This window comes from Streptomyces colwelliae, assembly GCF_048158785.1.
GTDB lineage: Bacteria > Actinomycetota > Actinomycetes > Streptomycetales > Streptomycetaceae > Streptomyces.
Genome location: NZ_JBLTJC010000021.1, coordinates 1 through 55,698 on the forward strand (window position 1 = coordinate 1; position 55,698 = coordinate 55,698).

The window sequence follows — 55,698 nt, forward strand, 5'->3', positions numbered from 1 at the left end:
CACTGGAGTAGCGCGAGTAGCCGCTGTCGGAGGAGTGCATGGCCACCAGCACGCCCGCCTCCTCGACCCGCTTCCAGAACGGGTCGAACTCCGGCAGCGCGAAGGACCGCGAGCCGCCGTAGCCGGGGACCGGGGCGGGCCGGATGAGAATCGCCCGCGCTCCCCGCTCAAGACACCACTCCAGCTCGGCGATCGCCTTGTCCAGGATCGGCAGGCTGATCACCGGCGTGGTGAAAATGCGGTTCTTGTAGTTGAACTGCCAGGTCTCGTGCAGCCATTGGTTGAGGGCGTGCACGACGACATGGATCAACTCCGGGTCGTCCCGCATCCGTTCCTCGACCAGGCTGGCGAGTGTCGGGAACATCAGGGTCTGCTGGATGCCCAGGTCGTCCATGAGCGCCATGCGCGGTCCGGGCTCGCGGAACGCGGGGATCGACCGCATCGGCTCGCCGAACAGCTCCCGGTGGGACTTGCCCTCCGGGTTCCCCTCACGGAAGTAGTCCTCCCACGCGCCAGGCCTGGCTACGACCTCGAACGTGGGGTTGGGGATGTAGTCGCTGATCTGACCGCGGATGGCGATCTTCGTACGGCCCTTCACCTGCACGTACTGGATGGCGCTCGCGTACTGCTTGGGCAGGTACCGAGTGAGCGCATCCTCCGTCTCGTACAGGTGGTTGTCCGCGTCGAACAGTGGATACGGCGGCACACGCGATGGCATGAGATCCTCCTTCGCAGATTGCGAGAATCCTATTCTCACTCTTGATGGGCGGCAATATCCTTGCGGAGAACGAACTTCTGGACCTTGCCGCTGGCGGTCCGCGGGAAGTCCTCGACGACATGCAGTTCCTCCGGCCACTTCTGCCGGGCCAGGCCCGCCGCGGCGAAGTGGGCGCGCAGGTCGTCGAGGGTCGGTTCGGGGTGGCCGGACCGCAGTCGTACGACGGCTGCCGCGTGCTCGCCGAGGCGGGCGTCCGGGGCGGCCACGACCGCGGCCTCGGCGACGGCCGGCAGGGCGAGGAGAACCTCCTCCACCTCCAGCGCGCCGATGTTCTCGCCGCCGCGGATGATGATGTCCGCCTTGCGGTCGGTGATGGTCAGGTAGCCGTCCTCGTCGAACTCACCGATGTCGCCGGTGCGGTACCAGCCGTCCGCGTCGAAGGCCCGCTCGGTGAGGGCCTCGTCGGTATAGCCGAGGCACAGGTCCGGGCCGCGGCTGAGGATCTCGCCGTCCTCGGCGAGCCGGATCTCCACTCCGGCCAGCGCGTCCCCGTCGGTGTAGAGCCGCTTGTCCTCGGGCGCGGTGTGGGCCGAGGCGGTGATCGAGGGGTGCTCGGTGCTGCCGTAGGCCCGGAAGACCGTGATGCCGAGGTCCGCGAGGCGTCTGGTCACCGCGTTCGGTACGGCCGCGCCGCCGAGGCCCGCGTATTTCATACACGTCAGGTGGCCGGGCGTGAAGTCGGGGTGGTCGAGAAGGCTCGTCATGTAGTACGCGGCGCCGCCCCCGACGGTGAGTCCGTCGCGGGCCATCAACTCCAGGGCGAGGCCCGGGTCCCAGGTGTCGGCGAGGTTCACCGGGGAGCCGTCGAGGACGGGGATCAGGAAGGCGTTCACCATGCCGATGAAGTGGCCGACGGGCGCGGAGGTGAGCTGGTCACCGCGGTCGGGCGGGTAACGGCCGGCGAGTTGGCGGGTCTCGAAGCCCAAGGTGCGGTGACTGTGCACAACTCCCTTGGGGTCGCGGGTCGTTCCGGAGGTGAAGGCGATCAGCGCGGGCCCGGACGGGTCCGTCGGTACGACGCCGGGCAGCGGTTCGTCGGCGAGCAGCTCGTCGAAGTCCCGGCCCACGACGCCGACCACGGGGATCTTCGCGCTCAGCTCGGGGTCGTGGCGGAGATGTCCGAACCGGTCGGCGGTGACGAAGACCTTGGGCTCGACGGTCTCCAGGATGTAGCCGACTTCCTTGCGGCCGTAGAAGTGGACGATCGGCACCACGACCGCGCCGAGGAACGCCGAGGCCCAGAAGACCGCAGCGGCTTCCATCCAGTTGGGCAGTTGGAAGGCCACGACGTCACCGGGGCCGACACCCCGTTCGCGCAGTCCGGCGGCCAGTCGGCGGGCCGTCGACTCGACCTCGGCGAAGGTCCCTTCCCAGGGCCGCACCGCCGAGTGCACGCGGAACACGGCCCCCGGGGCGGCCGTCAGTCCCCGCGTCAGCAGGTCACCGATCGTCTCACTGGTCCACCAGCCCTCCGCCTCGTAGCGGTCGACCAGTTCAGCGGGGATCGTTCGCACGACAGGAACTTCCTCTCGTCATTGAGAATTGCACTCTCTCAGAGCGAGAAGGTAAATTCCATACATGGGACGAGACCACGGGTTCCACCCGGTGCGGATCACACGGATCATCCAGGAGACGCCCGACACACGGACGTACGTACTCGACGCGCCCTTCCCGTACCGGGCGGGCCAGTTCGTGACGATCAAGGCCTGTGGCACGCTGCGCAGTTACTCCATGTCCAGTTCGCCGGAGACGGACGCCGAGCTGATGACGACGGTGAAGCGGGTCCCGGGGGGTCTGGTGTCCAACTGGATGCATGACCATCTCGCGCCCGGCGATGTCGTCGAAACCACGCTGCCCGCAGGGGTGTTCTGTCTGCGGGAGGGCGACGAGGCAGGCTCAGCCCCCGAGTCGGCCGCTCCGGTGGTGGCGTTCTGCGGGGGCAGCGGGATCACCCCGATCCTGTCGCTCGCCAAGTCGGCGCTGGCCGGCACCGGGCGTCCGGTGCGGGTCCTGGCCGCCGACCGGGACGCCGGTTCCGTCATCTTCGCCGCCGCGCTGGGCGAGTTGGCCGAGCGGTACCCGGACCGGTTCGAGGTCCGGCGCCATCTCGACGACTGGCAGGGGTTCGTCACCGCGGACCAGGTCCGGGAGTTCGCGGGCGGCGACACGGACGCCGATTTCTACCTCTGCGGGCCCGCGCCCTTCATGGAGTTGGTGGAGAACGCGCTTCTCGCCCACGGTGTCGCACCGGAACGGATCTTCGTCGAGCGGTTCGCGCAGGCCGCCGCCGACCGCCCGCTCCAGGAGAACCCCGAGCAGGAACCCGAGGAACCCGTCGAACAGGACGGCACCCTCACGCTCGTGCTCTCCGGCAAGCGGCACACGCTCGCGCAGCGCTCCGGCGAGACCTTCCTGGAGAGCGCACGTCGGGCAGGTCTGGCCCCGCCGTTCTCCTGCGAGGCGGGCAACTGCGCCACCTGCATCGCCCAAGTCACCGAGGGCGAGGCCAAGATGCGCGTCAACAACGCGCTCGACGACGACGAGATCGCCGAGGGCTGGGTCCTGACCTGCCAGGGCGAGCCGACCACCCCGCACGTCACTGTCGAATACGAGGACTGAGGCCATGGACGTAGATCTCGAACTCGACGAGGGCCTGGCGGTCGTCACCATCGACCGCCCGCAGGCCCGCAACGCGATCGCCCCGACCACCATGGACGAACTGGACAAGGCGCTCGACGCCGCCGCGGGCGCCAAGGCCCTGGTCATCACGGGGGCCGGCGACCGGGCGTTCGTCTCCGGCGGGGACCTGAAACAGCTGAGTGCGATCCGCACCGAGGAGGACGCGATGGCCATGGCCCTGCGGATGAGGGGGATCTGCGATCGCATCGCGGCCTTCCCCGGACCGGTGATCGCCGCGTTGAACGGCCACGCGTTCGGCGGCGGCGCCGAGGTCGCGGTGGCCGCCGACATCCGGGTCGCCGCCGACGACATCAGGATCGCCTTCAACCAGGTGGCCCTGGCCATCATGCCCGCGTGGGGCGGCGCCGAGCGCCTGGCCCAACTCGTAGGCAAGGGGCGGGCGTTGATGCTCGCCGGTGCCGGGACCGTGCTCGACGCGGCCGAGGCCCAACGCGTCGGACTGCTCGAACTGGTGCTGCCGCGCGCCGAGTTCGCCGAGGGCTGGCGCACGCTGGCCAGATCCCTGGCGACCAATCCGGCGCGGGAGATCAAACGCGTGATGAGCGGAGCCGTCCCGGAGGAGGAGGCGGCCCGCGCCTTCGCCCGCCTCTGGGTGTCCGACGAGCACTGGCAGGCAGCGGAGAGGGTGATGTCCCGTGGGTGACACACGAGTTGGGGCGACCGGAGCGGGCGCCGACCTGAGCAACACCGACCTGACCGACGTACGGACGCACACGGACCGTGCGGCGGCCGGCGACGGGCGGGTGCGGGTCGAGTCCAGCCCGGTGGGGCCGATCGTACGACCGCCGGACGCGAGCGATCTCGTCATCCTGTATCTGCACGGGGACCGGCAGTTGTCGGGTTCACCGGAGTCCGCGGTGGACCTGGCCGAGCGACTCGCCCTGCGGACAGGGGCAGTTGTGGTGTGCCCGCGGTACCGGTCGTCGTTCCCGGGGGCGCTGGACGACGTGCACGCCGTATACAGCTCGTGTCAGGCCCGTGGTCCGGTCGCGCTGGCCGGTGAGCGGCTGGGGGCCGGGCTCGCGGCCTCGCTGCTGGTGCGGCTGCGGGACATGGGGGCTCAGGAGCCGGAGTGTGCGGTGCTGATTTCGGCGTTGCTCGATCTGACGTTGGACGCGCCGAGTCTGCTGTTCAACGCGGCCGCCGATCCGGGCTTCGACATCGACGAACTCCGGTTGCACACGGCCCGGTTCGCGGGCGGCGCCGACCGGACCAACCCGCTGCTGAGCCCGCTGCACGCCAACCTGCACGGGCTGCCGCCGATCCAGCTCCTGGTCGCCGGCACCGATCCGCTGCTGGACGACTCCTTGTCGTTCGCCGCCCGCGCGGCGCACTCGGGTGTCACGGTGGATCTTCGGGTACGGCCGGACGCGGTGAGTCTGCATCCCGAGAGCGTGACGGCGATGGCCGATTTCATACAGGCGTGGGCCCGAGCAGCACGCCCATGACATCGCGGATGATCTCGGGGTAGTCGGTCTGCTCCTCGTCGAGCATCCACTGCTGCTGGACCCCTTCGAGCATCGCCACCACGGCCGTGGCGGCGGCTCGGGGGGTCAGGCCGCTGGGTACGCGATCGCCGTAGAGCGCGGTGAGGTGCGCGACGGTGTGGTCCTGGATCGACCGGTAGTAGTCGTGGCAGAACCGCTGTGCCTCGTCGCTGCCGGTGACGCCCTCGGCCACGAGAACGCTGTGGATCTGGGCGAGACCGGGGTTCTTGTGGTCGTAGGTGATGACCTCGGCGAGCAGCCCGGGCAGGTCCTTGCCGGCGTCCGCGTGGAGGGCGGCCAGGTGCTCGCGGGTGAGCTCCTCGCGGAGCTGGACGAGGGCGAGGAGAAGCCGCTTCTTGCTCGGGAAGTAGTGCAGTACGCCCTGCCTGGTCAGGCCGGCGCGCTCGGCCACGGCATCGATGGACGCCTTCTTGTAGCCCCGCTCGGCGAACACCCCCAGCGCGGCGACAAGGATCTCCTCGTGTCGGGCCGTCGTCATTGAGCACCCCTTCCACCACGGCAACACCCAGGTGACATTACGGTTGCCGTCGCGATCGGGCGACCCTTCCGGCCATTGCGGAACCCTTGGCCGTCCGGCGGCACCGGAGCCGGTGACCGTGCTCCGAGGGTGTCGGGAGGGTGGGCGTACGCGGACCGGGCCGCCGGCCGGCAGCCGGGGCCCGGTCGTGGCCCGCAGGACAGTTCCCTCTCACGCACCCCGGGACGGCGGCTCGAAGCCTGCGATGATCACGGCGTTGGTGTCGGCCGCGGCCTGCCGCAGGGGCTTCGCCCGCTCGTACGCCTCCGACTCGTACCAGGCTCTCGCGGCTTCGACGCTCTCAAATTCGAGAACGACGGTCCGGTCGCCGTGCCACTCGCCTTCGAGGATCTGCGGACTTCCGTCGACCGCGAGGACGGACGCGCCGCCCTCGGCCATCGACGCACCGGCCGCCCGGCTGTAGGCGTCCATCCCGGCCGGGTCCTTGATGGACTCGGTCAGGATGACGTACCCCTTGGGCATCCGGTTCTCCTCAGCTCACTGTGATCGCGCGCTCGGGGCAGCTTCCGATGGCCGTGCGGACCTGGTCCTCGTACTCGGCGGGGACTTCGGGGGTCAGTACCTCGGCGTACCCGTCGTCGGTCAGGTCGAACACCTCGGGGCAGATCGACCAGCAGATCCCGTGACCGCGGCAACGGTCCGTGTCGACGACGGCTTTCATCGCGCAGGCTCCTCGGACCTCTCGGATTTCCCGGACTCCTCGACGAGCGTGAACTCCAGGTTGAGATGGGTGAGTCCACGCAGGATGTACGTCGGCAGGTAGCGGAAGTTCCGCGCGTCGGCAGGGCCGTGCACGCTCTCCGAGATCCTGATGTCCGTCGTACGGTCGAGCATGCGCTCGATGCCCACCCGGGCCTCGGCGCGGGCCAGCGGGGCGCCGGGGCAGGTGTGGGGGCCGCGGCCGAACGCGAGGTGGTGCCGGGCGTTCGCGCGGGCCGGGTCGAAGGTCTCGGGGTCCTCGAAGTGGCGCGGGTCGCGGTTCGCGGCGCCGTTGAGGACCATGAGGGTGGTGCCGGCGGGGATGTCGACGCCGCCGACCGTGGACGGAACGCGGGACAGCCGGAAGTCGCCCTTGATGGGGCTCTCGGTGCGCAGCGTCTCCTCGATGAAGTTGGGGATGCGGTCGCGCTCGGTGCGCAACAGCCGCTGCAGATCGGGGTCTTCGGCGATCAGCTTGAGCGCGTTGCTCAGCAGCCGGACGGTGGTCTCCTGGCCGGCCGCGAAGAGGTTGGTGGCGACGCGGGCCACGTCGGCGACGTCGGGGGTCGAGCCGTCGGCGAACTTCGCGGTGGCGAGTCCCGTGATCACGTCCTCGCGGGGTTCGCGGCGGCGCTCCTCGACATAGGCCGAGAACTGCCCGTACAGGTACTCCAGTGGCGAGTACGCCACCTCGCCGTCCGTGCTCCCGATGCCGCCCCGCGGCTGGTGCTCGAGGCCCTCGACGAACGTGTTGCGGTCCTCGTCGGGCACACCGAGCAGATCGGCGATGACCCGCAGGGTGAACGGACCGGCGAACCCGCTGATGAAATCGCCCTCGCCGGCGGCGAGATACGCGTCCAGCTGGGCGTCGGCGAGGTGCCACATCGACGCCTCGTTCTCCTTGAGGCGGCGCGGGGTGATCAGCCGCATCAGCAGTCCGCGGTGATCCGTGTGCACGGGCGGGTCGAGCGTCGGCAACTGGTCGCTCATCGGGAGCTGGTCGCGGTACTGCTCGATCAGCGCGCTCACGTCGTCGCCCACGAGCGGGACCGGGAACCCGGGGAAGGGGCCGGTCACCGAGAGGCAGGACGAGAAGGTGTCCGCGTCGTTCAGGACCTGGATCGCCTCGTCGTAACCGGTCACCATCGTCACGTCGTGGTGGCTCTCGTGTTGTACCGGGCACTTCCCGCGCAGGGCCGCCAAGTAGGGGTAGGGGTCCGCGACGACTTCGTCGTCCTGGAAGAAGTCGATCGCCTCGAAGTCCTTCACGGTGTGCACGGTTCCCTTCCGTCACCAGTCTGACGACGAGCGACGATATCAATGTTCTCCGGTGACGAGAAGGTCGTTTTCGCTTTCATGGAGCGGGAGTTGCGGGTGTCGTCAGACGTCCCTGGCCCATGTGGTCGAGAGCCGCGTCGGCCGCCGTCAGCACAGTGCCCGTAGGGGCGCCCGCCGTGTCGGCGAGGTCGGCCAGCAGCCTCACGTCCTTACGGAGCAGCGGTCCGGCGCGTTCAGCGAGACGGTCGAGTGTGCCGCCGGCGGCCCGCACGCGGTCGAGCGCGAAGCTCGATCCGCTGCCGTGGAGGACGACTTCGGCGAGGGCGCCCCGGTCGATGCCGAACTCCGGTGCCAGGGCCAGTGTGTCGGCCGCGGTCGCCAAGTTGGCGGTGAACAACAGGTTGTTGAGGAGTTTGGCGATCTGTCCTGAGCCGAGCGGACCCATGTGGACGACCGGATCGCCGAACGTCTCGAACACCTTGCGGCAGTAGGCGACCGTGCCGGACTCGCCGCCCGCCATCACCAGCAGACGGCCCTCGGCCGCCGCCTGTCCGCCGCCGCTGACGGGTGCGTCGACCACGGAGACGCCGTGCGCCTCGGCGCGTTCGGCGAGCCGTCGGCAGGTGTCGGGGTGGACTGTGCTGTGTACGGCGATCACCCCGCCCCGGCGCAGGCCTCTCAGCACGCCCTGTTCGCCCGTGACGACCTGTTCGACATCGGCGTCGTCGACGACACAGACGCACACCAGGTCGCTGGCGGCGGCCAGTTCGACGGGGGACGTGGCCCGCTGAGCCGCCGTGTCCGCGAACGCGGAGAGCGTGGCCGGGCGGCGCGCCCACAGTGTCGTGACGAAGCCCGCCTCGACGATCCGGCGCGCCATGGGAGCGCCCTGACTGCCCAGCCCGATGAATCCGACGCGCATCAGCGGGCCTCCTGCTCGACCGAACCGGGGGTGTTCCCGGACTCCGGCTCCACGACGGGGCTCTGAGGCTCGGCGCCCACTATGGACTCGGCGTCGGCTGCGGGCTCCGCATCAGCCTTCGGCTCCGGTCGCCAGAACGTGCCCAGCAGTCCCCCGGTCGCCACGACGGCCGCGCCCAGCGCGGTGCCGCCGCCGGTCCAGCCGGTCAGGTCGATGCCGGCCGCGTGGTCGACGGACCAGCGGCCGGGGCCCAGTACCGCGAGGGCCAGGGCGACGACGGCGAGCGTGAGGACGTACTCGTAGCCGTCCTTGAAGACGAAGAAGCCGTTGGGCCGGTGGGCGAGCAGCCCCGCGACCAGCATCACCGAGATCACGGCGGCGCAGGCCAGCGGGGTGAGCAGGCCGAGGATCAGCAGGACGCCGGCGCCGACCTCGGTGAGCACGCTCATCCAGGCCTGCAACACGCCCTGTCTCAGGCCGAGTCCGGTGAACCAGCGGGCGGTGCCCTCGATGCGGCCGCCGCCGCGCCAGTGGTTGAGCCCGTGCATGATCATGATCAGTCCTACGACCACGCGTACGAGCAGCAGTACCGCGACATCGGCGTCACTCATCCGGCCCTCCTCGGCAGACGGTCGACCCCGTCGTTGTCGTATCCACCGTTCTCGTATCCGAGAACGCACTCCTCGACGAACGACAGGATCTTCAGGTGGTACCCGGTCGCGGTGTGCCCGATGCTCAAGTTGTGGCCGCTGTCGGCCTGTTCGTCGGTGACGACCCGCGGGGAGTCGGTGAACAGGCTCGCGATGTCGGCCATGGCCTCGGGCCCGGAGCTCCACACACGTTCGTGGTCACCCAGCGTGTAGTGCACGGGAATCCGTACGCGGGCGGCGGCTTCGGCGAACTCCAGCGGCCAGCGGCGGGCGACCGTCGACTCGTACGGCGGCCCGGGTGACTGGATACGGGAAGCGCCGACGACCTCGTCCGGGTACAGACGCGACGGCTCCCACAGCAGGTCGCGCAGGCCGGGTCCGGAGCGTCGCGGCACGGCCGGGTCACGCCGCCGGAAGTCGAGGATCTCGACGGCGCCGGGCGCGTGGTGGCGTCCGGTACCGGCGATCTCCAGGCCGAGAAGGTCGTTCCGGCGTTCGTCGCCGGCCATGTGCACGCCCAGGGCGCAGCCGATCGAGTGCGCCCAGAGGAACAGTCCCGCTCCGCGCGGACGCGAGGCGAGCAGCCGCTCCACCGCTCCGTAGGCGAGATCGACGCGCCGCGCGGGGGAGGCCATGGTCTCGCTGTGCGGAGCCGAACTGCCGTATCCGGGACGGTCGATGGCGACGACCGTGTAGTCCAGTGCCGCCGCGGTGCGCAGGAGGGACAGCCGGGGCTGGTCCGGGTAGTCGAAGTAGCTCGACGTCACCGCTCCCCCGTGCAGGGCCACGACGACCGCACGCGGGTTGCGGACCTCGCACAACAGCCCGGACATGGGAATGCCGTCGACGTCGACGACGCGCGAAACGACCTGCGTGGTACGGGAGTTCATCCGTCCGCCCGGAAGAGGATCACGCCGCTCGGGGTGAGTCCGCCACTGCTCGCCACCGCGACCCGCGCGCCGGGTATCTGGCGTGGCCCGGCCGCGCCACGCAGTTGGCTGATCGCCTCGTGGACCAGCCCCATGCCGTGGGTACGGCCGTGGGAGAGCTGTCCACCGTGGGTGTTCAGGGGCAGTACGCCGTCCCGTGCGATGTTCTTGCCTCCGTCCAGGAAGTCCTTGGCCTCGCCGATGCCACAGAACCCCAACCCCTCAAGCCAGGAGAGGCAGTTGAAGGTGAAGCCGTCGTACAGCTCGGCCACGTCGACGTCTTGGGGGCGCAGCGCGGTGCGTGACCACAAGTGGGCTGACTGGCCGAGGACTTGGGGTTCGTGGGTAAGTGTGCTCTGGTCCCATTCGAGCCGTTCCAGGATCTGGGTGCCGACCGCCTCGACGAAGACGGGTGGTTGGGCGAGATCACGGGCCGCGTCGACTGCCGACACGATCACGGCGACCGCTCCGTCGCAGGGGACGTCGCAGTCGTAGAGGCCGAACGGGGTGGTGATGGGGCGGGCGTCGAGGTAGTCGTCCATCGTCATCGGATCGCGGTAGACCGCCGTGGGGTTGAGTGCCGCGTTGGCGCGCTGGTTGAGGGCGATCCAGCCGAGGGTCTCGCGGGTGGTGCCGTAGCGGTGGAAGTGGCGTTGGGCGTTCTGGGCGAGGGTGTGGGCGGCCGAGATCGCTCCGAACGGCTTCATCCAGCCGTCCAGTTGGCGCGATGGAGGCTGGGCGATCCGGCCCCGGCGCACGAGGTCGCCGTACGACGCCTCCCAGACCGTACGGAAGCACAGCACATGGCGGGCCAGGCCGCCCGCGACGGCGAGCATCGCGGAGATGAGGGAGCCGCAGGGGCCGAAGGTCTCGCTGCCGCCGTTGTACCAGGTGGGTTCCAGTCCGAGGGCGGACTCCAGGGCGGTGACGCCTCCTTCGCCGAAGCCGCCGTATGCGGCACCGGCGCCCGGGTAGGTGGCCAGGCCGTCGATGTCGTCGACGGTCAACCCGGCGTCGGCGATGGCACGTTGGCAGGCCTGGACGGTCAGGGACACCGGTGGGACCAGGAGTCGGCGGCCGATCTCGGACATGCCGATGCCGGTGATCGCGACCTTGTCCTCGAACTTCTCGGTCGACGCCATCGGCCTTACGCGGCGGGCGAGTTGACGGGTGTCGACCTCGGCGAGCGGCAGGGGGTCCGTCGCCGGGTGGTCGCGTGCCGGGCGGAACAGCGGCAGCCAGGCGTCCTCGACCTGTTCGAAGACGACCTCCATCCGCATGCCCAACTCCAGCTCGTCCGGGGCGCATTGGACGGCGTTGGTGGTGAGCCGGACCCGGGGGTCCTCCTCGACGGCGACCTGGGCCACGACGTAGGGCGCGGGCAGGCCGGGCAGGGCGAAGCGGTGGTTGACGGTGAAGCCGATCAGCGTCGCGCGGCCGGAGACGGCCCGGACGCCGATGTCGTGCCCGTGGCAGTACCGGCAGACCGGCTGCGGCGGGTGGATGAGGGCCGCGCAGGACCCGCACTCCGCCAGCCGCAGCCGGCCGTCCGCGCCGGAGGCCCAGAAGAACGCGTTCTCCTCTGTGACCAACGGCCCCGGGCGGGTTGGGGAGTTCATGTGCCGATCCGTGCCTTCGCTGTGCGGACGGTGACTGGTTCGGCGAGGCGCTGTTCGTCGCAGGCCTTCTGGAGTTCGGCGAGGGTCTCGTCGAGTCCGGCGCCGAGCCGTTTGCCCGGGGTGAAGGTCGCGGGGAGGTGGCGCATGCCCTGGATGACGCCGATGGTCTCGTAGTGCACGGCGCCTTCGGGGTCGCACTCGTAGTCGGGCATGCGGTCGAGTACGGCCGTCATCATCCGCTTGAACACCGTGCGGGCCACGTTGGAGCCGATGCAGCGGTGGATGCCGAGGCCGAAGCTGCTGTGGCGGTTGCCCTTGCGTTCCATGTCGATCGTGTCGGGGTCGGGGAAGACCGACGGGTCGCGGTTGGCCATCGCCCAGGAGAGCCAGAGGCGTTCGCCCTCCTTGAACTCGGTGCCGGCGATCTCGCAGTCGGCGGAGAAGGTGCGTCCGTCGCCGGGGGCCGGGGTGTAGAAGCGCAGGAACTCCTCGGTCGCGGAGTCCAGCAGGGTCTTGCGGTCGCGGCTGAGCCGCTCGCGTTCCCCGGGGTTCTGCGAGAGCCATTCGAGGGCGTGGGCGGTGAGGGCGGTGGTGGTGTCGAAGCCGCCGCCGATCAACAGGGCGAGTACGCCCAGGAGTTCGCCGTCGTCCGGGGTGCGGCCGTTGAGGTCGGCGCGGACCAGCGCGTCCACCAGGCCGGGGCGGGGCGCCTTGCGGATCTCCATGAGCTGGCCCATGAGGTCCATGCCCATCTTGCGGCTGAGGTCCAACACCCGTTCCCGGTCGGGGGAGTTGGGGGGTGTGTAGACGGAGGCGTGGGCCGGTTCGTTGTAGATGGTCCAGCGCTCGATCGGGATGCCCATCATCGCCAGCGTGAGGACGGCGGGGACGATGTTGGCGAGGTCGTCGACGAAGTCGATGTGCCCGGACTCGATCTTCTCGTCGAGGCTGGCGCGCACGACCTCGTCGACGAACGGGATCCAGCGCTGGATGGCCGCCGGCGACAGATACGGGTTGAGGGTCTGGCGGTAGTAGCGCTGGTCCGGCGGGTCCATCTCCAGGAAGCCGCCCTGGGCTTCCCGGGCGCGGGGCGGCGGGGGGATGGAGATGCCCTTGTAGCCGCGCCGTTCCCCTTTCACGTCATGGTCGTTGGAGAGGAACTCGGCGGACCTCGCGAGTTCGAAGACCTCACGGTTGCCGCTGGCGACCCAGTGGCCGCCGTGGGTCTCCGTCCAGGCGATCGGGCACTGTCCGTGCAGCTCGTGGGTGATGTCCTCGAACCGGTCGCGGTAGTCGGGTGTGTGCCGGTCGAAGTGCACCTGCGGGTGCTTGCGGCCGGCGTCGTCGTCGACGGCCGCGTCTTCCGTGGTCATGCGGAGTCCTCTCCTGCTCGGTGGATGAGGTGGGGGGTCAGGAGATGAGGGAGATCGCCCGTTCCGGACAGGACAGGACCGCCTCGCGGACGGCCGCCTCCTGGTCGGCGGGGACTTCTTCCTGGACGACCGAGGAGTGCCCGTCGATCTCGCTGAGTTCGAAGGTGTCCGGAGCGCGCATCGCGCAGAGCGTGTGGCCCTGGCAGCGCTCCGGGTCGACTCGTACCTTCACGGTCCTTCCTTCCTGCCGTGGTGAACGCCGTACTGAACGGGTGGCGTGGCGTGGCTACTTGAGGTCGGCCATCGACTTGCCGACGTCGGCGAGCGTCGGCGGCTTGCCGTAGTTGCCCTTGTACTTGTAGGCGGGCGCGTCGCAGCGGTAGGCGCCGTCGGTCGGCTTGAAGTCGGCGGGGACCCAGCCGCTGGTGGTGGCCTTCTCGACGTTGAAGCACTTCACGGGCTCTTCGGGCTTGGTCAGGTTCACCGGGGCCTGGAGCCCTCCCCCGGTCCACTCGGTCTGCTTCTTGGCGTTGGCGAGGACACAACTGCGGGTCAGTTCCGCGCAGTCGCGGGCCGAGGTGGCGAACAGCAGCCAGGTGGAGAAGGCGTGCACGGCGGGCAGGGTGATCTGCGCGTCGGGTGCGTACTTCTTGAACAGGGCGACCATTTCCTTGGTCGCCGGGTTGTCGGCCTCCTTCTCCAGCGGGTAAGTCCCGTCGATGCTGGCGAAGTTGGTCTGGCTGCTCAATGCGGTGTCGGCCAGCTTGAGGAACGCGGGGCCGTAGGCGTTGTTGTTGGCGTCGACCCAGTCGAGCTTGTAGTCGATGTTGGTGAGCGCCTGCTCCAGCTTCGCCAGCTGGGTGAAGTCACCCAGGAAGACAAGGCCTTTGACCTTCTTCGTCTTGATGGACTGGGCGTACGGCGTCCAGTCGGAGACACCCTGCGCGGGGTAGAGGTCGGAGTAGGTGACCTTGCCGCCCATCGCCGTGAGGACTTCCTTGTCCTGGGCGGCGATGACCTTGGTGACGGGCACGTCCCCGGTGATGATGCCGACGCCGCTCGCCGACGACGGGTACGCCTCCTTCAGCAGCCAGGAGTAGTAGCCGGCGTAGGGCGCGTACCCGGACGAGGCGCCCTGCGTCATCACCTGGAGGTCGGCGCCGACCTCGGAGGTGACCTGTGCCGGGAACTCGGGGAGCAGGCACTTCAGCCGGGTCTTGACGCCCAGGCCGTCGAGGGCTGCGCCGCCGCCGACCTCGAAGAAGTCGGTGCGGCAGGCCTCGATCATCTGCTGGTTGACCTGCATGAGCTGGGCGTCGTGCGTCTCGGGCGTGATCTTGCGTCCGTTGATGCCGCCGGCGGCGTTGCACCAGGAGGTGAAGACCTTCGCCGCGTTCTCGAACTCCGGGTTCTTGGTGAACCCGACGTCGCTGAAGACGCCGACCTTGATCTCGGAGCTGGTGACGCCCTGACTGGTGACGGTCTTGGCCGTCCCCTTCCCGCACACGGACTTCAGCGTGCCGAAGTCCGCGGAGGCGGTGTCGGCGGCTCCGGTGGTGGAAGGGCTGCTGGTGTCCGCGGACTTGGTGCGGCCGGAGCATCCGGCCGCGGCCGCGAGGGCCAGGACGAGCGCGGGGATGAGCAAGCGTCTCATCGGTTCTCCTCGTTGAGAATGATTCCCGCTGTCGGGTGATCAGGTGACCGCGCCCGCTGCCTTGAGCGCGATGATGCGGTCCCAGTCCAGGCCCAGTTCGAGGAGGATCTCCTCGGTCTGGGCGGCGAACTCGGGTGCGGGCCCGAGTTGTGGGGCGTGCACGTCGAACTGCACGGGGCTGCTGACCAGTTCGAGCTCCCCTGCCTGTAGCAGGTACTCGTTGGCTCTGATCTGCGGGTCGTCGCCCACTTGCAGGGAGTCCTGCACCGGGGCCCACGGCCCGGCCAGGGTGGTGAAGCGCCTGCTCCACTCCGCGAGGGTGCGGGTGGCGAGGACCTCGCGCAGGATCTTGACGGCCTCGGCCGTGTTGGCCACGAGGTTCTCGGCCGTGTCGAAGCGGGGGTCGTCGGCGAGTTCGGGGCGGTCGATGTGCCGGCACACATCGGCCCAGAACTTGCCGGGCTGCATCATCACGAACGCCAGATGGTGGCCGTCAGAGGTCTCGTACAGCCCGGACAGGGGGTTGGTGACGGAGCCGTGGGTGCCGACGGGCGGCGGGATCCAGGGCTTGCCGAGGTGCAGGGAGAGCGCGGTGGCGTGGCCCATCGCCCACAGCCCGCTGCCGAGCAGGGAGACGTCCACGACCGACGGCTCACCGGTGCGTTCGCGTTTCAGGAGCGCGGCCGCGATGCCGCCGGCGAGGTTGGTGCCGGAGATGGTGTCACCGTAGGCCGGCGAGGGCGGGTTGATGATCCCGTCGGTGCCGGCCGGGGTGATGCTCGCGGCGGTGCCGGCGCGGGCCCAGAACGCCGTCATGTCGTAGCCACCCTTTCCCGCTTCCGGTCCGCGTGGCCCGAAGGCGCTGCCCCGGGCGTAGACGATGCGGGGGTTGAGGCTACGGATGTCGTCGACGTCGATACCGAATCGCTCCCGGTGACCGGGAAGGAAGCTGGTCAGGAACACGTCGGCGTGCCGGGCGAGGTCGTAGAGCACCTCCTTGCCCTCGGGGCGGGAGATGTCGAGGCCGAGGCTGCGCTTGCCGCGGTTGGCGTGCTCGACGTTGGGGTTGGGGTCGCCCTCGACGCGCATCGTGCCGGTCTGGCGCAGACCGCGCTGCGGGTCACCGGTAACGGCGTGCTCGACCTTGATGACGTCCGCTCCCCAGTCGGAGAGGACGGCTCCCGCCGAGGGCACGAAGCCGTACATGGCGACTTCGAGGACGCGGATGCCTTCGAGCGGCATCATGACCGGACCACGACCGCGAACGCCTTGTACTCCAGGAACTCCTCCAGCCCGGCCACACCGCTCTCGCGGCCGATGCCCGACTGCTTGTAGCCGCCGAACGGCACGTCGGCGGCGAAGTAGTTGCCGCCGTTGATGCTGAAGGTGCCGGTTCGGATCCGGCGGGCCAACGCGATGGCCCTCTCGTCGTCGGCGCTCTGGATGCCGCCGGAGAGGCCGAAGATGGAGTTGTTGGCGATGCGTACGGCGTCGTCATCGTCGTCGTACGGGATCACCACGAGCACCGGGCCGAAGACCTCGTCCTGGGCGATCTCGCTGTCCGGATCGACGTTGCTGAGAAGGGTCGGCCGGTAGAAGAAGCCGGGATCGATCTTCTCGCCACCGGTGACGAGGTTCGCACCTGCGGCTACGGCCCTCTCGACCATGCCGTCGACCTTGTCGCGCTGGCGCTCGCTGATGAGCGGGCCCGCGAAGGTCTTGGGGTCGGCGGGGTCGCCGAGCGGGATGCGGCCGAGGCCCGCCGCCACCATGGCGACGATCTCGTCGTGGTGCTCCCTGGGTACGAGCAGCCGGGAGGTGAGCGCGCAGCCCTGCCCGGAGTGGGAGCAGATGGTGCCGGCCGCGAACATGGAGGCGGTGGCGAAGTCGGCGTCGTCGAGGACGATCATGGCGGACTTGCCGCCGAGTTCCAGGAAGACCTTCTTCACCGTGCGGCTCGCGGCCTCCATGATGCGGCGGCCGGTCGCGGTGGACCCGGTGAAGGTGATCATGTCGACGTCGGGGTGTGTGGTGAGCGTCTCGCCGACGTCGGCGCCGGAGGAGGTGAGGACATTGACCACGCCGGGCGGTATGTCCGTGTGCTCGGCGATGAGTTGACCGAGGAACAGGGTGGTCAGCGGGGTGTCCGGGGCGCCCTTGAGGACGACCGTGCAGCCGGCCGCGAGCGCGGGGGCGAGCTTGGCCAGGGCGAGTTGGTTCGGGTAGTTGTAGGCGATGATCGCCGCTACGACCCCCGCGGCCTCCTTCTCCACCCAGCGCCGGTGACGCTGGCCGCGTATCTCGGACTCGCCGAGCTCCTCGGTCAGCGGGTACTTGCGCAGCAGGTCCGCGTAATAGCGCACCAGCTTGACGGGGTCGTCGAGTTGAGGACCGTAGGTGAGCATGCGGGGCGCGCCGACCTCGGCGATGGTGAGCTCCCGCAGCTCCTCGACGTGGTCGGTGAGCGCCTGGTGCAGCTGGTCGAGACAGCGGATGCGCAGCTGTACGTCGGTGGACCAGGCGGTGGTGTCGAAGGCGGTGCGGGCCGCTGCTACGGCCGCCTCGGCCTGGGCGGTGGTGGCGTCGGGCGCGTGGCCGTGGACCTCACCGGTCGCGGGGTTGAGGGAGGGGAACGTCCGCTCCCCGTCGAGGAGTTGGCCGTCGATGAGCAGTCGGGTCACAGCCGCACCACCTGTCCGCCGTCGACGCTGATGGTCTGGCCGGTGAGCCAGCCCGCGTCGTCGGAGAGCAGGAACAGCACGGTAGGGGTCAGGTCGCCGGGCGTGCCCATCCGTTTGATGGCCAGGGCCTGGGTCATCCGCTCCTGGAACTCGACCGGCACGACGGTGGCCGTGGCCTCGGTGTCGGTGGGGCCGGGGGCGATGCCGTTGACGCGGATGCCCCGGCCGCCGAGTTCGGCGGCGAGCGAGGCGGTGAGGTGGTTGATGCCGATCTTGGCCAGGCCGTAGTAGCCGCTGGCCATGTAGGCGGCGGCGGAGGACTGGTTGACGATCGCGCTGCCCTCGGTCAGGTGCGGGACGACGGCCCGGGTGACGTACAGGGCGCCCATCAGGTTCACCTGGATGAAGCGGTTGAGGTAGTCGAGGTCGACGGTGGTCAGGCCCTCGCGCCGCATGCTGTGGTAGATCGCGGCGTTGTTGATCAGGTAGTCGATGCGGCCGAACTCGGCGACGGTGGCTGCGGCCAGTGCGTCCGCCGAGGCGGGGTCTCCGACGTCGACCTTGACGAAGAGCGCGGAGTCCAGTTCCTTGGCGACCCGCTGTCCCTGCTCCTCGTTGATGTCCGCGACCACGACCCGCGCTCCCTCGGCGGCCAGCGCCCGGGCGTAGTCCTCGCCGATTCCCTGTCCCGCTCCGGTGACGATCGCCACCTTGTCCTGGAACCGCATCCTGTTCTCCTCGCATGGATGGGCGGCTTGCTCCAATGAAGCGGAAACTACATTCTCCTTATACGCGAATCAACCATCCGGCAGCGAGAATGTCATCCTGACGACTTGCTGACAGACCCGCGGACCACGGCGAACAGCCCCCGCCTGCGCGGGACTTCCGGAAGCACCGGAGACGAGAATACGCTTCTCAGATCCGGAAGGGAGATTTTCATGATCGAGACGAAGGGGGTTCCGGCATGAGGACAGCGCTCGTCACGGGCGGCGGCTCCGGCATCGGACAAGCCATCGCACAGCGCCTGGAGGCCGACGGTCTCCAGGTCGCCACCCTCGACCTCAATCCGTCCGACAGGGGCTTCTCCCGGAAGGCCGACGTCTCCGACCGGGCCCAGGTGGACGAGGCGCTGACCGAGATCCGGGAGCAGCTCGGCCCCGTCACGGTCCTGGTCAACGCGGCCGGGATGGAGGGTTACAAGCGCTTCGCCAACCTCACGTTCGAGGCCTGGCAGCGGGTGATCGACGTCAATCTCCACGGCGTCTTCCACTGTGTCCAGGCGGTTCTGCCGGACATGGTGGAGGCAGGCTGGGGCCGGATCGTCAACATCTCCTCGTCCAGCGCGCAGTCCGGCCAGCCGTTCATGACGCACTACGTGGCCGCCAAGTCCGCGGTCAACGGGCTGACCAAGTCGCTGGCCCTGGAGCTGGGCCCGCAGGGCATCACCGTCAACGCGGTGCCGCCCGGTTTCATCGACACGCCCATGCTGCGCCGCTCGGAGGAGCGCCAACTGCTCGGCGGGACGGTCGAGGAGCACATCCAGCGCACTCCGGTACGGCGGGTCGGGCGCCCGGAGGACATCGCCGCGGCCTGCGCCTTCCTCGCGTCCGAGGAGGCCGGCTACATCACGGGCCAGATCCTCGGCGTGAACGGCGGGCGGAACACGTGAGCGAGCACAGCCGGCACACCCGGCACGGCTCGGACGGCGAGGACGGCGGGACGGCCACCGAGCGCTCCGGGCACGGCGACCACGGTGAGCGCGGAGGAACCGCCGGCGAGAACACCGTCCGCATCCCCCCGGTGCCCTACGACGACTGGGACCACGAGGTGTTCTCGGTCATCAACCCCGACCGGAAGCTGCCGCAGGCCAACGTCCTGGGGATCTTCCAGCGCCATCCGGCCCTGGCCCGGGCGTTCCTGACGTTCAACATGCACCTCAACACCACGACCCTGCCGGTGCGCGTCCGCGAGCTCGCCGTCCTGCGCGTGGCGTGGCGGCGGGGCAGCCGGTACGAGTGGGCGAGTCATGTCCTGATCGGCCGGAAGGCCGGGGTGACCGAGGCCGAGATCGATGAGGTCCGCACGGGCGCCGACACGTTGCTCAACCGGGCGGTGGACGAACTGGACACCGACTCGGGCCTGTCGGACGCGACCTACGCCGCGCTCGCCGCCGACCTGGACGAACACCAGCTGATGGACCTGGTGTTCACCATCGGCGCCTACACGATGCTCACGATGGCTCTCAACACCTTCGGCGTGGAACTCGACCCTGTGATCTCGGAAGAGAACTTCAGTTTCCCAAAACGAGAATGGTATTCTCACAAGCGAGAGGGGTGATCCCATGCCGCACTTCACCAAGCCCGAGGCCGGGAGCTGGACCGAGAACTACCCCGAGCTGGGCACCAGCCCGGTGAACTACGAGGACTCCATCGACCCCGCGTACTACGAGGCCGAGAAGGAAGCGATCTTCAAGAAGACCTGGCTGAACGTCGGCCGGGTCGAGCAAGTGCCCAAGGTCGGCAGCTACTTCACGAAGGAGCTGGCCGTCGCCGACACCTCACTGGTGATCGTGCGGGGCAAGGACAAGGAGATCCGCGCCTTCCACAACGTCTGCCGCCACCGCGGCAACAAGCTCGTGTGGAACGACTACCCGGGCGAGGAGGTCAAGGGCACCTGCCGCCAGTTCACGTGCAAGTACCACGCCTGGCGCTACAGCCTCGACGGCGATCTGACCTTCGTCCAGCAGGAGAAGGAGTTCTTCGACCTGGACAAGGCGGACTACGGCCTCAAGCTGGTCCGCTGCGAGGTCTGGGAGGGGTTCATCTTCGTCAACCTCGACCCGGACGCCCAGCCGCTCAAGGAGTACTTGGGCGAGTTCGCGAAGGGCCTGGAGGGCTACCCCTTCCACGAGATGACCGAGGTCTTCACGTACAAGGCGGAGATCGGCAGCAACTGGAAGCTGTTCATCGACGCGTTCGCGGAGTTCTACCACGCGCCCGTCCTGCACATGAAGCAGGCCGTCAAGGACGAGGCCGACAAGCTCTTCAACGTCGGGTACGAGGCGCTGCACTACGAGATCCATCCCCCGCACTCGATGATCTCGTCCTGGGGAGGCATGTCCCCGCCCAAGGACCTGACCATCGTCAAGCCGATCGAACGCACCCTGCGCAGCGGCCTGTTCGGGCCGTGGGAGGCGCCCGACATCGAGGGCCTGGACAATCTGCCGACGGGCCTCAACCCGGGCCGGCACCGCGCGTGGGGCAACGACTCCTTCGAGTTCTTCCCCAACATGACCCTGCTGATCTGGAAGCCCGGCTGGTACCTGACGTACCACTACTGGCCGACGGCGGTGGACAAGCACATCTTCGAGGCCAACCTGTACTTCGTGCCGGCCAAGACGGCGCGCGAGCGGCTGAAGCAGGAGCTGGCGACGGTGACGTTCAAGGAGTACGCCCTCCAGGACGGCAACACCCTCGAAGCCACCCAGACGATGCTCAAGAGCCGGGTCGTCACCGATTTCCCGCTCTGCGACCAGGAGTTGCTGCTCCGCCATCTGCACAAGACGGTCGCCGACTACGTCAAGGAGCACACCGATGCTGCCCAGTGAGTTCGCGGCACTCGAGCCGTTCAGCGAGTGGATCCTGGAGTCCGAGCGCGAGCGGTACAGCAAGCGCCTGGCCAGCTCCATGGAGGAGATGCAGACCTTCTACGACGCCGCGTTCCCGCTGCTGGAGCAGGCCTCCGACCACCTCGACGCGTTCCTGCTCACCGAACTGCCGGAGCAGGAGCGCAACTTGCTGCTCCTGATGTTCTCGCTGGTGAACGTGTCGTTCCCGGTCGAGGTCTGGAAGCAGGCCCGGGTGCCGGACAGCGGGGCCGCCTATATGGACCTCGTCGTCGAGCCGAAGGTCTGACCGGTCGTGCTCACGCTCAAAGCGGCGCGTGTACTGCACGTGGAGACGGGCGAGTTCGAGTCGCCGGGCCTGATCACGGTCGAGGGCGACCGCATCACGCGCGGCGGCAGCGAGGGCGGGGACGCCAGCGAGAGCGAGGTTCTCGATCTCGGCGACGTGACTCTCCTGCCCGGTCTCATGGACATGGAGGTCAACCTCCTGATGGGCGGCCGGGGAGAGACGCTCGCGTTCTCCCCCGTCCAGGACGATCCCCCGCTGCGGATGCTCCGCGCGGTGGGCAACGCCCGGCGGACCCTGCGCGCGGGGTTCACCACGGTCCGCAACCTCGGCCTGTTCGTGAAGACGGGCGGCTATCTGCTGGACGTCGCGCTGGCGAAGGCCATCGACGCCGGCTGGATCGACGGCCCGCGCATCGTGCCCGCCGGACACGCCATCACACCCACCGGCGGCCATCTCGACCCCACGATGTTCGCCGCGTTCGCCCCCGGAATCATGCCTCTCTCCCTGGAGGAGGGCATTGCCAACGGCGTCGACGAGGTGCGCAAGGCCGTCCGGTACCAGATCAAGCACGGGGCTCGGCTCATCAAGGTCTGCGCGTCCGGGGGTGTCATGTCCCACACCGGCACCCCCGGGGCGCAGCACTACTCCGACGAGGAACTGCGCGCCATCGTCGACGAGGCCCACCGGCGCGGACTGAAGGTGGCGGCCCACACCCACGGGGCCGACGCCGTCCGCTCTGCGGTGGAGGCGGGCATCGACTGCATCGAGCACGGATTCCTGCTCGACGACGACACCATCGCGCTGATGGCGGAGCGCGGCACTTTCCTGGTGCCGACCACCGCTCTCATCGACGGGATGGACATGTCCCATGCCGCGCCCGAACTGAAGGCGAAGGCCGCCGAGATCTTCCCCCGGGCGAAAACCGTGGTGGCCAGGGCCGGCAAGGCGGGCGTCCGGATGGCTCTGGGCACGGACGCACCGGCGATTCCGCACGGCCGTGGCGCCCAGGAGCTGATCGCCCTGGTCGACCGCGGCATGACACCTCTGGAGGCGCTCCAGGCGGCGACCGTCAACGCGGCGGAGCTGATCGACGCCGACGACCGCGGCCGCGTCGCGGACGGCCTGCTCGCCGATCTGATCGCGGTCCCGGGCAATCCGCTGGAGGACATCTCCGTGATGGCGGACGTCAGGTTCGTGATGAAGGGCGGGAAGGTGTTCCGCGACGAACGCCTCTGACACCAACGCCCAGGCCGATCACGGGAGTTGATCACACCGGCCCGTCGAGCGGCCGTAGCATCCGCACGATCATCTCGACCGTGCGCTCGACGGGGCGGTTGCGGGCCGTGACCGTGGACAGGAGAGTGCGGGTCAATACGGCGCCGAGGAGCATGTCGAAGACGTCGTCCGGGTCGACGGCGGGGTCGACGCTTCCGGTCGGCGCGGCGCGCAGGATGTCCTGGAACTGCGGTCGCGCCGACACGCGCAGCAGCATCTCCGGCGGCCGGGGCGTGTTCGACGTCTGGGAGTGCGCGAGGAGACCGGCCGCGGCGGCGCGGGCCGCGGGAGCGCCGAAGGCCGCCAAGTAGGCCCGGATGAACCGCCGTAGGTCGCGGCGCAGGTCTCCCGTGGGCCGGACGCTCAGCGGGCTGAGTCCGGGGAACGTGGCCTCCTCGATCAGCTCGATCCGGGACGGCCAGCGGCGGTAGATGGCGGAGGCGTGCACGCCGGAGTGCTCCGCCACCGCCTGGATCGTCGTCGCGTCGAAGCCGCGCTGGACGAGCAGTTCGCGCGTTGCCGCGAGGGCCCGTTCGTTGATGCTCGTGTCTCGTGGACGGCCCGGGGCGCGGCGCGGTTCTGCCATGCCGGTGATTGTAGTGACCGGGCCATGTTTCCCTAATTATAGGAGACGGTCTTCTGTAATTCCCGGTGTGTGGCTACAGTCCCGAAGGGGCGTACTTCGGAGACCGAAGGAGAGTCAGATGCGTGCTGCTGCGCTCCGGGGCGGGAGCGTCGAGGCGCGGACCGTCGACGATCCGGTCCCTGGACCGGGCCAACTTCTCGTCCGCTCGCTGGCGTGCGGGATCTGCGCGTCGGATCTGCACTTCATGGACCATCCGGAGGCGGGCGCCGACGACGACAGCGGGATGTCGACGTACGACCAGGACGTCGACATCGTGATGGGCCACGAGTACTGCGCCGAGGTCGTGGACCACGGCCCCGGCACCGAGCGCCGCATCCCGGTCGGTACGCGGGTGAGTTCGCTGCCCGTACTGGCCACCCCGGCCGGTCGCAGGATCATCGGCCAGAGCCCCGAAGCACCCGGCGGGTTCGGCGAGTTGTTCCTGCTGACCGAGGCCATCACCCGGGTCGTGGTGTCGGACCTGCCGAGCGAGACCGTGTGTGTCGCCGACGCGATCTCGGTGGGCTGGTCGACCGCGTCCCGCGCCCAACTGTCCGCGAGCGAGGCGCCGTTGGTCATCGGCTGCGGCGCCATCGCTCTCTCGGCGATCGGCCGGCTCAAGAACCTCGGCATCGGCCCGATCGTGGCCGCCGATCTCGTGGCGTCACGTCGTGCGACCGCGCTGGCCATGGGCGCCGACGTGGTCGTCGACCCGGCCGAGGTCTCGCCGTACGAGGCGTGGCGCGACGCGGCCGGCAGCCGGGCGAGTTGTGTCGTGTTCGAGTGCGTCGGCGTCCCGGGCGTTCTCGACTCGATCATCAAGGGGTGCGAGCGCGGTACCCGGATCTTCTCCGTCGGCGGTCCGCCGGAGGGCGACCATCTGCACACCCTGACCGCCAAGCGGAAGGGCCTCAACATCCAGTTCGGGGGCGGCCCGTCGATGGACCACTGGGACGAGGCGTTCCGGGCGGTCTGCTCCGGCGGCCTCGATGTCGGGCCGATGCTCGGCCACACCGTCGGTCTCGACGGAGTGCCGGCCGCGCTCGACGCCGCACGGGACGCCAATGGACCGGCCCGCATCATCGTCGTACCAGGGAGCTGATCACCCATGAGCGAGACCGACGAACTTGCCCAACTGCGCGCCACCGTCGACACGTTGGCGGCGAAGGTGCGCGCCTTGGAGGACCGGGCCGAGATCACCCAGCTCGTCGCCCAGTACGGTCCGGCGGTCGACAGCGGATCGGGAGAGGCTGCGGCGGCACTCTGGACCGAGGACGGCGTCTTCGACGCGATCCCCCACCTGCGGATGGAGGGGCGGGACGGCATCGTCGGCATGGTCCACGGCCCCGGGCACCAGAGCGTGATCCACACCGGCTGCGGTCACATCCTGACCGCGCCGCACGTCGTCGTCGACGGCGATCACGCGACCGGACGCAACCACGCGCTGCACCTCCGCTGGGACGCCGACGCCGGCCGGTTCTGGGTGTTCCAGGTCTCCGCCAACACCTGGCGCTGGGTGCGTACTTCGGAGGGCTGGCGCATCTCCGAGCGGGTCAACGCCAACCTCGACGGCACCGAGGGCCCCCGAGCGATGCTGGCTCCGACGTCCAACGCACCGTCCTTGGAGGAGAGTTGAGGATCGGGTTCATCGGGTCGGGCCGTCTGGGGCAGCCGATCGTCGAGCGCCTGGTTGCCGCGGGGCATGACGTCACCGTCCACTCACGCCACCCGGAGCAGCGCGCCGACGCCCGTGCGGACGGGCCGGGTTGGGCCGAGACGATCGAGGCGACCGTGCGCGACGCCGACGCGGTGTTCGTCGTCGTACTGACGGACGAGCAGGTGCGGTCGGTGTGCCTCGGCCCGGACGGCGCCATCGCGGCCATGACAGCGGGGTCCACGCTCGTCCAGCACACCACGTCCGACCCCGAGACCGCCCGCCTGCTCTTCGAGGCGGGCGCGGAGCACGGTGTCGGGGTGCTGGACGCCGCGCTCTCGGGCGGCCCGCACGACATCGCGGCGGGCCGCCTCACGCTGTGGGTCGGTGGCGACGAAGCCCGACTGGAGGAGACGCGCCCGCTGTTGGAGACGTACGCCTCGCCGGTCATGTTCGTGGGACCGGCCGGCAACGGTCAGCGGGTCAAGCTCGTCAACAACGCCCTGTTCGTGGCCCAGGTCGGTCTCGCGGTCGACGCGGTGCGCGTGGCGGGGTCGCTGGGGATCGACGAGAAGGTGATTCTCGCGGCGCTCCAGCACGGCAGCGGGGCCAGCCGGGCGCTCGGTGTCGTCGCCGGGGGCGGGTCGGTCGACGCGGTCGCGGAGCGGCTGGCGGACCTGATGAGCAAGGACGTCCGCGTGGTGCGCGAGGTCGCGCGCGCCACCGGCGCCGACCTGGGGATCATCGGGACGGTGCTGTCGTCGGACGCGGTCGAGAAGAAGGTTCTCCGTTCGTCCCGGACGATCTGACCGATCTGACTGAACTGGCCGATTTGACTGAACTTTATTGAGGAGACACGAAGTGACCGAATCCCTCACCACCAAGTACGGGCCGTGGGGTGTCATCGCCGGCGGGTCGGACGGGGTGGGTGCCGCGTTCGCCCACCGGCTGGCCGCCCAGGGGATGAACGTCGTGCTGGTGGCCCGGCGCCTGCCCGTGCTGGAGGCGTCCGCCGAGGAGATCCGCGCGCGCTACGGCGTCGAGGTCCGCACGGTCGCGCTCGACCTCAGCTCCTCAACTGCCCTGGCGGAGCTGGAGGATGCGACCGCCGGTCTGGAGGTCGGTCTGTTCGTGTACAACGCGGGCAGCGACGACCGTAGCGTCCCGTTCCTCGACAAGGACCTCGACACCCATCTCGGGCTGGTGCGGCGCAACTGCACGGCCGTACTCGAAGCGGCGTACCGCTTCGGTGGCCCGATGGTGGCGCGCAAGCGCGGAGCCGTGGTCCTGGTGACCTCGGGGGCCGCGTGGGCGGGCGGTGCGACGCTCGCCGCCTACGGTGCGTCGAAGGCGTTCGACCTCATCCTGGCGGAGAGCCTGTGGGCGGAGTGGCAGGGCAGCGGGGTGGATGTGCTGGGGCTGGTGCTCGGCAGGACCGACACCCCGTCCCTGCGTCGCACCGAAGGCGTCCAAGGGGGTTCCTACGGTGGCGACTTGGCCGACCCCGACGATGTGGCCGCCGAGGCGCTCGACCATCTCTCCGACGGTCCGACCTGGATCTGCGGCAGCCCCACCCCGACCGGCGGCTCACCGTTCGGGGCGTTGAGCCGCCGTGACGCGGTCCTGGCGATGAGCCGGGGCGCGACCGCGCACAAGGAGCGGTGACGGTCGCGGTCCGGCCCATCGATCCAGCGGCCTACTGGCCCTTGATGCGTTCCTTCATGGCGTCGAGCTGCGTGAGAATGGGATATCCGCTCACGCTCAGCGCGTTCCCGTGTCCCGTCTCATGGATGTCGAACACGGACTGGATGGCCGCGTAGAAGCCCTGGACGTCGAGGCTCTGGTTGACGGCCCGCTTCGCCTGACGGAGGCCGAAGGACGGCATCCGGGCGATCTGGTGGGCCAACTCCAGGGACTCGGTGCCCAGTTGGTCCAGCGGGACGACCTTGTTCACCATGCCGACCTTCTCCGCCTCCTCGGCGGTGACGGCGCGTCCGGTGAAGAGGATCTCCTTCGCCTTGCGCGGGCCCAACTCCCAGGTGTGTCCGTGGTATTCGACTCCCCCGATGCCCATGTGGACGACGGGGTCGGAGAACTCGGCGTTCTCGGCGGCCACGATCAGGTCGCAGGGCCAGCACAGCATCAGTCCGCCCGCGATGCACTTGCCCTGCACGGCGGCGATCGTCGGCTTGGGTACGTTGCGCCAGCGCAGGGTGTACTCCAGGTACCGGCGGGTCTCGGCGCTGTAGATCCACTCCAGGGTGATCTCCTTCGGCGCCGGCCAGCGGTCCTTCAGGTCGTGTCCCGACGAGAAGTGCTTGCCGTTGGCCTTCAGGAGAACGACCTTCACGTCCTCGTCGGCCGCGGCCCGGCTCCAGGCCGCGTCCAGGGCGTCGAGGAGCTCACTGTTCTGCGCGTTGGCGACCTCGGGCCGGTTGAGGGTGATGATCCCCACCCGGCCGTCGACCTCGTACAGGATCTCGTCCATACGTCTTGTCCTCTGTCGGCTCTCTGGAATGACGGCTCTGGCGGATATCGGCTCTGGCGTATGACAGTTGTGGCCTACGACGGCTTCAGCGCGGCAGGCCGAGGATGCGCTCGGCGATGATGTTGCGCTGGATCTCGGAGGTGCCGCCGGCGATCGTCCCGCCGAAGCTGCGTGCGTACCGCTCGAACCAACTGGCGTTGAACGTCTGCAAGTTCATATGGGTGTACGGCCCTGTCTGCACGGGGTGCAACAGCGCCTCGGCGCCGTGCTGTTCGAGGGCGTGCAGTTCGGCGTTCTGCGCGGCCTCGGAGCCGAGCAGTTTGAGCACCGAGATCTCCACCGGATTCCGGTCGGGTCCGAGCAGCCGGTAGCCGAGCAACCGCAGTGCCTGGACGTCCATTTGGAGGGTGGCGTACCACTCCTCGTCGCAGGCCGCGTCCTGGATCAGGGCGTCCATGCGCTCGGCGTAGTGCACCCACAGCAGGGTCCGTTCGTGCCCGAGCGAGCCGTTGGCCACACGCCAGCCCTCGTTGAGGGGGCCGACGAGGTTCTCCTTCGGGACGTGGACGTCGGTGAAGAACACCTCGTTGAAGTCGAGGTCGTCCGGCGCGGCGATCGAGCCGAACGGCCGCCGGACCAGGCCCTCGGAGTCGGTGGGGATGAGAAGGACGCTGATCCCCTTGTGCTTGGGGGCATCGGGGTCGGTGCGGACGAAGGTGAGCAGGACGTCGGCGTCGTGCGCACCCGAGGTCCACACCTTCTGTCCGTTGACGACGAAGTGGTCGCCCTCAAGGACCGCGCGGGTGCTCAGCCCGGCCAGGTCGGAACCGGCTCCGGGCTCGCTCATGCCGAGCGACGCGGTGATCTCGGCGCGCAGCAGAGGTACGGCCCAGTCGCGTTTCTGTTGCTCGGTGCCGAAGGTCAGCAGTGAGGCCGCGATGATGTTGAGGCCCTGCGGGTTGAAGCTGTGGTAGATCCGCCGCCGGGACAACTCCTCCAGGTGGGCGACGACTTGGGGCAGCGTGGCGTTACGGCCGCCGTACTCGGGCGGCTGGGCGGGCAGCAGCCAGCCCGCGTCGAAGAGCTTGCGCTGCCAGCGCCGGGCCCAATCGGGGATGTCCGCGCTGGACTTGGAGCGGACCGTGGCCTCTTCGGGGGTGGGCAGGTGGGCGTCGAGGAAGTCGCTGAAATCGGCGCGGAACTTCTCGACCTCGGGGTCGGGGGCCAGCCTCATACCAGCAGCGCCTTCCTGTGCTCGGACGCCGTGCCGAGGAGCAGGTCCCCGGCCTTGGCCCGCTTGAGATGGATCTGTAGCTCGTTCTCCCACGTGTAGCCCATGGCCCCGAACAGCTGGAACCCGTTGCGGAAACACACCCGTTGGCAGTCTCCGGCGGCGGCTTTCGCCATCGCGGCGGCCCGGCCGCGGCGCGGGTCGTCCTCGGCGATGGTGAGCGCGGAGAAGTAGGCGAGCACCTTGGCGCGTTCGATGGCTACGTACATGTCGGCGGCCTTGTGCTTGACGGCCTGGAACGAGCCGATGGGGACACCGAATTGATGCCGCTGCTTCACATGGGCGACGACCAGGTCGAGGATGCGCCGGCAACTGCCGACCGTGCTCACCGCCAGGCCCATGAGGGCCAGGTCCGGTACTCCGGCGACCAGGTCCGGGGCGTCCACCCGGGCGACGTGCAGGGTCGGGTCGAACACGGACAGCCGCTCGGTCGCCAGGTCCTTTCCGTCCCGTACGACCACGCCCTCGGAGGTGAGAAGGGCGATCTCGTCGGCTCGGTCGGCGTCGAGGACGAACTTCCCCTCCCCGTCGAAGACGCCGGTGCCGGAGCCGTGCGGCAGCCGTCCGGCCAGTGGCGCGAACCAGGTGGCCGTGGCGAGGAAGGGCGTCGGGTCGGCGGCATACCCCAACTCCTCCAGGACGATGGCCAGTTCCACCGGAGGAGCCTCCAGCCAGCCCAACTCCAGGTAGGTGTCCCAGAGTTGTTTCTCGGGCAGGGACCGTGACTTGGTGACCGTTTCGCGGACCACTCGCTGGAGCAGCCGCTGTTCGTCGTCGAACTCAAACTCCATGCGCGACCTCCAGAAGGACCTTGCCGATGGCGCGGCGCCCCAGGCCGAGGGCCTCGGCGACGTCGGCGAGCGGATACACGGCGTGGACGCGGGGCCGGATCTTCCCGGCGGCGAACAGTCCGTGGAGTTCGGTGCGGGCGGCGACCAGCTCGTCCCGCCGGTGCCGCGCCCAGCCGCCGAGGTCGAAGCCGTGCAGGCTGACACCTTTGAGCATCGGGAGGTTGAGCGGGATACGCGGGATCTCCCCGCTCGCGAACCCCACACTCACGAACCGTCCGCCCCAGCGCATGGCCCGCAACGCCTCCTCCGCGTACGGCCCGCCGACAGGGTCGATCACGACATCGGCCCCGCCCGCGTCCCGCAGGCTCCGCTTCAGATCGTCGTACGGCAAGGTGAGCCGCGCGCCCTGCTCGGCGCACACCGCCCGCTTCTTCTCCGTCGAGGCGACGGCGACGACCTCCGCGCCGAGCAGTGCGGCGAGTTCGACGGTCGCGAGGCCGACCCCGCCGGCCGCGCCGAGGACGGCCACCCGTTCGCCGGGCCGTACGTCGGCGACCAGGCGCAGCGCGTCGAAGGCGGTGGCGTGGCCGACCCCGAAGGCCGCCGCGCGCTCGGTGGGGATTCCCTCGGGGATACGGCTCAGGCCGGCGGGGCGGGCGGTGACGCGTTCGGCGAAGGCCCCGACGAACATCGAGCCGAAGACCCGCTCGCCCTTCTCGAATCCGCTCGCGGACGCGGCGACCACGCCGGCGAACTCGCTGCCGGGGGTGAAGGGCGGTTCCGCCTTCACCTGGTAGGCGCCGTCGATGACGAGAACGTCGGCGAAGTTGACGGCCGCGTAGTGCACGTCGACCGGGATGCCGCCCTCGTCCTCGGTGAACTCCGTTCCGGGGAAGGCTGGTTCGGGAATGTCCTCGACGACGACCGGGCCGCCGACGGTGTGGCAGCGGGCGGCTCTCATAGCCGGGTCGTCGCGGCGAGTTCGGCCGCCTGGGCGGCCATCTGCAGGACGACGTCGCCGTAGTGGACCATCTTCGGGTTGCCGCCCTCGCCCTTCATGTGCCGGGCGTAGCCGCCTTCGAGGACCACGGCCATCTTGAACCGGGCGAGGATCACGTAGTAGTCGATCTCGCTGACGTCGCGTCCGCTGACCTTGGCGTAGTGCTCCAGCAGGTCGGCCCGGTCGGGCATGCCGGTGTAGTCGACGTATCCCTTCTGGGTCCGGTCCTCGTCGGCGTCGGGCCAGCCCATGACGACCCAGCCGAGATCGAGCAACGGGTCGCCGACCGTGGCCATTTCGAAGTCGACCAGGGCCGCGAGCCTGGCGGGGGCGCCGTGCTGGAACATGACGTTGGCGAACTGGTAGTCGCCGTGGATGATGCCGGGTTCCCAGTGGGCGGGACGGTGTTCTCGCAGCCAGGCGGCGGCGTTCTCCAGGCCGGGTATCTCGCGGAACTTGAACTTGGCGAGGTGGGCGAGCCAGCGGTCGACCTGCCGGTCGTGGAAACCGTCCGGTCGGCCGAAGCCCTCGAGTCCCTGGGCCCGCCAGTCCACGTTGCCCAACTTGGCGATGCCCTCGACGAGTTGGTAGGCGAGTTCGGGGCGAAGCGACAGGTCGCTGAGGAACGGTTCGGGCCAGCCGTCGGAGTTCATCGGCGACCAGCCGTCGACATGTGCCATCAAGTAGAAGCAGGATCCGAGCACGCTCGTGTCGTCGCACACGGCGATCGCCTCGGGGTGCGGGACGTCCGTGCCGTTGAGGGCCTTGAGAACGCGGTATTCGCGGAGCATGGTCTCGTTGCGCCCCGGCGGAACCTTCTCCGGCGGTTTGCGCAGCACCATGCTCACCTCGCCGCGCCGGATGCCGTAGATGTCGTTGGAGGTGCCGCCGGAGATGTACGACGTCTCGACGGGTTCGCCGGGGGCGATGCCCTGGTCGTCCAGCCAGCGGGCGAGCGATTCCGTGTCGGCGAGCGTCACAGCAGGTCCTCCAACTGCTTCCGGGCCCATTCGCGGCGGGTGGGCAGGTGCTGGGTGGGCCACAGGCCGGGGGCTGCTTCGTAGCCGCGCAGGACGTCACGGGCGACCGTGATCTTGTGGACCTCGGTGGGGCCGTCGACGACCGCCATGACGGCAGCGCCGTTCCACATGTCGGAGAACGGCATCTCGTTCGACACACCGAGGGCGCCGTGCAGGTGCATCGAGCGGTACACGACGTCGTGCAGCACCTTCGGGGTGAGGAACTTGATGGCGGCGATGTCCTTACGGACCCGCTTGTAGTCCTGGTACTTGTCGATCTGCCAGGCGGTGTAGAGCACGAAGAGCCGGAACTGGGCGAGTTGGGCGTAGGAGTCGGCGAGGTCGGCGCGCACGAGTTGTTTGTCCGCGAGCCGCTCGCCCTGGGTCTCGCGGGACAGGGCCCGCTCGGCCATCATGTCGAGCGCCTTCTGGCTCTGGCCCACGACCCGCATCGCGTGGTGGACGCGGCCACCGCCGAGCCGGGTCTGGGCGATCGCGAAGGCCTGGCCCTCGCCGCCGAGCAGCGCGTCGGCGGGGACGCGGACGCCGTCGTAGGCGATGAGTGCGTGCATGCCCTCGTCGGTGGCCTCGCCCATGATGCCGAGGTGGCGCTCGATGCGGACGCCGGGGGTGTCGCTGGGCACGAGGAACATCGACATGCCCTTGTACGGGCTGACGTCGGGGTTCGTCACGGCCATCACGATGACGAACTTCGAGGTGCGGGCGTTGGAGGAGAAGAACTTACGGCCGGTGATGACCCAGTCGTCGCCGTCGCGTTCGGCGCGGGTGGTGAACATCGTGGGGTCGGCGCCGGCCTGCGGCTCGGTCATGGAGAAGCAGGAGAAGCACTCGCCTTCCAGCAGTGGCCGGAGGTAGCGCTCCTTCTGTTCGTCGGTGCCGTAGCGGGCGATGATCTCGGCGTTCCCGGTGTCGGGAGCGGCCGTGCCGAAGATGACGGGGGCCCAACTCGACTGGCCCAGGATCTCGTTGATGAGCGCCAGCTTGACCTGGCCGAAGCCGCGCCCACCCAGCTCGGGTCCGAGGTGCGGTGCCCACAGGCCCTCGTCACGGACCTGTTGCTTCAACGCCCGGACTATTGGGCCGAGTTCGTCGTCGAGCGGGTGGTACGCCCGGTCCGGATGGAGCAGGTCCAGCGGCTCCACGCGCTCGGAGCGGAACCGCCGGATCCACTCCAGCTTCTCCTCGAACTCCGGCTCGGTGGAAAAGTCCCATGCCATGTCAGACGAACCTCCTGCCAGCCCGGACGGATGGCGGTGAGAATATCATTCTCATCTCACGCAAGTAAGAGTCTCGAAACTTGCAGTGTGGGCTTCGGTAGGGGAAGCCGAGGTGTTACCGCTGAAGTGGAGTATCGTTCTTCGGGTGACAGCTGTCCCCGAAGAACAACCAGCCTGGCGCCAGCGCGCCGTTGAGCGTTCCACCCGTGCCGCCAAGCTCCGCGCCGAACAACGTGTGCAGCGCTTCCTGGACGCGGCGCAGGAACTCATCGCGGAGAAGCGGACGACGGACTTCACGGTCCAGGAGGTCGTGGACCGCTCCAAACAGTCACTGCGCAGCTTCTACCAGCACTTCGACGGCAAACACGAGCTGCTGCTCGCCCTGTTCGAGGACGCGCTGTCCAAGTCGGCGGCGGAGATCCGCGAGGCGGCCGGCGCCCAGTCGGATCCGCTCCAGGCGCTGCGGCTCGGCGTGACGATGCTCTTCGAGCAGTCCTTGTCCAACCCCGGTGTGGAGCGCCCGCTGTTCAGCGACTTCGCACTGCAACTCCTCGTGAAGCATCCCGCGCAGGTGGCGACCGCTCATCTCCCCCTGCACCAGGTGTTCTCGGAGTTGGTCGAGCAGGCCGAGGACGCCGGCGTCATCCCCGCCGGCAAGCCCCGCCGTCAGGCCTCGATCCTGATGCAGACGGTCATGTTCGTCGCACAGGGCAACGGCGTCCCGGCCGGCAGCCACGCGGCGGCGGTCAGCGCCGAGGAGGTCTGGCAGTTCTGTCTCGGCGGCCTCTCGGGCGTCCCCGTGCGCAGCTGACGGACGTCCGACAGGTATCCGACGACGTAATTGACGCTCTCCACAGCGGAGAGTACGGTTCTCGCCCACCGCAACGGGAGGTGGGCGATGACCAAACCACTACGGCATGGAGTGCAGCGCTACCGGGTCGTGCAGTGGGCCACAGGGAACATCGGCGCCCGCACGATGCGTGCCGTCCTGGAGCATCCGAACCTGACCCTGGCCGGCGTGTATGTCCACACGCCGGCCAAGTCAGGCCTGGACGCGGGTGAGTTGAGCGGCGGCGAGATCGGTACCACCGGAGTCGTCGCCACGCACGACATCGACGAGATCCTGGCGCTCGGCGCCGACTGTGTCCTCTACACCCCGCGCACGTGCGATTTCGACGAGGTGTGCGCCCTGCTCTCGTCAGGCGTGAACGTCGTGTCCACACGCGGCGAGTTCCATCACGCGCCGAGCCTCGACCCGGTCACGCGGAAGCGGATCGAGGACGCGTGCGAGCGGGGCGGGACCTCGGTCCACAGCACGGGCAGCAGCCCCGGATTCATCACGGAGGCGCTGCCGTTGACACTCACGTCGATCCAGCGGCGGCTCGACGCGCTGACGATCGACGAGTTCGCGGACCTCTCCCAACGGGACTCCCCCGGGCTGCTGTTCGAGGTGATGGGCTTCGGGAAGCCTCCTGCCGAATTCGGCGAGCAGCGCCTGGCCGGACTGCGCGACAGCTTCGGCCCGTCGTTGCGGCTGCTCGCCGAGTCGCTCTCGGCGCCGCTCGACTCGGTGGAGGCGGTGGGTGAGGTCGCAACTGCCCGGCGCACCACCCGAATTGCCGCGGGCACGCTGCCCGTAGGCACGGTGGCCGCGCAGCGGATCACCGTGTCCGGACTACGGAAAGGCCAACCCCTGCTGCGGTTCCGGGCCAACTGGTACTGCACCACCGACCTCGACCCGGACTGGGACCTCCGTGCCACCGGCTGGCATGTCGCGGTCGAGGGGGACGCGCCGCTCGACATCGACCTGCGCTTCCCCGTGCCCCTCGACCGGATGGCGGCGATGTCCCCCTCCTACACCGCGAACCGCGCGGTGAACGCCGTGCCCTTCGTCTGCGCGGCCCCTCCCGGGATCCGCACGACGGCCGACCTCCCGCAGATCGTCGCCGACCTCGGCTGAGACCGGGACCACCCGCACCCGGCACTCAGACGGTGCTCGTCGGCACCGCGACCTCCGGCTCGCCGTCCTCGTCGATCGCGTACTTCAGGAAGTCGTCGACCATACGGTGGAACAGCGTGGCCAGTTGCTGCAGTTCGTCCGTCGACCACTCGGAGAGGGCCATTTGCATGCCGCGCGCACCGGCGTCCCGGACGCTGTCCACGGCCTTCCGGCCGGCCGCGGTCAGCTCGATCCGCTGGGCCCGGCGGTCGTCGGGGTCGGGCACACGCGTGACGTAACCGGACTTCTGCAACTGCTGCACCGTCCGTGTCACATGCGAGGCCTCGACTCCGAGGCGGTGCGCCAACTCCCCCGGGCGCAGCGGCTCGGAGTCGGCGACCTGCCGCAGCAACGCCACCGCCGCACGGTCCAGGGGCACACCGGCGAGAGCCATGAGCCGGTCGTGCTGGCGGGCGCGCGTGCTCAGGTAGGTGATCCGAGTGAGGGCTCGCTCGATCTCGGTCACCTCCGGGGAGGCGGGGGCTTCGGGGACCGGTGGTGTGGACATGGGACCCACTTTACCATATTGTTGCGTAACTCAAGTAATTTACTGCGTACGTTTACCGCGCCTACTGCCGGGAGACTACTTCTCCCGCTCCGCGGCCCGGCGTTCACAGCCGGGCAGCGCGCCGCTCACTCAGGAGCAGCCAGGCCAGATACAGCCCCCCGCCCACACCCGTCACCGCACCGACCGGCAACAGCGCGGAGCCGGTGACGCGCTGGGTGGCCAGGTCGGCGGCGGAGACGAGCAGCGCGCCGGTCCAGGCGGCCGGCAGGACGTTCGGTCCGGCCGCGCGGGTCACGCGGCGCGCCAGCTGCGGCGCGGCCATCGCCACGAACGGGATCGGGCCGGCCGCGGCAACAGCCATCGCGGTCAGGCCGGTGCCGGCGCACAGCAGGACGAGACGGCTGCGTTCGGGCGGTACGCCGAGCGCGCCGGCCGTGTCGTCTCCCAGTTCCAGCAGGGTGAGCCGCCGCCCGTACCCGACGACGACTGGGACAAGGACGACCAGGCCGATCGTTATGCTCCGGACGTCGCTCCAGCCGCGGGAGTTGAGGGAGCCGATCATCCAGCTCGCGGCCTGTGCCGCCTTGCCGATGTCGGCGCGTACGTACAGGAAGCTGGTCGCCGAGCCGAGCACCGCGGAGGCGCCGATGCCGACGAGGATCAGCCGGTAGCCGTGCAAACCCCGCTTCAAGGCCAGCAGGTAGACCGCGACGGCCGTGGCGAAGCCGCCGCACACCGCGCCGAGCGCGGTCTGGGGTGCGCCCGCGTCGAAGAGGATGATCGCGGCCAGCGCGCCCGCCGAGGCGCCGTTGCCGAACCCGGTGATGTCGGGGCTGCCGAGGGGATTGCGGGTCAGCGACTGGAACACCGCGCCGGCCATGCCCATCGCGAAGCCCACGAGTACGGCCGTCAGGGCGCGCGGCAACCGTAGGCCGACCACGACGAACTCCGCGCCGGGCGGGCCGTTTCCGGCCAGGGTGCGGACCACCTCCAGCGGTGTCAGTCCGTAGGTGCCGGTGCCGATCGCGAGCACCGTCGCGCACACCGCCAGTGCACAGAGGCCGACGCAGACCAGCAGCGCCCGGGTGTCGTACCGCAGCGACCAGCGGCCGGCGCGCAACAGGCCGCGGCGCGGGTCGACCTGGACGGCCCGCAGGCGGGGCCGCGTGTCGTCGGTCGGGATCACAGCTGGGCCACCTTCCGTTGCCGCACCAGGTGGATGAAGAGCAGCCCGCCGAGGAAGGCAGTGACGATGCCCACCTCGATCTCGGACGGCGGTACCACGACGCGTCCGATCACGTCGGAGACGAGCAGCAGCACCGGTGCGTACAGCGCGCAGTACGGCAGCAGCCAGCGCGGGTCGGGGCCGCAGAACGCGCGGGCCGCGTGCGGGATCATCAGGCCGACGAAGCCGATCGGCCCGCACAGGGCGGTCGCGACGCCGCACAGCAGCGTGACGGAGACGATGGACAGCAGCCGGGTCCGGCCGACCCGGGTGCCCAGGGCCCGGGCGTGGTCCTCCCCCAGCGCGAGCGCGCCGAGCGGGCGGGCCAGCGCGAAGGCGAGCAGGGCGCCGGCCACGAGCAGCGGCAGCACATCGAGCAGCAGGTGGGAATCGCGTCCCGCGAGGGTGCCGACGGACCAGTACCGCATGGCGTCGAGGGTGCTCAGGTCCCACAGTTGGAGCCCGTTGACGTAGCCGAACAGGGCCGCGTTGACGGCCGTTCCGGCGAGGGCGAGGCGGACGGGGGTGGCGAGGCGGCCGCCGCCGAGGGCGTTCACGGCGGTGGCGGCGAGCGCGGCTCCGGCGAGTGCGAACCACAGGTATCCGCCGAACGAGGTGATGCCGAGGACGCTGATGGCGGTGACGACGGCGGCGGAGGCGCCCGCGTTCACGCCGAGGAGTCCGGGGTCGGCGAGCGGGTTGCGAGTCAGGGTCTGCATAACGCCGCCCGCGAGGCCGAGCGCCGCGCCGACGGCGATCCCGATGAGGGTGCGCGGCAGCCGGAGGTCCCGCACGATCGCGTCGTTCTCGGTGCCCGAGGGTGCGAACAGGCCTGACCACACCTGGTCGAGGGATATCTGTTTCGTGCCCACGGCCAGTGACAGGGTGATCGCCGCCGCCAGCAGCGCGAGGCCGAGCAGCAGGCCCGCCGACCGCAGGGACGTCCTGGTGCGGTGCCCGGCACCGCCGTTCGCCGCGTCGGACGGTGTCGGCAGCACCGCGGTGTTCCTGTTCATCCCGCCCTCTCGGTCAACGACCCGGCACACAAGGGGTGTTGGCCAGCGGAAACGGGCTCTTCGGCGTGGGCGGACCAGGCGCCGGGTGAGCGCCGGGACACGACGGAAAGCCGCCGTTCTCCGCTCGGAACAGGACACGATCGGGTGGACATGTGCTTAGCTTAGGCTAACCTTACTTTGGTTGTTGACGATTTCGTTGACATCGACCACCACTGTGCCCAACTGCCGGTGGAGTGTGACCTTTTGCCCTCCTCCGCCGCCGAATGCCCGCCCTCACGGAGACCTTCGATGACCGCCACGACCACGCCGCGCGCCACCGAGGACATGCCGCCGGAGACCCGTTCCGGCGTTCGTCCGGTCCGTATCACCGGCCCACGCGTCGCCCGCCTCGTGGACCGTCTGGTGACGGCCGACGACACCCGACGCGCCGTCCTCACCGGCGCGTTCTGGAACGACGTGGAACGCCTGGGCACCCCGCTCGTCGAGGAGTTGGCGGGCGATCCCGACCACCGGGCCGTCACCTTCCTGTGGCGCGGCCACCGCACCACCCGGCAGGTACTGCTGTTCGCCAACCGTCTCGTCGACCGCGACGACCTCGCCGGATCCCTGCTGGAGCACGTGCCCGGCACCGATGTCTGGCATCTGGGCCTGCGGCTGCGCGCCGATCACCGCGGTTCCTACCGGATGGCCGCCGACATCTCGCCGAAGCAGCCGCCCACGGACCCCGCCCGTCTTCAGCCGCGGCTGCGTTCGCTGCTCGCCCATGCCGCGCCGGACCCGCTCAACCCGCGCTCCATGCCCACGCGTTGGCTCCCGGTCGCCAGCTCGGTCTACGCCCTGCCCCACGCCCCCGCGCAGCCCTGGGCACAGCGGCGGGGCCGGGTTCCGGCCGGCCGGGTGGAGCGGCACCCGGTGGCCACCGAGGCGCTCGGCGGCGAACGGGACACCTGGATCTATCTGCCGCCCGGGTACGACCGGGGCGGCGCGTCACCGCTGCCCGTGGTCGTGCTGTGCGACGGCGACATGTGGTTCGGCCGGCTCGGGTTCGGCGACACGCTCGACGCGTTGATCGCCGACGGGACGCTGCCGCCGCTCGCCGTGCTCTCCCCGGATGCCGTGGACCGGCACGCCCGATGGCGTGAACTCGGCGGGCACGACGAGTTCGTGGAGTTCCTCGCCGGCGAACTGCTGCCCTGGGCCGCCGGTCGCTGGCCACTCGCCACCGATCCCCGGCGGACCCTCGTGGCGGGGCAGAGTCTGGGCGCCGTGACCGCACTGCACGCCGCCCGGCTGATGCCCGAGCGGTTCGGCAAGGTCCTCGCCCAGTCGCCGTCCCTGTGGTGGCGGCCCGGGCTGCCGCACGAGGTGCCCAGACCGCCGGTCGAGGGGGTGCCCTGGCTCGTCCGCCGCTGCGCCGAGTCGGGTGCTCGGCCCCTGACGGTCCATATCGACGTCGGGCTGCACGAGGGCGCGATGGTCGACCAGACGCGCGCCCTGTACGACGCGCTGCGCTCGGCGGGCCACACGGTGACCCGTGCCGAGTTCAACGGCGGTCACGACTACGCCTGTTGGCACGGCGCCCTGGCCGACGGACTGGTGCGGCTGCTCGGCGCCGAACCCCACTGACCACGCAGGGGCCCCACCCCGCGCCCCGTCCACGCACCCATCAACTCCCCCTTCGTTCAAGGAGCTTCAGCGCATGTCCTCCACTCGTGCCTCCCGCAGGGCGGTCCTCACCGCCGCCGCCACCGTCGTCACGGGAGCACTGCTCCTGAGCGGCTGCGGCGACGGGAAGGACAGCGGCGGCAAAGAGTCGGGCGCGTCGTCCGGCACCCGCCGGATCACCGACGCGACGGGGCGCACGGTGCGGGTGCCCAGCACGCCCAAGAAGGTCGTCGCGCTGAGCGAGCCCACGCTCGACGCCGCGCTGGCCCTCGGTGTCGAGCCGGTCGGTGCCACCGCCGGGCGCGGTCAGACCGGGGTGTCCACCTATCTCGCCGGCAAGGCGTCCGAGGCCCAGGTCGTGGCCACGGTCGCCGAGGCCGATCTGGAGAAGCTGGCCGCGCTCCAGCCCGACCTGATCCTGCTCGACGAGACGACCGCGGCCAAGAGCCAGGTCACCAAGCTCCAGGCCATCGCCCCGACCGTGGTCACCGCCAAGCTCAACGAGGACTGGAAGAAGGCCTTCACCGCCACGGCCGACGCCCTGAACCAGAAGGCGCAGGGCGCGAAGACACTCGCCGGCTTCGACGCCGACGTCGCCGCCACGAAGAAGAAGCTCGGCGAGAACACCGGCGCGGTCGTCAGTGTCGTCCGCTGGCAGAACGGCGCGCCGTCCGTGGTCGGCAAGGGCGTGGGCCATGTGGGATCCACCCTCTCCGCGCTGGGCCTCGACCGGCCGGCCGACCAGCAGGGCGCGAGCGCCGGGCACAGCGAACCGGTCAGTCTGGAGAAGCTCTCCACCATCGACGGGGACTGGCTGTTCTTCGGCACCCTCGGCGACGAGGCCGACGGCGAGAAGGCCTACGCGGCAGCGAAGAAGGTGCCCAACTTCGGCAAGCTCAAGGCCGAGAAGGAAGGGCACGTGGTCGTCGTCCAGGGCTCCGCGTGGAACAGCGCGGGCGGACCGCTCGCGGCCGCCATCGTCCTGGACGACCTGACGAAGGCGCTCACCTCGTGAGCGCCGAACTGGCCGGCCGCCTCGCCCTGGTGACCGGCGCGGGCCGGGGCATCGGCGAGGCCGTCGTCGCCGCGCTCGTCGGGAACGGCGCCCGGGTCGTCGCCACCGACCTGGTCACCGAAGCCGTACGAGAACTGTCCGAGAAGTACGGCGAGAAGGTCACCGGCCGCCCGCTCGACGTCACCGACCCGGCCGCCGTGGAGGCGCTCGTCGACGAGACCGAACGCACCCTCGGCCCGCTCGACATCGCCGTCAACGTCGCCGGAATCCTGCGGAGTTCGGCCGTCGTCGACCTCACCGACGAGGACTGGGCGGCCACGTTCTCCGTCAACACCGACGGCGTGTTCCACGTCTCGCGCGCCGCCGCCCGCCGGATGGCCGAACGCGGCCGCGGCAGCATCGTCACCGTCGCCTCGAACGCGGCCGGCATCCCCCGCACCGGCATGGCCGCCTACGCCGCCTCGAAGGCCGCCGCCGTCATGTTCACCAAGTGCCTCGGACTGGAGGTGGCCGCCCGGGGCGTGCGCTGCAACACGGTCTCCCCCGGCTCCACCCACACCGACATGCAGCGCGCCCTGTGGACGTCCGGTGACGCGGCGGACGCCGAACGGCGCGTCGTCGAGGGAGACCTCGCGACCCACCGCACGGGCATCCCGCTGGGCCGGATCGCCGACCCCGCCGACATCGCGGACGCGGTCGTCTTCCTGGTCTCCGACCGCGCCCGGCACATCACCCTGCACGACCTGTATGTCGACGGCGGCGCCACCCTGCGCGCCTGAACCGGCCCCGTCCCTGCCGACCACGGCTCGTGCCGTCCCCCCACTGGAGACACCATGTCCACCTCGCTGAGCGAACCCACCGCTCCCACCACGGCCTCCCCCGGCGCGGCGACCGCCCTGCTGGACGCCTACCGCCCCGCCACCGACCGACTCCTCGCCTCGCCCCACCACACCCTGCTGGGCCGCGGCACGACCGCCGAAATACCCCACGGCACAAGCCCGTTGACGCAGCGCGTACGTGACGCCCTGGACGCGCGACGACGTGCGGGCGACCCGGCACCGGTCGTCATGGGCTCGCTGCCCTTCGCCGCGGACGCCCCGCCCAGCCTCGCGATCCCGCGGAGCGTGCGATGGGCGCCGCCACTGCGCGAGGACCCGCTCATCGCCCTGCCCGTCCCCCTCCCCGAGGACCGGCCCGCCTGGGAGGTACGGGAGGTCCCGGCGCCGGAGCACTACGGCGCGGCGGTCGCCGCCGCGGTCGCCCGCATGCGGGCCGGTGAGTTCGACAAGGTCGTCCTCGCCCGCACCCTGGAGCTGACCTCCCCGCAGGAGCCGGATCTGCCGGCCATGCTGCGCCGGCTGGCCCGCCGCGACCCGGGCGGCTACACCTTCGCCGTGCCGAGCGGTCCGAGCCGTACGCTCGTCGGCGCCAGCCCCGAACTCCTCGTCGCCCGCACGGGCGGACGGCTGACCGCGAACCCGCTGGCCGGGTCCACGCCCCGCAGCGCCGACCTCGCCGAGGACGTGCGCCGGGCGGTCGCGCTCCTGGAGTCCCCGAAGGACCTGCACGAGCACGCCGTCGTCGTGGCCGCCGTACGCGAGGCACTCGCCCCCTTCTGCACCCGTCTCGACGTGCCCGAGCGGCCCACGCTGCTGCGCACCGCGGCCATGTGGCACCTGTCGACGACGGTCACCGGCGAACTCGCCGACCCGGGTGTGTGCGCGCTGGAGCTGGCGTCCGCGCTGCATCCCACACCGGCCGTGTGCGGAACCCCGACCGAGGTGGCCCGCGCGGTCATCGCCGAGTCCGAGCCCTGCGACCGGGGGCCGTACACCGGCATGGTCGGCTGGCAGAACGCGGACGGCGACGGCGAGTGGGTCGTGACAATCCGCTGCGCGGAGGCCGAGGGGCGTTCGCTGCGGCTGTTCGCGGGTGCCGGTGTGGTGGCCGCCTCGTCGCCGGAGGCGGAGACGGCGGAGACCGCCGCCAAGTTCCGTACGTTCCTGCACGCCGTGGGGGCCGCGCTGTGACCGCCGACCTCGCCCCTGCCGACCCGCTCGCCCCCGGTGTCGACTCGCCCACCTGGCCCGCCGAGTTCGCCGCGCGCTACCGCGCGGCAGGGCACTGGCGCGGGGAGACCTTCGGCGGGTTCCTGCGCGAGCGCGCGGCCGAACGTCCCGACCGGATCGCCCTCGTCGATCCGGCGCCCGTACGCCGCACCTGGACGTACCGGGAACTGGACGAGCGCGCCGACCGGCTGGCCGCCGGGTTCACGGCACGCGGCATCGGCAGGGGCGACCGGGTCGTCCTCCAACTGCCCAACGTGGGCGAGTTCGTCGAGGTGGTCTTCGCGCTGTTCCGGATCGGCGCACTGCCCGTGTACGCGCTGCCCGCGCACCGGGAGACCGAGATCAGCCACTTCTGTTCCTTCACCGGGGCGGTCGCCTACGTCGTCCCGGACCTGCACGCGGGATTCGACCACCGGGTGCTCGCCTCGCGGGTGAAGGAGCGGACCCCGAGCCTGCGGCACGTCTTCGTCGTCGGTGACCCGGGGGAACACACCGCGCTGTCCGACGTGCCGTGCGAACCGGTCGCAAGGCGGGAGGAGCCCGAGCCGCACGAAGTGGCGTTCCTCCAGCTGTCCGGAGGTACGACCGGCGTCCCGAAACTGATTCCGCGCACCCACGACGACTACATCTACTCCCTGCGGGGCTCCAACGAGATCTGCGGGGTGGACGCGGACACCCGTTTCCTCGTCGCGCTGCCGGCCGCGCACAACTTCCCGATGAGTTCCCCGGGTTGGCTGGGCGTGCTCCACGCCGGAGGCACGGCCGTGCTGTGCCCGCGGCCCGACCCGGCGACCGCGTTCCCGCTGGTCGAGCGGGAGCGGATCACCATGACAGGGCTGGTTCCGCCGCTCGCGCTGGTGTGGACGGAGGCCGGGCCGCAGGCCGAACAGGATCTGTCCAGCCTGGAGTTGGTGCTCGTCGGCGGCGCCAAGTACAGCGTCGAGGCCGCGCGGAGACTGGAGCCCGCCCTGGGCTGCCGGCTCATGCAGGTCTTCGGCATGGCCGAGGGCCTCGTCAACTACACGCGTCTGGACGACGACCACGAGACCGTGGTCACCACGCAGGGCCGGCCGATCTCCGAGGACGACGAGATCCGCATCGTCGACGACGCCGGACTCGACGTCCCCGAGGGCGAGTTCGGGCAGTTGCTCACCCGCGGCCCCTACACGATCCGCGGCTACTGGCGGGCCCCCGCGCACAACGCCACCGCCTTCACCGAGGACGGCTTCTACCGCACCGGCGACATCGTGCGCCGCACCGCGACCGGTCATCTCGTCGTCGAGGGACGGGCCAAGGACCAGATCAACCGGGGCGGCGAGAAAGTCGCGCCGGAGGAGATCGAGAACATCATTCTCGCCCACCCGGCCGTGCACGACGTGTCCGTCGTCGCCGTGGCCGACGACTACCTCGGAGAGCGTTCCCTCGCCTACGTCGTCCTGCGCGAGGGCGCCGGGCCCCTGAAGCCGGTCGCCGTCAAACGGTTCGTGCGCGAACGCGGCGTCGCCGCCTACAAGGTCCCCGATCTCGTCGAGTTCGTCGACGCCCTCCCGCAGACCGGCATCGGCAAGGTCAGCAAGAAGCAGCTGCGGTCCGCCGCCGAGCAGCACTGAAAGGTCCCCACCTCCCATGGCACTTCCAGCCATCGCCGCCTATCCGCTCCCGTCCGGGGACGAGTTGCCCGCGAACCGGGTCTCCTGGACCGTTGATCCGGCGCGCGCCGTGCTGCTCGTCCACGATCTTCAGCACCACTTCCTGTCCGCGTTCCCGGCCGGCGAGCAGCCCCTGACCGGGATGCTCGCCAACACGGCCCGCCTGCTGAAGGAGTTCCGCCGCCTCGGCGCGCCGGTCATCTACTCCGCGCAGCGCGGCGGCCAGACACCCGCGGAGCGCGGTCTCCAACTCGACTTCTGGGGACCGGGCGTCCAGGACGACCCCGAGGCCCTCGCCGTACCCGAGAGCGTGGCTCCCGAGGCCGGGGACACGGTTCTCACGAAGTGGAAGTACAGCGCGTTCGCGCGCACCGACCTGGAGGCGCTGCTGCGCGAGGCGGGCCGCGACCAGCTGGTGGTCGTCGGCGTGTACGCGCACATCGGGGTGCTGATCAGCGCCTGCGACGCGTGGACGCGGGACATCCAGGCGTTCGTGGTCGCCGACGCGGTCGCCGACTTCTCCCGCGAGGACCACGACATGGCCCTGCGCTGGGCTGCCGGCCGCTGCGCGGTCGTGACCACCACCGACGCGCTTGTGAAGGAGATCTGAGCCGCATGGCGCTCACCCTGGAGCAGATCCGCAGCGATGTCGCCGAGTGTCTCGGCGAGGACCCGGCGGACATCCCCTTCGACGAGAACCTCGTCGACTACGGCCTCGACTCCGTCCGTGTCATGGCGCTCCTCGAACGCTGGCGCCGACTGCACCACGTCGAGGCGGACTTCGCGGACCTCGCCGAACGGCCGGCCATCGAAGCCTGGGCACCGCTGCTGGGGGTGGCATGACCACCGCGCTCAGCGCCGCCGTCACCGGGACCGAACTCCCGCTGACGGCCGCCCAGTCGGGCATGTGGTACGCCCAGGCCCTCGATCCGCTCAGCCCCGCGCAGAACACCGCGGAGTGCCTGGAGATCGACGGCCCGCTGGACCCGGACGTCTTCGCGGCGGCCCTGCGGCAGGTGGCCGCCGAGGCCGACGCGCTGCGCGTACGGGTCGAGGACACTCCGGACGGACCGCGCCAACACCTGTGCGCCACTGTCGAGTTGCCGCTGACGCTGCACGACCTGCGCGGCACGGACGACTCCGAGGACCGGGCCGAGGCGTGGATGCGCGCCGATCTCGCCGTGCCGTTCGACCTGGCGTCGGGACCGCTGTTCCGGCACGCCCTGTTCCGGGTGGGCGAGGAACGCTGGCTGTGGTACCAGCGCATCCACCACCTCGTGATGGACGGCTACGGCTACTCACTGCTCGTCCGCCGCACCGCCGAGGTGTACACGGCGCTCGCCCACGGCCGTGAGCCCGGTCCACGGGCTTTCGGCACCCTCGAAGGCCTCGTCGCCGACGACGCCGCCTACCGCGCCTCGGACACCTTCGCGGCCGACCGCGCCCACTGGGCCCAGGCGTTCGCCGACCGCCCCGAGGCGCCCCGGCTCGCGGGCCGCGGGGCGCTGCCCTCCCGCACCTTCGCCCGCCGTACGGCACACCTGTCGCCGGAGACCACCCAGGACCTGCGCGAACTCGCCGCCCGGCTCCGCGCCACCTGGCCCGACCTCCTGATCGCCGCCCAGGCGCTCTACACCTCCCGCGCGACGGGCCGCCCGGACGTCGTGCTCGGGCTGCCGATGATGGGCCGCATGGGCTCGGCGGCCCTGCGCGTGCCCGGCATGGTCATGAACGTGCTGCCGCTGCGGCTGGCAGTCTCCCCCGACGCGACCTTCGCCGCACTGGTGCGGCAGGTCGTCCTCGGCATCCGCGAGGTCCGCCGCCACCAGCGCTACCGCTACGAGGACATCCGCCGCGACCTCGGCCTGCTGGGCGAGAACCGGGGCCTGGTCGGCCCGCTCGTCAACGTCATGCCCTTCGACTACGGCGTCGACTTCGCCGGCGCGCCCGCGCGGGCCCGGAACCTGTCCGCGGGCCCGGTCGACGACCTGACCGTCAACATCTACGACCGCGCCGACGGCCGCGGGCTGCGCATCGACCACGACGGCAACCCGGCCCTGTACGACGAGCGCGAACTCGCCGCCCACCAGGCTCGGTTCCTGCACCTGGTCGACCGGCTCACCGCCGCCGACCCGCAGTTGCCGCTCGCCGCGCACTCCATCGTCACACCGCCCGAACGCGCCCTGGTACTCGACGAGTTCAACCGTACGGACCGCACGCTGCCGCCGACCACGCTCATCGGACCGATCGAGGCCCGCGCCGCCCGCACCCCGGACGCGACGGCGCTGGTGTTCGGTGCCGTGTCGCTGACCTACGGGGAGCTGAACTCCCGCGCCAACCGGCTGGCCCGGCATCTCCAGTCCCTCGGCGCGCGGCCGGGGGCGGTGGTGGCGGTGTCGGTGCCGCGGTCGGTGGAGCTGATCGTGGCGCTGCTCGCCGTGCTCAAGGCGGGGGCGGCCTATCTGCCGCTGGATCCGGACTATCCGCGGGAGCGGCTCTCCTACATGCTCGGGGACGCGGCGCCGGTGTGTGCCGTCACCGACCGGGCGGGGCGCCTGCCGGACGACACGGGGACACCGCTCGTCGTCCTGGACGGGCTCGACATGTCCGCGTATCCGTGGGTGAACCCGGCGCGGGCGCTCACCCCGGCGCATCCCGCGTACGTCATCTACACCTCCGGTTCCACCGGCCGCCCCAAGGGCGTCGTCGTGCCGCACGCCGCCATCGACAACCGGCTGCGCTGGATGCAGCACGCGTACGGGCTCGGTCCCGGGGACCGGGTGCTGCAGAAGACCCCGTCATCGTTCGACGTGTCGGTGTGGGAGTTCTTCTGGCCGCTGCGGCAGGGCGCGACGCTGGTGGTCGCCGAGCCCGGCGGTCACAAGGACCCCGGCTACCTCGCCCGGCTGATCCGTGAACAGGCCGTCACCACCTGCCACTTCGTGCCGTCGATGCTCCAGGTCTTCCTGGCCGAGCCGGACGCGGCGGGGTGCGGTGTGCTGCGCCGGGTGTTCTGTAGCGGCGAGGCCCTGCCCCGCGAGACCGCGCACGCCTTCGCCCGCGCACTGCCGGGCGTCCGGCTGCACAACCTGTACGGCCCGACCGAGGCCGCCGTCGACGTCACCTACCACGCCTGCGTCCCGGAGGACTCGGGCCCGGTACCGATCGGGCGGCCGGTGTGGAACACCCGCCTGTACGTGCTGGACGCGGCGCTGCGGCCCTGCCCGCCGGGAGTGCCGGGCGAACTGTACCTGGCAGGGCGGCAGTTGGCCGACGGCTACCTCAACCGCGCGGAGCTGACGGCGTCCCGCTTCGTCACCGATCCGTTCGGCCCGCCGGGCAGCCGTATGTACCGCACGGGTGACCTGGCGCGCTGGACCGAGCAGGGCGAGGTCGAGTACCTCGGCCGCACCGACCATCAGGTGAAACTGCGCGGGCAGCGCATCGAACTCGGCGAGATCGAGGCCGCGTTGACGGCCCAGGACGGCGTGGACGGCGCCTGCGCGCTGGTCCGGGAGGACCGGCTCGTCGGGTACGTGACCGGCGGAGCGGACCCGACGGCCGTACGGGCGGCGCTGGCGCGCGTGCTGCCGGAGCACATGGTCCCGGCCGCGGTCGTCGCCCTCGACGCGTTCCCGCTGAGCCCCAACGGCAAGCTGGACCGCCGCGAGCTGCCCGACCCGGTCTTCGCCGGCGACGGGAGCGCGCGGCGCCCGGCGAGTCCGCGCGAGGAGACCCTCACCCGGCTGTTCACGCAGGTGCTAGGTGTCGAACAGGTCGGTCCCGACGACGCGTTCTTCGATCTGGGCGGCACCTCACTGCTCGCGGTGCGGCTGGTGGCGCGGGTCCGCGAGGAGTTGGGCACCGAGTTGACGATCGGCTCCCTCTTCGAGGCGCCGACGCCCGCCGCGCTCGCCGCCCGCCTCGACATCGCGGCACCTGCGGCCGAGGACGCCCTGGACGTCGTCCTGCCGCTGCGCTCCGGGGGAGACCGGCCGCCGCTGTTCGCCGTCCATCCGGCGGGCGGTATCGCCTGGTGCTATGCGGGGCTGTCCGCCCGGCTGGGCGCGGGGCAGCCGGTGTACGGCATCCAGGCGCGCGGTCTGGTCCGTGACGAGCCGCTGCCGGGCACGCTTCAGGAGGAGGCCGCCGACTACGCCGAGCGTATCCGCGAGGTCCAACCACAGGGACCGTACCGGCTGTTGGGCTGGTCGGTCGGCGGGGTCCTCGCGCACGCGGTGGCCGTGCTGCTCCAGGAAGCCGGTCAGGAGGTCGAACTCCTCGCGCTGCTCGACGCGTTCCCCGCCGAGCAGTGGCGCGACCGGCCCGCGCCCGAGGAGGGCGACGCGCTCACCGCCGTCCTGCGCATGGCGGGCTTCGACCGCACCGGCGAACGTGATCGCGACGACGTGCTGGCCACGCTGCGCCGGGCGGGCAGCCCTCTCGCGGGACTCACCGACCACACGCTGACGCAGATCGTCGACATCGTGCCCAACCACGCCCGCATGATGCGCGAACACCGACACCGGGTGTTCGACGGCGAGTTGCTGTTCTTCACGGCCGCCGCGCCACGGGCCGAGGACTGGCTGACCCGCGAGGCGTGGCGCCCGCACGTGAGTGGCGCGATCGTCAACCACGACCTCGACTGCACACACCCGCAGTTGATGAGGGACCACCATCTCGACGACATCGCCGCGGTGTTGGCCACCCGTCTCAAGGAGCTCGACGCACCGTACGACGCGTGCGGCCGACGGGTGGAGGCGACACGGGGATGACCATGCCGCTCGCGGTACTGCGCTGGTCGCACGCCGGATTACGGCCGCGGCCGGAGGACCTGGCGCGGGGCCCGCGGCTGTGGGTCGTACGGCCCCCGGCGGCGGGCGCCCCGCTCGACATGTCGGTGCTGGACGACGGGGAGCGGCGCTGTGCGGCGGCGTTGCGACGGCCGGCCGAGCGTGCGCTGTACGTCGCCGCGCACGCCGCGCTGCGTGAGGTGCTCGGCGCGTACCTGGGGCTGCCGGCCGCCACGGTGCCGTTGACGCGGCTGTCGTGTCCGGGATGCGGCGGCCCGCACGGGCGCCCGGCCGTGGCGGGGCCGTCGGGCGGGACCGTGCACTTCTCGCTGTCCCACTCGGGCGGTCTGGCCCTGCTGGGGCTGGCCGCCCGGCCGCTGGGCGTGGACGTCGAGCGGGTGCCCGCGCCGGAGTTGGTCCGGGACGCGGCGCGGTCCCTGCACCCGGTGGAACGCGCCGAGTTGGCGCGGACCTCGCCGGAGTGCCGGCCCGTCGCCTTCGCCCGCTGCTGGACCCGCAAGGAGGCGTATCTGAAGGCCACCGGCGAGGGCCTCTCCGGCGCCGCTCTGCGGGGCGTGTATCTGGGGACCGGTCGCCGCCCGGCCGAGCCGCCGCGAGGACGGGTGGCCGATGTCGATGTCCCGGCGGGGTGGACCGCGGCCTGTGCGCTGCTGGGCGACGGGCCGCTCAGCGGCCCAGCAACTCCGCCAGCCCGTCGGCCAGTTCGGTCCGCCAGCAGAGGTAGTCGTGGCCGCCGTTGAACTCCCGGTAGGAGGCGTCGTGATAGCCGACGGAGAGCAGTGTCTCGCGCAGCCTGCGGGCCGCGGGCAGGGCCACCCATTCCTGCTCGCCGAAGGAGAGCCGGAAGCGTACGGGGAGCCGCGGTGTGCCGGCGAGGTGCCGGGTGAGCCACTCCGCGTCCGGGCCGACGGGCCACCAGAACGAGCCCGACTGGGCGAGGACGTTGCCGAATCGGTGCGGGGCCGCGACTCCCGCGTAGGCGGCGGTGAGACCACCGAGGCTCTGCCCGGCGACCACGGTGCGCGCCGGATCGTCCGTGACGGGCACGCGTCCGGCCGCCCACGGCAGCAACTCGTCCGCCAGGAACCCGACGAACTCGGGACGGCAGGTCAGCTCCGCCCACCGGGTGTCCGCGTCCACGGACTCCGGCAGCACGGCGGCGAGCGGCGGGACACGGCCGTCCGCGATGAGATTGTCCAGCAGGTGCGCGAGGCCGAGCCGGGGCTGCCAGTGCTCCCCGTCCAGGAGGACGAGCACCGGGAGGTCCGCCGACTCCCGTACGGGGACGGGTGGTTCGTAGAGCCAGACGCGCCGCCGGCCGCCGAGCCGGGTGCTCGCCACCTTGTGTTCGGTGACGGTGCCGTGGCCCACGCCGTGCCTCGGCTCCCAGTCCATCGCACGCGGTGCGGCCGGGAGTTCGGCGTACGGGACCGGGTCACCACCCCAACGGCGGGGCAGCGTACGGGAGTTGAAGGGGTCGGTGCGGCTGCGGGTGCGCAGCCGGGGCCAGTACTCGGGCGTGCCCGGGTCGGGGCCGTCGCCCTCGTCGACGTAGAGGTCGTAGGTGCCGCGCCAGTCGTGGCGCAGGCGGAGCGTCCAGTGCCAGACGTCCGTGCCGGGCAGGCGTTCCATCAGGTTGCCCTCGGGGGTGCGCGGGTCGCCGAGCTTGTTGGGCAGGACCTGGACGGCGCGGGTGGCCGGGCCGCCCCGCCACAGGAACGTCACGGCCAGGTGGTCGGCACTGCCCAGCGGGTCGGGCGACACGAGCGGTGTGCCGCGCCTGCGTACGTCCGCCCAGAACTCCGCCACGCCGTCCGGCGCGGGCAGTGCGACCGCCGGTGTCGTGAGCCGGGGCACCGCGTCCGGCCGGGCCAGTCGAGGCGGGTGGTGCGGGGCGCCCTCGGGCGGCGAGGACACGGGCGCGGACGCGGGCATACGGGCGGACTCCGTCCGACGAGGCGGTTCTTTCGATTAGGCAAGCCTAACTTCAGTTCGCCGCGCATCCGTTTCACCCCCTGTACCCAACCTGCCAGGAGCAGCCGGCATGTCCTCTCACAGACCCTCTTCCCCTCTGATCGGCCGCGTGGTCGCGTTCACCGCCGGGGCGACCCTGAGCCTCGGCGCACTTGCCGTCCCTCTTCTCGGCACGGGCTCCGGAGGCACGGACGCCACCGACACCGTGGCGCTCGCGGCCGACACGGCGGCTCCCGCGGTGACGCTCGGCACCACCTCGGCCGAGCCGGGCGGCGAGGTGTCGTTCGCGGTCTCCGGCTTCCCCGCCGCCGCGACCCTGAGCGTCAAGTTCGACGACACCACGTTGCTCAAGCAGTTCACGATCGGCGACGACGGCAGCGTCTCCGGGACGGTGACGATCCCCGCGGACGCGGTCGCGGGCGGCGAGCACTGGCTGCGGTTCCTGGCACCGCAGACGAGCGTCCGCAGCGCGAACCTGACGGTGACGGGCGGGACGGCGTCTCCGACTCCTACGGCCACACCCACAGCCACTCCCACGGCGACCGCCACCGCGACGGTTCCTGCGGCCGACCCCAAGGTGAAACTGACCGGCGGCGCCACGGTGGCTGCGGGCGGCAAGGTCTCCTTCAGCCTCACCGGGTTCACCGAGGGTCAGACGGTCACGGTCAAGCTGGACGACAGCGCAATCGTCGGGCAGTGGGCGGGCGCGGTGGACGCCGACGGCACGTTCTCGGGGACGGTGACCGTGCCCGCCTCCACCTCGGCGGGCGCACACTGGCTCCGCTTCCTCGCGCCGAATCCGGCGACCAGCCTCAAGGCCGACGTCACCGTCACCTCGTCCGGCGGCGGCTCGGACGCGGGCAACGGCTCGGGGGCGAGCGGCAGTTCGGGATCGTCCGGGAGCGGCACCGGCTCCGACGGCGACTCCGGCAGCGGTACCGGAACGTCCGCCACGATCACCGCGGGCTCCAGTGTCACCGCCGGCGGCAGGGTCTCCTTCCGGGTGACCGGCTTCCCGGCGGGCGAGCAGCTGACGGTGAAGCTCGACGACGGCGAGATCCTCGGGCAGTGGCCCGACGGCATCGGCTCCGACGGTTCGTTCTCCGGCACCGTCACCGTCCCGGCGGACACCGCGAAGGGCGCACACTGGCTGCGCTTCCTCGCCCCGAACCCGGCGACCAGTCTCAAGGCCGGCTTCACCGTGACCTCCGGATCGACCACCACCTCCGGATCGAGCTCGGCGAGCGCGTCCGCGACACCGGTGCCGGCCGCGTCGGGTGCACCCGCCAGCGCCACCAACTCCCTCGGCGCGAAGGCCGAGATCACCGCCAGCCAGGTGCAGCCCGGCGGCACGCTCCACTTCAAGGTGACGAAGTTCCCGGCCGGCCGGACCGTCACCGTCAAGCTCGACGACGACGGCATCCTCGGCCAGTGGACGGCCGACAAAAACGGCTCCTACGAGGGCGACGTGACGGTCCCGGCCGACACATCCGTCGGGGCGCACTGGCTGCGGTTCCTCGCACCCGACCCGCCCACCACGTTGAAGGTCGACTTCGCCGTGACCGGGGCGGGCGCCGCCGCGACCTCGCAGCCGACGACCGGCACGGTCACGGCCGCGGCAGCCGCCCTGGACAGCTCCGTCTCCATCCCGACCATCGCCTGGTCGGCGGCGGCAGCGGCCGCCGGTGGAGCCGCCGGAGCGGCGGGCACGACGGTGTTCGTCCTGCGCCGACGCAACTCAACACCACCGGAAGGAAACTGACGACACATCACATAGGAAACCGGACAGACAACCGCCGCGTTCCCGAGCGGCACACCCATCAAGGAGATGTACTCGACATGACCGCATTCACCCCCCGCATCCGCTCTGCCGCCGCGATCGCCGTGGCCCTCGCGGCATGCGGCTCCCCGGCCCTGACCGGCACCGCCGCCGCGAGCGGGTCGACGACCGCCTCCACCGTCGTATCGGCACCGCTCGTCAAGGGGCTGTACCAGTCCGCGTACTCCGAGCGGAACCACGTGCTCTGGGCCACGTCCGCCGTGGGCCGGCCGCCGGTCACCGACTCCCACCTGCTGAAGGTCGACCCGCGGACGCTGACGGTGGAGGCCTCGTACACGCCGCCGGTCACCGACGCGGCCACCGGGGCCGTCGAGGCGGTCTACGGGGTCGCCGTGGACGACGAGCACAACACCGTGTGGACGACCAACACCCGCGCCAACTCCGTCGCCGTGTACAGCCAGCGCACGGGCGAGCACCTCGCCACACTGCCCGGGGTGGCGCACGCCCGCGAGATCGTCGTGGACGAGCGGCACGACACGGTGTGGGCGAGCGGCTTCGGCGACGGCACCCTGGTCGCCTTCGACAGCGCCACCTTCAAGGAGAAGGAGCGGATCACCGTGGCGGGTTCGACGCCGACGGGCCTGACCGTGAACGAGCGGACCGGCACGGTGTACACCACCGACCTCGCCGGCGACCGGATCATCGAGGTGTCCCGGAAGTCCACGACCCCGCGCTTCGTCCCGGCCGGTGACGGCCCGATCTCGATCGTGCTGTCCGCGGACGGCCGTACCGCCTACACGGCTGACCAGACCGGTGGGGACGTCTCCGTGGTCGACCTGAGAAAGGGGATCGTCACCAAGTCCGTGCCCACCGGCGCAGGCGCCCTGTCCGTGGCCGCCGACGCACGTTCGGGACGGGTTCTGGTCGTCAACCGTACGGCGGCCACCGTGTCGTTGGTCGACCCTGGTGCGGGAGCGGTCGTGGAGACCGTGGCCACCGGAACCGCCCCGAACCACGTCGAGGTGGCCGACGGCACCGCGTACGTCGTCGACAAGTCGGGGTCCGGGCCGGCCGGCGAGGACCAGGTGACCCGTATCCGTATCGGCCGCTGAGCCGACGTGCCCCGGCGGCAGCCCTTCGGGGCGTCGCCGGGGCACGCGTGGGTCACCAGGGCTGCTGGCTCGCGAAGAACCGCTCGAAGAAGTCCACCTTGGCGGCGTCCGCGAGGGCGAGCGAGCCGAACCGGTCGCCGAGTTCCATCGTGGTCGCGAAGCGGTGGTTCGCCGCGGGCCAGCGCGTGAGGCCGTGGCCGTTGGGGTCGCCGTGGGTCACGAAGTTCACCACGTAGTCGGAGAGGGTGTCGGCGACCGTGCGGTCCGCGTCGGTCCAGGGCAGGTTCGTGGCGTAGAGGTTGTCGAAGACGTAGTTGATCTCCGAACCGTGGTAGGCGCCACGGGAGTTGGCGCCGGTCGCCGTCGGCGGGACGTGCTCCCAGTAGTAGGTGAACACCGGGCTCTTGGCCGTCTTCGCCCACTCGGCCGCCCACAGGTTCGCGGAGACGCGCGAGCCCTCGCGGGCGGAGGCGTTGCGGGCCTGGCCCGCCTCGGTGTCGGTGGTGGCGGGGTACAGCTTCAGGAACTCGTCGGCGAGAGTGCCGTACTCCTTCTCCGCGACGCTCTCGTAGTCCGCGAGCTTCACGGTCGGGGTCGGGGAGGCGCCGTTCTCGTCCTTGTTGCCGCCGGCCAGCACGGGCACGTCGTTCAAGTGCCCGCCCGCCAGCGCCTGTTCGTACGTCCACGGCTTGACCCAGCCGTCGAGGACCGGGCGGAACTCCGGCGGATTGCCGTTCACCGGCCCGCTCACCGTCGTGTCGTTCGCGTTCTGACCCGCCATCAACTTGGCGCTGTCCAGCGCCCGGAGAGCGGTCAGCGAGGTCGCGCCGAGCGCTTCGGCGTACGCGGTGCCCTGGCTCTCGGCCGTTTCCAGGGTGCGGTACGACGCTGCCAGCGCGGCGATCTCGGGGTCTCCGGTGGCGCGGGCACCGGCGCTCTCGGAGATCGCGCCCTGGAACAGGCCCTTGGCGAGCGGGGAGTAGATGAGGTGCATCACCGAGGCGCCGCCCGCCGACTGGCCGGCGATCGTCACGCGGTTCGGGTCGCCGCCGAACGCGGTGATGTTGCGGCGCACCCAGCGCAGGGCCGAAATCTGGTCGAGCAGACCGTAGTTGCCGGACGCCTGGTGGCCGGACTCGGCGCTGAGTTCTGGGGTGGAGAGGAAACCGAACGCGCCGGTGCGGTAGTTGAGGGTCACCACCACCAGCCCCTTGGCCGCGAGGCCCGCGCCGTCGAAGCCGGGGTCGGAGGCGTAGCCGCCGGTGAACCGGCCGCCGTAGATCCAGACCAGGACCGGGCGCTTCTCCCGTGAACTCGCGGCTCCGGTCCAGACGTTGAGATTGAGGCAGTCCTCGCTCATGGTGACCGAGGCCGAACCCATCGTCTGCTGCGGGCAGATGTCCCCGAAGGTGTCCGCGACGCGCACGCCCGTCCAGGACGTCGCCCGCTGCGGCGGGCGCCAGCGGTTGTCGCCCGCCGTGCTCGCCGCGTACGGCAGTCCCTTGAACACGGTGACGCCGGAGACGAGGGAGGACACTCCGGACACCCGGCCGGCGTCGATCCGGAGCGGGCCGGTGAGCGGGGTTCCGGAGGTCTCGCGGTCCGCCGCGTCGGCACTCGTCCCTGCGCCGACGAGTGCGGCCGTCGCGGCGACGGTCAGCGACCCGTTGAGAAAGGTACGGCGGTTCATGGCGTTCGAAAGCATGGGGGGCTCCCTGGAATAGGTACTTGCGAACGTAAATTCCACGGACCAGGAACGCCAACAAAATTGTCAACTTCAGAGCTGATCCACAGCATGGTCCCGCAGCGGCCCCACGGACAGCCCGCGCATCGCGCAGGTGTCGAGGATCCGGGGTACGGCGCCGAGGGTGGCGCGCCAGGAGCCGGGCGCCGAGGTGCAGTCGGAGTCGTGCAGCAGGACGGTGCCGCCGCCGCGCAGGTCCTCGGTGACCGTCCGGTGGACCGACTCCGGTGTGGCGCGTGCCCTCCAGTCCTCGCCCCAGGCCGTCCACAGCACCGGCGTGAGGTCCAGGCGGCGGGCCGCGAGGTGGGCGGCGGTCGACATCACGCCGTAGGGCGGCCGGAAGAGCCGTGGCGTGCGCCCGGTGAGGTCGCCGACCGTGTCGCGGGCGCGGGCCAGGTCGTCGTGGGTGGCCCGGGGGCCGCGCAGCAGCAGCGGGCGGTGGAGCCAGCCGTGGACGGCGATCTCGTGTCCGGCGGCCGCGATCTCGCGGACCAGGTCGGGGGC

Annotated in this window: 54 protein-coding genes (1 of these 54 only partly in view); 25 read left to right on the forward strand and 29 right to left on the reverse strand. The window is 70.6% G+C overall.

What is annotated here, in order from left to right; translation table 11 throughout:
- Positions 1-718, reverse strand: a 718-nt coding sequence (locus ACNFOC_RS06860) for an amidohydrolase family protein (protein ID WP_416957677.1), incomplete at its 3' end; no start/stop codon positions are given.
- Positions 719-753: 35 nt separating this feature from the next.
- The gene (locus ACNFOC_RS06865) at positions 754-2,292 is read right to left on the reverse strand and encodes an AMP-binding protein (RefSeq protein WP_416957679.1); all 1,539 of its coding nucleotides are present in this window, start codon (positions 2,290-2,292) and stop codon (positions 754-756) included.
- 64 nt (positions 2,293-2,356) lie between these two features.
- Here ACNFOC_RS06865 and ACNFOC_RS06870 point away from each other — a divergent pair, with 64 nt between their 5' ends.
- From ACNFOC_RS06870 to ACNFOC_RS06880, 3 genes are read left to right on the forward strand one after another with little or no spacing between them, the layout of a single operon-like run.
- Positions 2,357-3,397, forward strand: a complete 1,041-nt coding sequence (locus ACNFOC_RS06870; RefSeq protein WP_416957682.1) for a 2Fe-2S iron-sulfur cluster-binding protein — start codon at positions 2,357-2,359, stop codon at positions 3,395-3,397.
- 4 nt (positions 3,398-3,401) lie between these two features.
- Positions 3,402-4,121: an enoyl-CoA hydratase/isomerase family protein gene (locus ACNFOC_RS06875; RefSeq protein WP_416957684.1), complete on the forward strand. Its 720-nt coding sequence runs from the start codon at positions 3,402-3,404 to the stop codon at positions 4,119-4,121.
- On the forward strand, positions 4,114-4,926 hold the full coding sequence (locus ACNFOC_RS06880; RefSeq protein WP_416957686.1) for an alpha/beta hydrolase fold domain-containing protein: 813 nt from the start codon (positions 4,114-4,116) through the stop codon (positions 4,924-4,926). The genes ACNFOC_RS06875 and ACNFOC_RS06880 overlap by 8 nt, the downstream gene beginning before the upstream one ends.
- On the opposite strand, the gene ACNFOC_RS06885 is transcribed toward ACNFOC_RS06880, so the two are convergent.
- The 14 genes from ACNFOC_RS06885 to ACNFOC_RS06950 all read right to left on the reverse strand — a co-directional run bounded on the left by ACNFOC_RS06885 (position 4,892) and on the right by ACNFOC_RS06950 (position 18,057).
- Positions 4,892-5,464 (reverse strand): TetR/AcrR family transcriptional regulator, encoded by a 573-nt coding sequence (locus ACNFOC_RS06885; protein ID WP_416957688.1) that lies wholly within the window; start codon positions 5,462-5,464, stop codon positions 4,892-4,894. The two genes, ACNFOC_RS06880 and ACNFOC_RS06885, sit on opposite strands and share 35 nt — an antisense overlap.
- Before the next feature lie 210 nt (positions 5,465-5,674).
- The gene (locus tag ACNFOC_RS06890; protein WP_416957690.1) at positions 5,675-5,986 is read right to left on the reverse strand and encodes a DUF1330 domain-containing protein; all 312 of its coding nucleotides are present in this window, start codon (positions 5,984-5,986) and stop codon (positions 5,675-5,677) included.
- A gap of 10 nt (positions 5,987-5,996) precedes the next feature.
- Positions 5,997-6,185, reverse strand: coding sequence for a ferredoxin (locus tag ACNFOC_RS06895; protein ID WP_318022596.1), 189 nt, complete (start codon positions 6,183-6,185; stop codon positions 5,997-5,999).
- Entirely contained in the window at positions 6,182-7,501 is a 1,320-nt protein-coding gene (locus ACNFOC_RS06900) for a cytochrome P450 (protein WP_416957692.1), read from the reverse strand. The genes ACNFOC_RS06895 and ACNFOC_RS06900 overlap by 4 nt, the downstream gene beginning before the upstream one ends.
- Before the next feature lie 76 nt (positions 7,502-7,577).
- Complete coding sequence (locus ACNFOC_RS06905; RefSeq protein ID WP_416957694.1) at positions 7,578-8,423, reverse strand: NAD(P)-dependent oxidoreductase; 846 nt, start codon at positions 8,421-8,423, stop codon at positions 7,578-7,580.
- On the reverse strand, positions 8,423-9,034 hold the full coding sequence (locus ACNFOC_RS06910; protein ID WP_416957696.1) for a DoxX family protein: 612 nt from the start codon (positions 9,032-9,034) through the stop codon (positions 8,423-8,425). The genes ACNFOC_RS06905 and ACNFOC_RS06910 overlap by 1 nt, the downstream gene beginning before the upstream one ends.
- Positions 9,031-9,963 (reverse strand): alpha/beta fold hydrolase, encoded by a 933-nt coding sequence (locus ACNFOC_RS06915; protein ID WP_416957698.1) that lies wholly within the window; start codon positions 9,961-9,963, stop codon positions 9,031-9,033. The genes ACNFOC_RS06910 and ACNFOC_RS06915 overlap by 4 nt, the downstream gene beginning before the upstream one ends.
- Positions 9,960-11,621, reverse strand: a complete 1,662-nt coding sequence (locus ACNFOC_RS06920; protein ID WP_416957700.1) for a thiolase C-terminal domain-containing protein — start codon at positions 11,619-11,621, stop codon at positions 9,960-9,962. Before ACNFOC_RS06920 ends, ACNFOC_RS06915 begins: the two co-directional genes overlap by 4 nt.
- Positions 11,618-12,994, reverse strand: coding sequence for a cytochrome P450 (locus ACNFOC_RS06925; RefSeq protein WP_416957702.1), 1,377 nt, complete (start codon positions 12,992-12,994; stop codon positions 11,618-11,620). The genes ACNFOC_RS06920 and ACNFOC_RS06925 overlap by 4 nt, the downstream gene beginning before the upstream one ends.
- Before the next feature lie 37 nt (positions 12,995-13,031).
- Positions 13,032-13,226 (reverse strand): ferredoxin, encoded by a 195-nt coding sequence (locus ACNFOC_RS06930; RefSeq protein ID WP_363097681.1) that lies wholly within the window; start codon positions 13,224-13,226, stop codon positions 13,032-13,034.
- 54 nt (positions 13,227-13,280) lie between these two features.
- On the reverse strand, positions 13,281-14,648 hold the full coding sequence (locus ACNFOC_RS06935; RefSeq protein ID WP_416957706.1) for an ABC transporter substrate-binding protein: 1,368 nt from the start codon (positions 14,646-14,648) through the stop codon (positions 13,281-13,283).
- Positions 14,649-14,687: 39 nt separating this feature from the next.
- Positions 14,688-15,893: a CaiB/BaiF CoA transferase family protein gene (locus tag ACNFOC_RS06940; protein ID WP_416957708.1), complete on the reverse strand. Its 1,206-nt coding sequence runs from the start codon at positions 15,891-15,893 to the stop codon at positions 14,688-14,690.
- Positions 15,890-17,329 carry an aldehyde dehydrogenase family protein gene (locus tag ACNFOC_RS06945; RefSeq protein WP_416957710.1) on the reverse strand — a complete coding sequence of 480 codons (1,440 nt, stop codon included), beginning with the start codon at positions 17,327-17,329 and terminating at the stop codon, positions 15,890-15,892. Before ACNFOC_RS06945 ends, ACNFOC_RS06940 begins: the two co-directional genes overlap by 4 nt.
- On the reverse strand, positions 17,326-18,057 hold the full coding sequence (locus tag ACNFOC_RS06950; protein WP_317880892.1) for an SDR family oxidoreductase: 732 nt from the start codon (positions 18,055-18,057) through the stop codon (positions 17,326-17,328). Before ACNFOC_RS06950 ends, ACNFOC_RS06945 begins: the two co-directional genes overlap by 4 nt.
- A gap of 236 nt (positions 18,058-18,293) precedes the next feature.
- Between ACNFOC_RS06950 and ACNFOC_RS06955 the strand changes: the two genes are divergently transcribed.
- The 5 genes from ACNFOC_RS06955 to ACNFOC_RS06975 are packed head-to-tail and all read left to right on the forward strand — an operon-like array spanning position 18,294 to position 22,479.
- A complete protein-coding gene (locus ACNFOC_RS06955; RefSeq protein ID WP_416957712.1) occupies positions 18,294-18,998 on the forward strand; it encodes an SDR family NAD(P)-dependent oxidoreductase in 705 nt (234 codons plus the stop codon).
- Positions 18,995-19,666: a carboxymuconolactone decarboxylase family protein gene (locus ACNFOC_RS06960; protein WP_416957715.1), complete on the forward strand. Its 672-nt coding sequence runs from the start codon at positions 18,995-18,997 to the stop codon at positions 19,664-19,666. The genes ACNFOC_RS06955 and ACNFOC_RS06960 overlap by 4 nt, the downstream gene beginning before the upstream one ends.
- Before the next feature lie 4 nt (positions 19,667-19,670).
- Positions 19,671-20,936, forward strand: a complete 1,266-nt coding sequence (locus ACNFOC_RS06965) for an aromatic ring-hydroxylating oxygenase subunit alpha (RefSeq protein ID WP_416957717.1) — start codon at positions 19,671-19,673, stop codon at positions 20,934-20,936.
- The gene (locus ACNFOC_RS06970; protein ID WP_416957719.1) at positions 20,923-21,243 is read left to right on the forward strand and encodes a hypothetical protein; all 321 of its coding nucleotides are present in this window, start codon (positions 20,923-20,925) and stop codon (positions 21,241-21,243) included. Before ACNFOC_RS06965 ends, ACNFOC_RS06970 begins: the two co-directional genes overlap by 14 nt.
- Positions 21,244-21,249: 6 nt before the next feature.
- The gene (locus ACNFOC_RS06975) at positions 21,250-22,479 is read left to right on the forward strand and encodes a metal-dependent hydrolase family protein (protein ID WP_416957721.1); all 1,230 of its coding nucleotides are present in this window, start codon (positions 21,250-21,252) and stop codon (positions 22,477-22,479) included.
- A gap of 31 nt (positions 22,480-22,510) precedes the next feature.
- Here the strand turns inward: ACNFOC_RS06975 and ACNFOC_RS06980 are convergent, their stop codons facing one another.
- Positions 22,511-23,104: a TetR/AcrR family transcriptional regulator gene (locus ACNFOC_RS06980; protein WP_416957723.1), complete on the reverse strand. Its 594-nt coding sequence runs from the start codon at positions 23,102-23,104 to the stop codon at positions 22,511-22,513.
- Between the two features lie 118 nt (positions 23,105-23,222).
- On the opposite strand from ACNFOC_RS06980, the gene ACNFOC_RS06985 reads away from it, so the two are divergent.
- Genes ACNFOC_RS06985 through ACNFOC_RS07000 form a run of 4 tightly spaced genes read left to right on the forward strand, consistent with a single transcriptional unit; the run spans position 23,223 to position 26,462 of the window.
- Positions 23,223-24,245, forward strand: coding sequence for a zinc-binding dehydrogenase (locus ACNFOC_RS06985; protein WP_416957725.1), 1,023 nt, complete (start codon positions 23,223-23,225; stop codon positions 24,243-24,245).
- 6 nt (positions 24,246-24,251) lie between these two features.
- Complete coding sequence (locus ACNFOC_RS06990; RefSeq protein WP_416957727.1) at positions 24,252-24,779, forward strand: nuclear transport factor 2 family protein; 528 nt, start codon at positions 24,252-24,254, stop codon at positions 24,777-24,779.
- Entirely contained in the window at positions 24,776-25,606 is an 831-nt protein-coding gene (locus ACNFOC_RS06995; RefSeq protein ID WP_416957729.1) for an NAD(P)-dependent oxidoreductase, read from the forward strand. Before ACNFOC_RS06990 ends, ACNFOC_RS06995 begins: the two co-directional genes overlap by 4 nt.
- Positions 25,607-25,658: 52 nt before the next feature.
- On the forward strand, positions 25,659-26,462 hold the full coding sequence (locus tag ACNFOC_RS07000) for an SDR family NAD(P)-dependent oxidoreductase (RefSeq protein ID WP_416957731.1): 804 nt from the start codon (positions 25,659-25,661) through the stop codon (positions 26,460-26,462).
- Positions 26,463-26,493: 31 nt separating this feature from the next.
- Here the strand turns inward: ACNFOC_RS07000 and ACNFOC_RS07005 are convergent, their stop codons facing one another.
- The 6 genes from ACNFOC_RS07005 to ACNFOC_RS07030 all read right to left on the reverse strand — a co-directional run bounded on the left by ACNFOC_RS07005 (position 26,494) and on the right by ACNFOC_RS07030 (position 32,624).
- Positions 26,494-27,285 (reverse strand): enoyl-CoA hydratase, encoded by a 792-nt coding sequence (locus ACNFOC_RS07005; protein WP_416957733.1) that lies wholly within the window; start codon positions 27,283-27,285, stop codon positions 26,494-26,496.
- An 85-nt stretch (positions 27,286-27,370) separates the two neighbouring features.
- Complete coding sequence (locus ACNFOC_RS07010) at positions 27,371-28,519, reverse strand: acyl-CoA dehydrogenase family protein (protein WP_416957735.1); 1,149 nt, start codon at positions 28,517-28,519, stop codon at positions 27,371-27,373.
- Positions 28,516-29,367 carry an acyl-CoA dehydrogenase family protein gene (locus ACNFOC_RS07015; protein WP_416957737.1) on the reverse strand — a complete coding sequence of 284 codons (852 nt, stop codon included), beginning with the start codon at positions 29,365-29,367 and terminating at the stop codon, positions 28,516-28,518. The genes ACNFOC_RS07010 and ACNFOC_RS07015 overlap by 4 nt, the downstream gene beginning before the upstream one ends.
- Positions 29,357-30,328 (reverse strand): NADPH:quinone oxidoreductase family protein, encoded by a 972-nt coding sequence (locus ACNFOC_RS07020; protein ID WP_416957739.1) that lies wholly within the window; start codon positions 30,326-30,328, stop codon positions 29,357-29,359. The genes ACNFOC_RS07015 and ACNFOC_RS07020 overlap by 11 nt, the downstream gene beginning before the upstream one ends.
- Positions 30,325-31,347, reverse strand: a complete 1,023-nt coding sequence (locus ACNFOC_RS07025; protein ID WP_416957741.1) for a phosphotransferase family protein — start codon at positions 31,345-31,347, stop codon at positions 30,325-30,327. Before ACNFOC_RS07025 ends, ACNFOC_RS07020 begins: the two co-directional genes overlap by 4 nt.
- On the reverse strand, positions 31,344-32,624 hold the full coding sequence (locus ACNFOC_RS07030) for an acyl-CoA dehydrogenase family protein (protein ID WP_416957743.1): 1,281 nt from the start codon (positions 32,622-32,624) through the stop codon (positions 31,344-31,346). The genes ACNFOC_RS07025 and ACNFOC_RS07030 overlap by 4 nt, the downstream gene beginning before the upstream one ends.
- Positions 32,625-32,769: 145 nt before the next feature.
- Between ACNFOC_RS07030 and ACNFOC_RS07035 the strand changes: the two genes are divergently transcribed.
- A complete protein-coding gene (locus tag ACNFOC_RS07035) occupies positions 32,770-33,435 on the forward strand; it encodes a TetR/AcrR family transcriptional regulator (protein WP_416957745.1) in 666 nt (221 codons plus the stop codon).
- 87 nt (positions 33,436-33,522) lie between these two features.
- Positions 33,523-34,584, forward strand: coding sequence for an NAD(P)H-dependent amine dehydrogenase family protein (locus ACNFOC_RS07040; protein WP_416957747.1), 1,062 nt, complete (start codon positions 33,523-33,525; stop codon positions 34,582-34,584).
- A gap of 25 nt (positions 34,585-34,609) precedes the next feature.
- Here the strand turns inward: ACNFOC_RS07040 and ACNFOC_RS07045 are convergent, their stop codons facing one another.
- The 3 genes from ACNFOC_RS07045 to ACNFOC_RS07055 form a co-directional block, all read right to left on the reverse strand.
- Positions 34,610-35,131 carry a MarR family winged helix-turn-helix transcriptional regulator gene (locus ACNFOC_RS07045; RefSeq protein WP_416957749.1) on the reverse strand — a complete coding sequence of 174 codons (522 nt, stop codon included), beginning with the start codon at positions 35,129-35,131 and terminating at the stop codon, positions 34,610-34,612.
- 103 nt (positions 35,132-35,234) lie between these two features.
- Positions 35,235-36,317, reverse strand: coding sequence for a FecCD family ABC transporter permease (locus ACNFOC_RS07050; protein WP_416957751.1), 1,083 nt, complete (start codon positions 36,315-36,317; stop codon positions 35,235-35,237).
- The gene (locus ACNFOC_RS07055) at positions 36,314-37,372 is read right to left on the reverse strand and encodes a FecCD family ABC transporter permease (RefSeq protein ID WP_416957753.1); all 1,059 of its coding nucleotides are present in this window, start codon (positions 37,370-37,372) and stop codon (positions 36,314-36,316) included. Before ACNFOC_RS07055 ends, ACNFOC_RS07050 begins: the two co-directional genes overlap by 4 nt.
- 288 nt (positions 37,373-37,660) lie before the next feature.
- On the opposite strand from ACNFOC_RS07055, the gene fes (ACNFOC_RS07060) reads away from it, so the two are divergent.
- From fes (ACNFOC_RS07060) to ACNFOC_RS07100, 9 genes are all read left to right on the forward strand, one after another.
- On the forward strand, positions 37,661-38,998 hold the full coding sequence (gene fes / locus ACNFOC_RS07060; RefSeq protein ID WP_416957755.1) for an enterochelin esterase: 1,338 nt from the start codon (positions 37,661-37,663) through the stop codon (positions 38,996-38,998).
- Between the two features lie 73 nt (positions 38,999-39,071).
- On the forward strand, positions 39,072-40,052 hold the full coding sequence (locus ACNFOC_RS07065; protein ID WP_416957757.1) for an ABC transporter substrate-binding protein: 981 nt from the start codon (positions 39,072-39,074) through the stop codon (positions 40,050-40,052).
- Positions 40,049-40,831: a 2,3-dihydro-2,3-dihydroxybenzoate dehydrogenase gene (locus tag ACNFOC_RS07070; RefSeq protein WP_416957759.1), complete on the forward strand. Its 783-nt coding sequence runs from the start codon at positions 40,049-40,051 to the stop codon at positions 40,829-40,831. The genes ACNFOC_RS07065 and ACNFOC_RS07070 overlap by 4 nt, the downstream gene beginning before the upstream one ends.
- Before the next feature lie 54 nt (positions 40,832-40,885).
- Positions 40,886-42,082, forward strand: coding sequence for an isochorismate synthase (locus ACNFOC_RS07075; RefSeq protein WP_416957761.1), 1,197 nt, complete (start codon positions 40,886-40,888; stop codon positions 42,080-42,082).
- Positions 42,079-43,731: a (2,3-dihydroxybenzoyl)adenylate synthase gene (locus ACNFOC_RS07080; protein WP_416957763.1), complete on the forward strand. Its 1,653-nt coding sequence runs from the start codon at positions 42,079-42,081 to the stop codon at positions 43,729-43,731. The genes ACNFOC_RS07075 and ACNFOC_RS07080 overlap by 4 nt, the downstream gene beginning before the upstream one ends.
- Positions 43,732-43,747: 16 nt before the next feature.
- Entirely contained in the window at positions 43,748-44,380 is a 633-nt protein-coding gene (locus ACNFOC_RS07085) for an isochorismatase family protein (protein WP_416957766.1), read from the forward strand.
- A gap of 5 nt (positions 44,381-44,385) precedes the next feature.
- Positions 44,386-44,613, forward strand: a complete 228-nt coding sequence (locus ACNFOC_RS07090; protein ID WP_416957768.1) for a phosphopantetheine-binding protein — start codon at positions 44,386-44,388, stop codon at positions 44,611-44,613.
- Entirely contained in the window at positions 44,610-48,545 is a 3,936-nt protein-coding gene (locus ACNFOC_RS07095) for a non-ribosomal peptide synthetase (protein WP_416957769.1), read from the forward strand. The genes ACNFOC_RS07090 and ACNFOC_RS07095 overlap by 4 nt, the downstream gene beginning before the upstream one ends.
- Positions 48,542-49,324, forward strand: a complete 783-nt coding sequence (locus tag ACNFOC_RS07100; protein WP_416957771.1) for a 4'-phosphopantetheinyl transferase family protein — start codon at positions 48,542-48,544, stop codon at positions 49,322-49,324. Before ACNFOC_RS07095 ends, ACNFOC_RS07100 begins: the two co-directional genes overlap by 4 nt.
- On the opposite strand, the gene fes (ACNFOC_RS07105) is transcribed toward ACNFOC_RS07100, so the two are convergent.
- The gene (gene fes / locus ACNFOC_RS07105) at positions 49,251-50,519 is read right to left on the reverse strand and encodes an enterochelin esterase (protein WP_416957773.1); all 1,269 of its coding nucleotides are present in this window, start codon (positions 50,517-50,519) and stop codon (positions 49,251-49,253) included. The genes ACNFOC_RS07100 and fes (ACNFOC_RS07105) overlap by 74 nt on opposite strands.
- Before the next feature lie 109 nt (positions 50,520-50,628).
- On the opposite strand from fes (ACNFOC_RS07105), the gene ACNFOC_RS07110 reads away from it, so the two are divergent.
- Positions 50,629-52,320 carry a hypothetical protein gene (locus tag ACNFOC_RS07110; protein ID WP_416957775.1) on the forward strand — a complete coding sequence of 564 codons (1,692 nt, stop codon included), beginning with the start codon at positions 50,629-50,631 and terminating at the stop codon, positions 52,318-52,320.
- A gap of 77 nt (positions 52,321-52,397) precedes the next feature.
- Positions 52,398-53,450: a YncE family protein gene (locus ACNFOC_RS07115; protein ID WP_416957777.1), complete on the forward strand. Its 1,053-nt coding sequence runs from the start codon at positions 52,398-52,400 to the stop codon at positions 53,448-53,450.
- Between the two features lie 52 nt (positions 53,451-53,502).
- Here ACNFOC_RS07115 and ACNFOC_RS07120 read toward each other — a convergent pair whose 3' ends face one another.
- The gene (locus ACNFOC_RS07120) at positions 53,503-55,155 is read right to left on the reverse strand and encodes a carboxylesterase/lipase family protein (protein WP_416957779.1); all 1,653 of its coding nucleotides are present in this window, start codon (positions 55,153-55,155) and stop codon (positions 53,503-53,505) included.
- Between the two features lie 72 nt (positions 55,156-55,227).
- Positions 55,228-55,698, reverse strand: partial view of a polysaccharide deacetylase family protein gene (locus ACNFOC_RS07125; protein ID WP_416957781.1) — the 3' portion only. It continues 273 nt past the right edge of the window; only the last 471 of its 744 coding nucleotides appear in the window; its start codon lies beyond the right edge, outside the window; its stop codon occupies positions 55,228-55,230.

Bases quoted from the DNA above. Each gene is read 5' to 3' on its own strand.
- ACNFOC_RS06870 (WP_416957682.1), top strand. From the start codon at position 2,357: ATGGGACGAGACCACGGGTTCCACCCGGTGCGGATCACACGGATCATC.
- ACNFOC_RS06875 (WP_416957684.1), top strand. From the start codon at position 3,402: ATGGACGTAGATCTCGAACTCGACGAGGGCCTGGCGGTCGTCACCATC.
- ACNFOC_RS06885 (WP_416957688.1), bottom strand. From the start codon at position 5,464: ATGACGACGGCCCGACACGAGGAGATCCTTGTCGCCGCGCTGGGGGTG.
- ACNFOC_RS06890 (WP_416957690.1), bottom strand. From the start codon at position 5,986: ATGCCCAAGGGGTACGTCATCCTGACCGAGTCCATCAAGGACCCGGCC.
- ACNFOC_RS06895 (WP_318022596.1), bottom strand. From the start codon at position 6,185: ATGAAAGCCGTCGTCGACACGGACCGTTGCCGCGGTCACGGGATCTGC.
- ACNFOC_RS06905 (WP_416957694.1), bottom strand. From the start codon at position 8,423: ATGCGCGTCGGATTCATCGGGCTGGGCAGTCAGGGCGCTCCCATGGCG.
- ACNFOC_RS06910 (WP_416957696.1), bottom strand. From the start codon at position 9,034: ATGAGTGACGCCGATGTCGCGGTACTGCTGCTCGTACGCGTGGTCGTA.
- ACNFOC_RS06915 (WP_416957698.1), bottom strand. From the start codon at position 9,963: ATGAACTCCCGTACCACGCAGGTCGTTTCGCGCGTCGTCGACGTCGAC.
- ACNFOC_RS06920 (WP_416957700.1), bottom strand. From the start codon at position 11,621: ATGAACTCCCCAACCCGCCCGGGGCCGTTGGTCACAGAGGAGAACGCG.
- ACNFOC_RS06925 (WP_416957702.1), bottom strand. From the start codon at position 12,994: ATGACCACGGAAGACGCGGCCGTCGACGACGACGCCGGCCGCAAGCAC.
- ACNFOC_RS06935 (WP_416957706.1), bottom strand. From the start codon at position 14,648: ATGAGACGCTTGCTCATCCCCGCGCTCGTCCTGGCCCTCGCGGCCGCG.
- ACNFOC_RS06940 (WP_416957708.1), bottom strand. From the start codon at position 15,893: ATGATGCCGCTCGAAGGCATCCGCGTCCTCGAAGTCGCCATGTACGGC.
- ACNFOC_RS06950 (WP_317880892.1), bottom strand. From the start codon at position 18,057: ATGCGGTTCCAGGACAAGGTGGCGATCGTCACCGGAGCGGGACAGGGA.
- ACNFOC_RS06955 (WP_416957712.1), top strand. From the start codon at position 18,294: ATGAGGACAGCGCTCGTCACGGGCGGCGGCTCCGGCATCGGACAAGCC.
- ACNFOC_RS06965 (WP_416957717.1), top strand. From the start codon at position 19,671: ATGCCGCACTTCACCAAGCCCGAGGCCGGGAGCTGGACCGAGAACTAC.
- ACNFOC_RS06970 (WP_416957719.1), top strand. From the start codon at position 20,923: ATGCTGCCCAGTGAGTTCGCGGCACTCGAGCCGTTCAGCGAGTGGATC.
- ACNFOC_RS06980 (WP_416957723.1), bottom strand. From the start codon at position 23,104: ATGGCAGAACCGCGCCGCGCCCCGGGCCGTCCACGAGACACGAGCATC.
- ACNFOC_RS06985 (WP_416957725.1), top strand. From the start codon at position 23,223: ATGCGTGCTGCTGCGCTCCGGGGCGGGAGCGTCGAGGCGCGGACCGTC.
- ACNFOC_RS06990 (WP_416957727.1), top strand. From the start codon at position 24,252: ATGAGCGAGACCGACGAACTTGCCCAACTGCGCGCCACCGTCGACACG.
- ACNFOC_RS07005 (WP_416957733.1), bottom strand. From the start codon at position 27,285: ATGGACGAGATCCTGTACGAGGTCGACGGCCGGGTGGGGATCATCACC.
- ACNFOC_RS07010 (WP_416957735.1), bottom strand. From the start codon at position 28,519: ATGAGGCTGGCCCCCGACCCCGAGGTCGAGAAGTTCCGCGCCGATTTC.
- ACNFOC_RS07015 (WP_416957737.1), bottom strand. From the start codon at position 29,367: ATGGAGTTTGAGTTCGACGACGAACAGCGGCTGCTCCAGCGAGTGGTC.
- ACNFOC_RS07020 (WP_416957739.1), bottom strand. From the start codon at position 30,328: ATGAGAGCCGCCCGCTGCCACACCGTCGGCGGCCCGGTCGTCGTCGAG.
- ACNFOC_RS07030 (WP_416957743.1), bottom strand. From the start codon at position 32,624: ATGGCATGGGACTTTTCCACCGAGCCGGAGTTCGAGGAGAAGCTGGAG.
- ACNFOC_RS07040 (WP_416957747.1), top strand. From the start codon at position 33,523: ATGACCAAACCACTACGGCATGGAGTGCAGCGCTACCGGGTCGTGCAG.
- ACNFOC_RS07045 (WP_416957749.1), bottom strand. From the start codon at position 35,131: ATGTCCACACCACCGGTCCCCGAAGCCCCCGCCTCCCCGGAGGTGACC.
- ACNFOC_RS07055 (WP_416957753.1), bottom strand. From the start codon at position 37,372: ATGAACAGGAACACCGCGGTGCTGCCGACACCGTCCGACGCGGCGAAC.
- fes (WP_416957755.1), top strand. From the start codon at position 37,661: ATGACCGCCACGACCACGCCGCGCGCCACCGAGGACATGCCGCCGGAG.
- ACNFOC_RS07065 (WP_416957757.1), top strand. From the start codon at position 39,072: ATGTCCTCCACTCGTGCCTCCCGCAGGGCGGTCCTCACCGCCGCCGCC.
- ACNFOC_RS07075 (WP_416957761.1), top strand. From the start codon at position 40,886: ATGTCCACCTCGCTGAGCGAACCCACCGCTCCCACCACGGCCTCCCCC.
- ACNFOC_RS07085 (WP_416957766.1), top strand. From the start codon at position 43,748: ATGGCACTTCCAGCCATCGCCGCCTATCCGCTCCCGTCCGGGGACGAG.
- ACNFOC_RS07090 (WP_416957768.1), top strand. From the start codon at position 44,386: ATGGCGCTCACCCTGGAGCAGATCCGCAGCGATGTCGCCGAGTGTCTC.
- ACNFOC_RS07095 (WP_416957769.1), top strand. From the start codon at position 44,610: ATGACCACCGCGCTCAGCGCCGCCGTCACCGGGACCGAACTCCCGCTG.
- ACNFOC_RS07100 (WP_416957771.1), top strand. From the start codon at position 48,542: ATGACCATGCCGCTCGCGGTACTGCGCTGGTCGCACGCCGGATTACGG.
- fes (WP_416957773.1), bottom strand. From the start codon at position 50,519: ATGCCCGCGTCCGCGCCCGTGTCCTCGCCGCCCGAGGGCGCCCCGCAC.
- ACNFOC_RS07110 (WP_416957775.1), top strand. From the start codon at position 50,629: ATGTCCTCTCACAGACCCTCTTCCCCTCTGATCGGCCGCGTGGTCGCG.
- ACNFOC_RS07115 (WP_416957777.1), top strand. From the start codon at position 52,398: ATGACCGCATTCACCCCCCGCATCCGCTCTGCCGCCGCGATCGCCGTG.
- ACNFOC_RS07120 (WP_416957779.1), bottom strand. From the start codon at position 55,155: ATGCTTTCGAACGCCATGAACCGCCGTACCTTTCTCAACGGGTCGCTG.